The sequence below is a fragment of the Pseudomonas sp. BN415 genome (assembly GCF_029871195.1).
GTDB classification, from domain to species: domain Bacteria; phylum Pseudomonadota; class Gammaproteobacteria; order Pseudomonadales; family Pseudomonadaceae; genus Metapseudomonas; species Metapseudomonas resinovorans.
In genome coordinates this window covers 54,250-109,811 of sequence record NZ_SSOK01000056.1, presented here as the reverse complement: position 1 = coordinate 109,811, position 55,562 = coordinate 54,250, and the positions used below count along the sequence as shown (strand labels likewise).

The 55,562-nt window shown below is 63.7% G+C and carries 55 protein-coding genes, 2 tRNA genes and 1 riboswitch (2 of these 58 only partly in view); of the genes, 28 read left to right on the top strand and 29 right to left on the bottom strand.

All coding sequences use genetic code 11. The features are described 5' to 3' along the window. From ychF to E8F20_RS15840, 9 genes are all read right to left on the bottom strand, one after another. A protein-coding gene (gene ychF / locus E8F20_RS15880) for a redox-regulated ATPase YchF (protein WP_280284567.1) crosses the window boundary here: on the bottom strand, nt 1-353 show its start. It extends 748 nt beyond the left edge of the window; 353 of the gene's 1,101 nt are visible here — the first part of the coding sequence; it begins with the start codon at nt 351-353; the stop codon falls past the left edge of the window. 26 nt (nt 354-379) lie between these two features. Further along, on the bottom strand, nt 380-964 hold the full coding sequence (gene pth, locus E8F20_RS15875; RefSeq protein WP_280284566.1) for an aminoacyl-tRNA hydrolase: 585 nt from the start codon (nt 962-964) through the stop codon (nt 380-382). A gap of 38 nt (nt 965-1,002) precedes the next feature. Then, nucleotides 1,003-1,605, bottom strand: a complete 603-nt coding sequence (locus tag E8F20_RS15870; RefSeq protein WP_028629916.1) for a 50S ribosomal protein L25/general stress protein Ctc — start codon at nt 1,603-1,605, stop codon at nt 1,003-1,005. Between the two features lie 105 nt (nt 1,606-1,710). After that, complete coding sequence (locus E8F20_RS15865; RefSeq protein ID WP_028629917.1) at nt 1,711-2,652, bottom strand: ribose-phosphate pyrophosphokinase; 942 nt, start codon at nt 2,650-2,652, stop codon at nt 1,711-1,713. A gap of 85 nt (nt 2,653-2,737) precedes the next feature. Then, nucleotides 2,738-2,812 (bottom strand) — tRNA-Gln (locus E8F20_RS15860). 60 nt (nt 2,813-2,872) lie between these two features. Then, nucleotides 2,873-2,947: transfer RNA gene (locus E8F20_RS15855), tRNA-Gln, on the bottom strand. Between the two features lie 32 nt (nt 2,948-2,979). Beyond that, nucleotides 2,980-3,831 (bottom strand): 4-(cytidine 5'-diphospho)-2-C-methyl-D-erythritol kinase, encoded by an 852-nt coding sequence (ispE, locus tag E8F20_RS15850; RefSeq protein WP_280284565.1) that lies wholly within the window; start codon nt 3,829-3,831, stop codon nt 2,980-2,982. A 1-nt stretch (nt 3,832) separates the two neighbouring features. Then, a complete protein-coding gene (lolB, locus tag E8F20_RS15845) occupies nt 3,833-4,450 on the bottom strand; it encodes a lipoprotein insertase outer membrane protein LolB (RefSeq protein ID WP_280284564.1) in 618 nt (205 codons plus the stop codon). A gap of 3 nt (nt 4,451-4,453) precedes the next feature. Further along, on the bottom strand, nt 4,454-6,184 hold the full coding sequence (locus tag E8F20_RS15840) for a tetratricopeptide repeat protein (protein ID WP_280284563.1): 1,731 nt from the start codon (nt 6,182-6,184) through the stop codon (nt 4,454-4,456). 183 nt (nt 6,185-6,367) lie between these two features. Here E8F20_RS15840 and hemA point away from each other — a divergent pair, with 183 nt between their 5' ends. The 6 genes from hemA (at nt 6,368) to E8F20_RS15810 (ending at nt 11,706) form a co-directional block, all read left to right on the top strand. After that, nucleotides 6,368-7,642 (top strand): glutamyl-tRNA reductase, encoded by a 1,275-nt coding sequence (gene hemA / locus E8F20_RS15835; protein ID WP_280284562.1) that lies wholly within the window; start codon nt 6,368-6,370, stop codon nt 7,640-7,642. Next, nucleotides 7,639-8,721: a peptide chain release factor 1 gene (gene prfA, locus E8F20_RS15830; RefSeq protein WP_280284561.1), complete on the top strand. Its 1,083-nt coding sequence runs from the start codon at nt 7,639-7,641 to the stop codon at nt 8,719-8,721. Before hemA ends, prfA begins: the two co-directional genes overlap by 4 nt. Nucleotide 8,722: 1 nt before the next feature. Beyond that, nucleotides 8,723-9,553, top strand: coding sequence for a peptide chain release factor N(5)-glutamine methyltransferase (gene prmC, locus E8F20_RS15825; RefSeq protein ID WP_280284560.1), 831 nt, complete (start codon nt 8,723-8,725; stop codon nt 9,551-9,553). Beyond that, nucleotides 9,547-10,302: a molybdopterin-synthase adenylyltransferase MoeB gene (locus tag E8F20_RS15820; RefSeq protein ID WP_280284559.1), complete on the top strand. Its 756-nt coding sequence runs from the start codon at nt 9,547-9,549 to the stop codon at nt 10,300-10,302. Before prmC ends, E8F20_RS15820 begins: the two co-directional genes overlap by 7 nt. Continuing rightward, nucleotides 10,295-11,089 (top strand): glutamate racemase, encoded by a 795-nt coding sequence (gene murI / locus E8F20_RS15815; protein ID WP_280284558.1) that lies wholly within the window; start codon nt 10,295-10,297, stop codon nt 11,087-11,089. Before E8F20_RS15820 ends, murI begins: the two co-directional genes overlap by 8 nt. 101 nt (nt 11,090-11,190) lie before the next feature. Beyond that, nucleotides 11,191-11,706 carry an acyloxyacyl hydrolase gene (locus tag E8F20_RS15810; RefSeq protein ID WP_280284557.1) on the top strand — a complete coding sequence of 172 codons (516 nt, stop codon included), beginning with the start codon at nt 11,191-11,193 and terminating at the stop codon, nt 11,704-11,706. 130 nt (nt 11,707-11,836) lie between these two features. Here E8F20_RS15810 and phrB read toward each other — a convergent pair whose 3' ends face one another. From phrB to E8F20_RS15785, 5 genes are all read right to left on the bottom strand, one after another. Continuing rightward, nucleotides 11,837-13,267, bottom strand: a complete 1,431-nt coding sequence (gene phrB / locus E8F20_RS15805; protein WP_280284555.1) for a deoxyribodipyrimidine photo-lyase — start codon at nt 13,265-13,267, stop codon at nt 11,837-11,839. 11 nt (nt 13,268-13,278) lie between these two features. Further along, complete coding sequence (locus tag E8F20_RS15800) at nt 13,279-14,208, bottom strand: MerR family transcriptional regulator (RefSeq protein WP_280284554.1); 930 nt, start codon at nt 14,206-14,208, stop codon at nt 13,279-13,281. A gap of 2 nt (nt 14,209-14,210) precedes the next feature. Further along, nucleotides 14,211-15,173, bottom strand: coding sequence for a 2-thiouracil desulfurase family protein (locus E8F20_RS15795; RefSeq protein ID WP_280284553.1), 963 nt, complete (start codon nt 15,171-15,173; stop codon nt 14,211-14,213). A gap of 114 nt (nt 15,174-15,287) precedes the next feature. Beyond that, nucleotides 15,288-15,509: a TIGR02450 family Trp-rich protein gene (locus tag E8F20_RS15790; RefSeq protein WP_280284552.1), complete on the bottom strand. Its 222-nt coding sequence runs from the start codon at nt 15,507-15,509 to the stop codon at nt 15,288-15,290. After that, entirely contained in the window at nt 15,506-16,489 is a 984-nt protein-coding gene (locus tag E8F20_RS15785) for an NAD(P)/FAD-dependent oxidoreductase (RefSeq protein ID WP_280284551.1), read from the bottom strand. Before E8F20_RS15785 ends, E8F20_RS15790 begins: the two co-directional genes overlap by 4 nt. Nucleotides 16,490-16,686: 197 nt before the next feature. Here E8F20_RS15785 and E8F20_RS15780 point away from each other — a divergent pair, with 197 nt between their 5' ends. The 3 genes from E8F20_RS15780 (at nt 16,687) to E8F20_RS15770 (ending at nt 20,130) form a co-directional block, all read left to right on the top strand. Continuing rightward, nucleotides 16,687-17,595, top strand: a complete 909-nt coding sequence (locus tag E8F20_RS15780) for a TIGR01777 family oxidoreductase (RefSeq protein ID WP_280284550.1) — start codon at nt 16,687-16,689, stop codon at nt 17,593-17,595. Next, nucleotides 17,595-18,623 (top strand): ferrochelatase, encoded by a 1,029-nt coding sequence (gene hemH / locus E8F20_RS15775; RefSeq protein ID WP_280284549.1) that lies wholly within the window; start codon nt 17,595-17,597, stop codon nt 18,621-18,623. The genes E8F20_RS15780 and hemH overlap by 1 nt, the downstream gene beginning before the upstream one ends. Nucleotides 18,624-18,762: 139 nt before the next feature. Next, nucleotides 18,763-20,130: an MFS transporter gene (locus tag E8F20_RS15770; RefSeq protein WP_280284547.1), complete on the top strand. Its 1,368-nt coding sequence runs from the start codon at nt 18,763-18,765 to the stop codon at nt 20,128-20,130. Between the two features lie 126 nt (nt 20,131-20,256). On the opposite strand, the gene E8F20_RS15765 is transcribed toward E8F20_RS15770, so the two are convergent. Continuing rightward, the gene (locus E8F20_RS15765; RefSeq protein ID WP_280284546.1) at nt 20,257-21,534 is read right to left on the bottom strand and encodes a uracil-xanthine permease family protein; all 1,278 of its coding nucleotides are present in this window, start codon (nt 21,532-21,534) and stop codon (nt 20,257-20,259) included. A 3-nt stretch (nt 21,535-21,537) separates the two neighbouring features. Then, nucleotides 21,538-22,176 (bottom strand): uracil phosphoribosyltransferase, encoded by a 639-nt coding sequence (upp, locus tag E8F20_RS15760; RefSeq protein WP_028629936.1) that lies wholly within the window; start codon nt 22,174-22,176, stop codon nt 21,538-21,540. Nucleotides 22,177-22,456: 280 nt separating this feature from the next. On the opposite strand from upp, the gene E8F20_RS15755 reads away from it, so the two are divergent. Together E8F20_RS15755 and E8F20_RS15750 are read left to right on the top strand one after the other, a co-directional pair. Continuing rightward, nucleotides 22,457-23,014 (top strand): hypoxanthine-guanine phosphoribosyltransferase, encoded by a 558-nt coding sequence (locus tag E8F20_RS15755; protein WP_280284545.1) that lies wholly within the window; start codon nt 22,457-22,459, stop codon nt 23,012-23,014. After that, nucleotides 23,015-23,488 (top strand): WbuC family cupin fold metalloprotein, encoded by a 474-nt coding sequence (locus E8F20_RS15750; protein WP_280284544.1) that lies wholly within the window; start codon nt 23,015-23,017, stop codon nt 23,486-23,488. It begins immediately after the preceding gene. On the opposite strand, the gene dauA is transcribed toward E8F20_RS15750, so the two are convergent. Further along, nucleotides 23,455-25,209, bottom strand: coding sequence for a C4-dicarboxylic acid transporter DauA (dauA, locus tag E8F20_RS15745; RefSeq protein ID WP_280284543.1), 1,755 nt, complete (start codon nt 25,207-25,209; stop codon nt 23,455-23,457). The two genes, E8F20_RS15750 and dauA, sit on opposite strands and share 34 nt — an antisense overlap. A 129-nt stretch (nt 25,210-25,338) precedes the next feature. Between dauA and E8F20_RS15740 the strand changes: the two genes are divergently transcribed. Together E8F20_RS15740 and E8F20_RS15735 are read left to right on the top strand one after the other, a co-directional pair. Continuing rightward, nucleotides 25,339-25,827, top strand: a complete 489-nt coding sequence (locus E8F20_RS15740) for a hypothetical protein (protein WP_280284542.1) — start codon at nt 25,339-25,341, stop codon at nt 25,825-25,827. Nucleotides 25,828-25,890: 63 nt separating this feature from the next. After that, a complete protein-coding gene (locus tag E8F20_RS15735; protein WP_028629941.1) occupies nt 25,891-26,178 on the top strand; it encodes a PA4642 family protein in 288 nt (95 codons plus the stop codon). A 157-nt stretch (nt 26,179-26,335) separates the two neighbouring features. Here E8F20_RS15735 and mqo read toward each other — a convergent pair whose 3' ends face one another. Both mqo and E8F20_RS15725 read right to left on the bottom strand, forming a co-directional pair. Then, on the bottom strand, nt 26,336-27,853 hold the full coding sequence (gene mqo, locus E8F20_RS15730) for a malate dehydrogenase (quinone) (protein ID WP_280284541.1): 1,518 nt from the start codon (nt 27,851-27,853) through the stop codon (nt 26,336-26,338). 353 nt (nt 27,854-28,206) lie between these two features. Then, entirely contained in the window at nt 28,207-28,440 is a 234-nt protein-coding gene (locus E8F20_RS15725; RefSeq protein WP_028629943.1) for a hypothetical protein, read from the bottom strand. 175 nt (nt 28,441-28,615) lie between these two features. Between E8F20_RS15725 and E8F20_RS15720 the strand changes: the two genes are divergently transcribed. Continuing rightward, a complete protein-coding gene (locus E8F20_RS15720; protein WP_028629944.1) occupies nt 28,616-29,197 on the top strand; it encodes a YajG family lipoprotein in 582 nt (193 codons plus the stop codon). A gap of 233 nt (nt 29,198-29,430) precedes the next feature. Next, on the top strand, nt 29,431-29,715 hold the full coding sequence (locus tag E8F20_RS15715) for a hypothetical protein (protein ID WP_280284539.1): 285 nt from the start codon (nt 29,431-29,433) through the stop codon (nt 29,713-29,715). A gap of 62 nt (nt 29,716-29,777) precedes the next feature. On the opposite strand, the gene E8F20_RS15710 is transcribed toward E8F20_RS15715, so the two are convergent. Beyond that, complete coding sequence (locus E8F20_RS15710) at nt 29,778-30,941, bottom strand: 1-acyl-sn-glycerol-3-phosphate acyltransferase (protein WP_280284538.1); 1,164 nt, start codon at nt 30,939-30,941, stop codon at nt 29,778-29,780. A 158-nt stretch (nt 30,942-31,099) separates the two neighbouring features. Here E8F20_RS15710 and E8F20_RS15705 point away from each other — a divergent pair, with 158 nt between their 5' ends. Genes E8F20_RS15705 through E8F20_RS15695 form a run of 3 tightly spaced genes read left to right on the top strand, consistent with a single transcriptional unit; the run spans nt 31,100 to nt 32,181 of the window. Next, nucleotides 31,100-31,282 carry a CPXCG motif-containing cysteine-rich protein gene (locus tag E8F20_RS15705; protein ID WP_028629947.1) on the top strand — a complete coding sequence of 61 codons (183 nt, stop codon included), beginning with the start codon at nt 31,100-31,102 and terminating at the stop codon, nt 31,280-31,282. Then, the gene (locus E8F20_RS15700) at nt 31,282-31,542 is read left to right on the top strand and encodes a DUF2007 domain-containing protein (RefSeq protein ID WP_280284537.1); all 261 of its coding nucleotides are present in this window, start codon (nt 31,282-31,284) and stop codon (nt 31,540-31,542) included. Before E8F20_RS15705 ends, E8F20_RS15700 begins: the two co-directional genes overlap by 1 nt. A 24-nt stretch (nt 31,543-31,566) precedes the next feature. Next, the gene (locus E8F20_RS15695) at nt 31,567-32,181 is read left to right on the top strand and encodes an SOS response-associated peptidase (protein WP_028629949.1); all 615 of its coding nucleotides are present in this window, start codon (nt 31,567-31,569) and stop codon (nt 32,179-32,181) included. Between the two features lie 48 nt (nt 32,182-32,229). Here the strand turns inward: E8F20_RS15695 and E8F20_RS15690 are convergent, their stop codons facing one another. Further along, nucleotides 32,230-34,371 (bottom strand): methyl-accepting chemotaxis protein, encoded by a 2,142-nt coding sequence (locus E8F20_RS15690; protein WP_280284536.1) that lies wholly within the window; start codon nt 34,369-34,371, stop codon nt 32,230-32,232. 174 nt (nt 34,372-34,545) lie between these two features. On the opposite strand from E8F20_RS15690, the gene E8F20_RS15685 reads away from it, so the two are divergent. Further along, nucleotides 34,546-35,364, top strand: a complete 819-nt coding sequence (locus E8F20_RS15685; RefSeq protein ID WP_280284535.1) for a M48 family metallopeptidase — start codon at nt 34,546-34,548, stop codon at nt 35,362-35,364. Nucleotides 35,365-35,477: 113 nt separating this feature from the next. Then, nucleotides 35,478-36,461 (top strand): NAD-dependent epimerase/dehydratase family protein, encoded by a 984-nt coding sequence (locus E8F20_RS15680; RefSeq protein ID WP_280284534.1) that lies wholly within the window; start codon nt 35,478-35,480, stop codon nt 36,459-36,461. Here E8F20_RS15680 and E8F20_RS15675 read toward each other — a convergent pair whose 3' ends face one another. The 5 genes from E8F20_RS15675 to E8F20_RS15655 all read right to left on the bottom strand — a co-directional run bounded on the left by E8F20_RS15675 (nt 36,462) and on the right by E8F20_RS15655 (nt 41,493). Then, a complete protein-coding gene (locus E8F20_RS15675) occupies nt 36,462-36,905 on the bottom strand; it encodes a ketosteroid isomerase-related protein (RefSeq protein WP_280284533.1) in 444 nt (147 codons plus the stop codon). A gap of 164 nt (nt 36,906-37,069) precedes the next feature. Further along, a complete protein-coding gene (locus tag E8F20_RS15670) occupies nt 37,070-37,651 on the bottom strand; it encodes a TMEM165/GDT1 family protein (RefSeq protein WP_280284571.1) in 582 nt (193 codons plus the stop codon). A 19-nt stretch (nt 37,652-37,670) separates the two neighbouring features. Further along, nucleotides 37,671-37,865: riboswitch (yybP-ykoY riboswitch) on the bottom strand. A gap of 48 nt (nt 37,866-37,913) precedes the next feature. Next, on the bottom strand, nt 37,914-39,389 hold the full coding sequence (locus E8F20_RS15665) for an amino acid permease (protein ID WP_280284532.1): 1,476 nt from the start codon (nt 39,387-39,389) through the stop codon (nt 37,914-37,916). A gap of 90 nt (nt 39,390-39,479) precedes the next feature. Next, nucleotides 39,480-40,478 carry a class I SAM-dependent methyltransferase gene (locus E8F20_RS15660; RefSeq protein WP_280284530.1) on the bottom strand — a complete coding sequence of 333 codons (999 nt, stop codon included), beginning with the start codon at nt 40,476-40,478 and terminating at the stop codon, nt 39,480-39,482. A 52-nt stretch (nt 40,479-40,530) separates the two neighbouring features. Further along, on the bottom strand, nt 40,531-41,493 hold the full coding sequence (locus E8F20_RS15655) for a 2-hydroxyacid dehydrogenase (RefSeq protein WP_280284529.1): 963 nt from the start codon (nt 41,491-41,493) through the stop codon (nt 40,531-40,533). A gap of 82 nt (nt 41,494-41,575) precedes the next feature. On the opposite strand from E8F20_RS15655, the gene E8F20_RS15650 reads away from it, so the two are divergent. Further along, entirely contained in the window at nt 41,576-42,205 is a 630-nt protein-coding gene (locus E8F20_RS15650; RefSeq protein WP_280284528.1) for a LysE family transporter, read from the top strand. 50 nt (nt 42,206-42,255) lie between these two features. Here the strand turns inward: E8F20_RS15650 and E8F20_RS15645 are convergent, their stop codons facing one another. Next, the gene (locus tag E8F20_RS15645) at nt 42,256-43,035 is read right to left on the bottom strand and encodes a helix-turn-helix transcriptional regulator (protein WP_280284527.1); all 780 of its coding nucleotides are present in this window, start codon (nt 43,033-43,035) and stop codon (nt 42,256-42,258) included. A gap of 83 nt (nt 43,036-43,118) precedes the next feature. Between E8F20_RS15645 and E8F20_RS15640 the strand changes: the two genes are divergently transcribed. Then, nucleotides 43,119-44,297, top strand: a complete 1,179-nt coding sequence (locus E8F20_RS15640; RefSeq protein ID WP_280284526.1) for an MFS transporter — start codon at nt 43,119-43,121, stop codon at nt 44,295-44,297. 89 nt (nt 44,298-44,386) lie between these two features. Here E8F20_RS15640 and E8F20_RS15635 read toward each other — a convergent pair whose 3' ends face one another. Further along, complete coding sequence (locus tag E8F20_RS15635; protein WP_280284525.1) at nt 44,387-45,562, bottom strand: acetyl-CoA C-acyltransferase; 1,176 nt, start codon at nt 45,560-45,562, stop codon at nt 44,387-44,389. Nucleotides 45,563-45,741: 179 nt separating this feature from the next. Here E8F20_RS15635 and E8F20_RS15630 point away from each other — a divergent pair, with 179 nt between their 5' ends. The 4 genes from E8F20_RS15630 to E8F20_RS15615 all read left to right on the top strand — a co-directional run bounded on the left by E8F20_RS15630 (nt 45,742) and on the right by E8F20_RS15615 (nt 53,812). Further along, entirely contained in the window at nt 45,742-47,424 is a 1,683-nt protein-coding gene (locus E8F20_RS15630) for a fatty acid--CoA ligase (protein WP_280284524.1), read from the top strand. Nucleotides 47,425-47,664: 240 nt separating this feature from the next. Continuing rightward, nucleotides 47,665-49,536, top strand: a complete 1,872-nt coding sequence (locus E8F20_RS15625) for a DUF1302 domain-containing protein (protein WP_280284523.1) — start codon at nt 47,665-47,667, stop codon at nt 49,534-49,536. A 31-nt stretch (nt 49,537-49,567) separates the two neighbouring features. Continuing rightward, nucleotides 49,568-50,935, top strand: coding sequence for a DUF1329 domain-containing protein (locus E8F20_RS15620; protein WP_280284522.1), 1,368 nt, complete (start codon nt 49,568-49,570; stop codon nt 50,933-50,935). 153 nt (nt 50,936-51,088) lie between these two features. Continuing rightward, complete coding sequence (locus E8F20_RS15615; protein WP_280284521.1) at nt 51,089-53,812, top strand: LuxR C-terminal-related transcriptional regulator; 2,724 nt, start codon at nt 51,089-51,091, stop codon at nt 53,810-53,812. On the opposite strand, the gene E8F20_RS15610 is transcribed toward E8F20_RS15615, so the two are convergent. After that, a complete protein-coding gene (locus tag E8F20_RS15610; RefSeq protein ID WP_280284520.1) occupies nt 53,801-54,661 on the bottom strand; it encodes a hypothetical protein in 861 nt (286 codons plus the stop codon). The genes E8F20_RS15615 and E8F20_RS15610 overlap by 12 nt on opposite strands. Nucleotides 54,662-54,751: 90 nt before the next feature. On the opposite strand from E8F20_RS15610, the gene E8F20_RS15605 reads away from it, so the two are divergent. Together E8F20_RS15605 and E8F20_RS15600 are read left to right on the top strand one after the other, a co-directional pair. Then, entirely contained in the window at nt 54,752-55,414 is a 663-nt protein-coding gene (locus E8F20_RS15605) for a TetR/AcrR family transcriptional regulator (RefSeq protein WP_280284519.1), read from the top strand. An 87-nt stretch (nt 55,415-55,501) separates the two neighbouring features. Next, nucleotides 55,502-55,562, top strand: partial view of an alpha/beta hydrolase gene (locus tag E8F20_RS15600; protein WP_280284518.1) — the 5' end (the start) only. The gene runs 881 nt beyond the window's last position; only the first 61 of its 942 coding nucleotides appear in the window; the start codon lies at nt 55,502-55,504; the stop codon falls past the right edge of the window.

Below are 55,562 nucleotides of genomic sequence, written 5' to 3'. Positions count from 1 at the left end.
CTGTTGGAAACGTGGATGACGTTCTCGTCTTCGAAGCAGCGTACTACGTGGGCGATGGCGTCAGTTTCGCGGATGTTGGCGAGGAACTTGTTACCCAGGCCTTCACCTTTTGAGGCACCGGCTACCAGTCCGGCGATGTCGACGAATTCCATCGTGGTGGGGATCACGCGCTCGGGCTTGACGATCTCGGCCAGGGCGTTGAGGCGCAGGTCGGGCATCGGCACGATGCCGCTGTTCGGCTCGATGGTGCAGAAGGGGAAGTTCTCCGCTGCAATACCGGACTTGGTCAGGGCGTTGAACAGGGTGGACTTGCCGACGTTAGGCAGGCCGACGATGCCGCAATTGAATCCCATGGTATGTGCCTCTGCGCGGAGTGGGTTCAGGCCTTGCGACTGTGCAGTTTCTGCATGGCGCGGGTGAGGTCACCGGCGAGCAGTTCTGGCATCACGTCGAGGGCGAAATCGATGCTGGTGTCGAGCAGTTCCTGTTCGCTGCGCGGGGCGCGACTGAGAACGAAGCCGGAAACCAGGCTGCTGTGCCCCGGATGGCCGATGCCAAGCCGCAGGCGATGGAACGAATTCTGGTTGCCGAGTTGGGCGATGATGTCGCGCAACCCGTTGTGGCCGCCGTGGCCGCCACCAGTCTTGAGCTTGGCAACGCCGGGGGGCATGTCGAGTTCGTCGTGGGCCACCAGGATGGCCTCGGGCGGAATGCGGAAGAACCCAGCCAGGGCCGCTACGGACTGGCCGCTGCGGTTCATGTAGGTGGTCGGGATCAGCAGACGAACGTCGCGGCCTTGATGGGAGAATTTCCCGACCAGGCCGAAGTACTTCTTGTCGAGGCTCAGGTTGACGCGTTCGCGCATAGCCAGGCGCTCAACGAAAAGGGCCCCTGCGTTATGCCGGGTCTGGTCGTATTCGGGGCCTGGATTACCCAGGCCGACGATCAGTTGAATGGCAGTCACTACAGGGGCCCTTTATCAGGCTGACGCAGAGTAAGAAATTACTCGGCTTCGCCTTCTTCCTTCACCACGCGGGAAGCATGGATGTTGGCAACTGCCAGGTCGTTGCCGTGGGCCAGGGCCACCAGCTCGACGCCTTTCGGCAGGGTCAGATCGGACAGGTGAACGGTCTGACCTACTTCGACCTTGGCCAGGTCCACTTCGATGAACTCCGGCAGGTCTTTCGGCAGGCAGGAGACTTCGACTTCGGAGATGGTGTGGGAAACTTCGCCGCCGCCTTGCTTCACGCCAACGGAGGTAGCTTCGTTGATGAAGTGCAGGGGGATGTGGGCAGTCAGTTTCTGGCCGGCAACTACGCGCTGGAAGTCAGCGTGCAGTACGAAGCCTTTGGCCGGGTGGCGCTGCAGGGCTTTGATCAGAACGGTTTCGGTCGCGCCGGAAACGTTCAGGGCGATCACGTGGCTGAAAGCAGCTTCGTTTTCCAGCAGCTTGGCCAGGTCTTTGGCCAGCAGGCTTACGGATTGCGGGGCTTTCTCGCCGCCGTAAATTACAGCGGGAACCAGGTTGGCATTACGACGCAGGCGGCGGCTCGCACCTTTCCCCAGGTCAGAACGCGCTTCGGCATTCAGGGCAAAATCAGTCATTACACTTCTCCAAAATAGCCAAAACGCCCGTAATGCTTGCGACCAGCATCCGGGCGGTTGGGCAAATAGCCCCGCCGAGGCGGGGTGCGTTCGTCAGGGATGCCCTTAGCGGAACATCGCGCTGATCGATTCCTCATTACTGATGCGGCGGACCGCTTCAGCCACAACCGGCGCGATATCCAGCTGACGGATACGCGAGCAGGCTTGTGCCGCGGCGGACAGCGGGATGGTGTTGGTCACCACCAGCTCGTCCAGCACGGAGTTTTCGATGTTCTCGATGGCACGGCCGGACAGCACCGGGTGGGTGCAGTAGGCGTAGACCTTGGCTGCGCCATGGTCCTTAAGGGCCTTGGCTGCGTGGCCCAGGGTGCCAGCGGTGTCGACCATGTCGTCGACCAGCACGCAGGTGCGGCCTTCGACATCGCCGATGATGTGCATGACTTCGGACTGGTTGGCCTTGGGGCGACGCTTGTCGATGATGGCAAGGTCAACGCCCAGGGATTTGGCTACGGCACGTGCGCGAACCACGCCACCGATGTCCGGCGATACGATCATGAGGTTTTCGAAGCGCTGGTCTTCGATGTCATCGACCAGGACCGGGGAGCCGTAGATGTTGTCCACCGGAATGTCGAAGAAGCCCTGGATCTGGTCGGCGTGCAGGTCGACGGTGAGTACACGGTCGATGCCGACTACGGTCAACATGTCAGCCACTACCTTGGCGCTGATGGCCACGCGGGCGGAGCGCGGACGGCGATCCTGGCGGGCATAGCCGAAGTAGGGGATGACCGCAGTGATGCGGGAGGCCGAGGAACGGCGGAAGGCGTCAGCCATCACCACCAGTTCCATCAGGTTATCGTTGGTCGGTGCGCAAGTCGGCTGGATCAGGAAGACGTCCTTGCCGCGGACATTTTCATTGATTTCAGCACTGATTTCGCCGTCGGAGAACTTGCCTACGGAGGCATCGCCGAGGGGAATATGCAGTTGACGTACGACGCGACGCGCCAGATCGGGGTTGGCATTCCCCGTGAAGACCATCATCTTGGACACGCGCAGTACCTGCCGGCTGAGGGTAGACCTGATGAATCAAAAAGCCGTTCAAAGGCCGTAGCTTTTGAACAGCTTTTTAAGTGTATGGCAGGGGCGGCTGGATTCGAACCAACGCATGGCAGGATCAAAACCTGCTGCCTTACCGCTTGGCGACGCCCCTAGAATTTTAACTTGCTGCGCAGTGCTTTCGTTGTGCTGTACGTAAACCCCGCGGGGTTAATGGCAGGGGCGGCTGGATTCGAACCAACGCATGGCAGGATCAAAACCTGCTGCCTTACCGCTTGGCGACGCCCCTGTATCGTACAACCGAATGCCTTGCATTCCTTCTCAAGCCAGACCTTGAAGCTTGCGGTGCAACATCGAGATGTTACGCCCCTGAGCAACAAAGCTCGGCAGAGTGGCCGGAAGTTGGCGCGAGACTTTATCAGCATCGCTCTTGCTTGGGAAGCTCCCAAACACACAAGCTCCAGTGCCGGTCAATCTAGCTGATGTGAAATTATTCAACAAGATCAGCGCGTTACGTACATCTGGGTAACGCTTCTCGACCACCGGCTGACAGTCATTCCGACCGCCCCCCTCAAGAAGGCTGCGAACTTTAATGGGCGGAGAATTCCGTGTCAACTCAGGATCGGAGAAAACTTCTGCTGTGCTGACAAAGACTTGCGGCACCGCTACGAGGAACCAGGGCTCCGGCAGCTCCACTGGAGTCAGCTGCTCGCCGACACCTTCCGCGAAGGCGGCGTGGCCACGCACGAAGACTGGTACGTCGGCGCCCAGGGAGAGTCCGAGGGTGGCCAGGCGATCTTCGCTCCAGCCCAGGTTCCACAGGCGGTCCAGGGCGAGAAGGGCAGTGGCGGCGTCGGAGCTTCCGCCCCCGATCCCGCCCCCCATGGGCAAGCGCTTGTCCAGCCAGATGTCGGCTCCTAGGCAGCAGCCCGATTCGGCCTTCAGTTTGCGAGCAGCGCGAACGATCAAGTTGCTGTCATGGGGGACGCCGGGCACTTCGGTGCGCAGGTGGATTTCACCGTCCTGGCGCAGCGAGAAACCCAGTTCGTCGCCATGGTCGAGAAACTGGAAGAGTGTCTGTAGCTCGTGATAGCCATCGGCGCGACGGCCGAGAATGTGTAGCATCAGGTTGAGCTTGGCTGGAGCAGGCAGGATGAGTTGCGCGTCCTGCATGTCACTGGCCGAGCTGGCGTGGCTGCCAGTCCTTGATCACCAGGGTGACGTCAAGGTTCTCGCCGCTGAGCTTGATACGCTCGGGCAGGGCATAGCCGTTCTGCTCGACATAGCTCAGGTAGTGCACTTGCCAACCGTCCTGCTGCAGGTGGGACAGGCGACTGGCGCCGTCGAGGGTCAGGCGGCTGCGAGTATCGGGGGCTGGCAAGCCGCGCACCCACCAGAGCAAGTGGGACACCGGCAGGCGCCAGCCGAGCTGTTCTTCCAGGAGCGCTTCGGGGGTTTCGGCCTGGTAACGGCCCTGATTGGCAACTTCCAGTTCGATCTTGCCTGGGCGGCCAGTCAGGCGCGCTGCACCGCGGCCCAGCGGGCCGGAAAGGCGGATGTCGTAATAGTCCTGGCGCTGCAGCCAGAACAGGGTGCCGCTTCCTGAGTCCTTGGGGGCACGGATGCCTACTTTGCCGCTGATCTGCCAGCCGTCGAGGGTGCTGACCTGGCTCTTGTGCGCATTCCAGGAGGCCTGGTTGCCTTGGCCTTCGAAGGTTTCATGGGGAGTCAGAGCGGCGCAGCCGGTGAGCAGGAGAAGCGCGCCAGCTGCCAGGAGGTTACGTAAACACATGGATCAGAGGGCTCCGGAGCCAGTCAGGCGTTGCATGGTGTCACGGAGAATGGCGCTATCAGGCTGCTTTTGCAGGGCATCAGCCCAGATCTTGCGGGCTTCGACCTGTTTGCCCTGGGCCCAGAGCACTTCGCCCAGGTGCGCGGCGACTTCGTGGTCGGGGAACTCTTTGAGGGCCAGGCGCAGAAGCCGTTCGGCTTCAGGCAAGTTGCCCATGCGGTAATTCACCCAGCCGAGGCTGTCGAGGATGGCCGGGTCATCCGGGTTGAGCTTGTGGGCTTGTTCCACCAGCTTCCTGGCCTCGTCGTAACGCGTGGTGCGGTCGGCCAGGGTGTAGCCGAGGGCGTTCAGCGCCATGGCGTTTTCCGGTTCGCGCTCAATGATGAAGCGCAGGTCCTTCTCCAGTTGGGTCAGGTCGTTGCGCTTCTCGGCCAGCATGGCGCGGGTATAGAGCAGATTGAGGTCGTCGGGATACTGCTGCAGGCCCTGCTGGATGACCTTCCAGGCGCGCTCGGGCTGCTGGCGCTCAGCCAGGCTTTCGGCTTCGATCAGGTAAAGCTGGATCGCGTAGTCCGGCTGGGCGTCGCGGGCCTTGGCCAGGCGCGCTTCCGCTTCGTCGGGCTTGCCGCTTTCCAGAAGGATTTCCACCTGGCGCATTTGCGCCGGCAGGTAGTCATTGCCTGGCCCGACTAAGGCGTACTCAAGCAGCGCGCTGTCTTTGTCGCCACGCTTTTCATAGACCTGGCCAAGGTTGAAGTGCGCCGAATCGACGTGGCTGCCGCGGTCCACCAGTTCTTCCAGGTAGACCTGGGCCTCGTCCCAGGCTTCGCCTTCCAGGCAGACCAGGGCCAGGGAGTAGCGCAGGTCGTCGTCATCAGGGAATTGCTGGACCAGGCCGGAGAACTCGGATTTGGCTTCGTCCAGGCGGCCTTGCTCTACCAGCATGCGGGCGTAAGTCAGGCGCAGGCGCTTGTCGTCCGGGTGTTGCTTGATGGCCTTCTGCAGCAGGGGAAGGGCCTCGTCGCCGCGCTTGAGGCTTTGCAGCAGGCGAGCGCGCAGCAGGATCGGGGCAATTTCCTTGTCGTCGGAGGGCACCCCTTCGAGCAGATGGAGCGCTTCTTCGGTGCGGCCATCCTGTTGCAGCAGCACGGCCTTGCCAAATACCAGTTGGCTGTTGTCCGGGTACTTGGTCAGCAGCCGGTCAAAGCTTTGCAACAGACCTGCGCGGGTGTCGGCGTCGGTTTCCGCGGCAGAGAGCGCGAGAAAGTCGAAATGGGTGTCGCCCTGACCCTGGAGCACCTTCTCCATATAGGTCATGGCTTCGTCATATCGGCCAGAACGCGCCAGTTGCACGGCTGCGGCGCGCTGGGCGTCAAGGTTGTCGGGAGCGTTCTTGGCCCAGATCAGCGAGGTGTCCAATGCGGCTTGGTCTGCACCCAGGTACTCGGCGATGCGGAAGGCGCGCTCGGCTACCGCCGGGTCCTGTGTGGCGTTGGCCTGCTGTACATAGTTGCCGAGGGCGATATCGAATCGGTTGCGCTGACCAGCCAGTTCGGCGGCGAGCAGGGCGTAAAGGGTTTCGCGGTTGAACGAACCATAGACCTCGGGCTTGGCGGGCGCGGAGGCCTGGTTGCCTTCCTCGACCGGCGGGGTGCCGTCCGGGGACTTGTGGGTCAAGCTCTGACAGCCGCCGAGAAACAGCAGGGCGGTCAGCAACGCGAGGGATCTATTCATAGGAAGGAAGGCGACTAACCAGCGAGTGCCTCATCATGACACAAGCTGTCAGGCTAGCACATGGGGCGGGGCGGCAACCCGCGGGGGCAAACCTGGTCGGGCAGACAATTATCGGCGGTGGTTGTCGTTGTTCGGGTGAAGTAGGACAATTGCGCGCCCTCCTGTTTCAGTTAGCGACCCTGCATGGCCTTCATTGCTCTTGGTATCAACCACAAGACCGCCTCGGTGGATGTCCGCGAACGCGTGGCTTTCACACCCGAGCAGCTGGTTGAGGCCCTGCAGCAGCTGTGTCGCATAACGCCCAGTCGCGAGGCGGCGATCCTCTCCACCTGCAACCGCAGTGAGCTTTACCTGGAACAGGATCACCCCAGCACCGATGAGGTCCTCGCCTGGCTGGCCGGTTACCACAACCTCAGCCTGGAAGAGCTGCGCGCCTGTGCCTATGTGCACCAGGATGATGATGCCGTCCGCCACATGATGCGCGTTGCCTCCGGGTTGGACTCCATGGTCCTCGGTGAACCGCAGATCCTCGGCCAGATGAAGTCCGCCTACGCCGTTGCCCGTGAGGCCGGTACGGTTGGTCCGCTGCTCGGCCGCTTGTTCCAGGCGACTTTCAGCACCGCCAAGACGGTGCGTACCGACACCGCAATTGGCGAGAACCCGGTTTCCGTGGCCTTCGCTGCCGTCAGCCTGGCCAGGCAGATCTTCTCCGATCTGCACCGCAGCCAGGCGCTGCTGATTGGCGCCGGCGAGACCATTACCCTGGTCGCCCGCCACCTGCACGAGCAGGGCGTGAAGCGCATCGTGGTCGCCAACCGTACCCTGGAGCGCGCCAGCATCCTGGCTGAAGAGTTCGGCGCCCATGCCGTGCTGCTGGCTGACATGCCTCAGGAACTGGTCAACAGCGATATCGTCATCAGCTCCACAGCAAGCCAGTTGCCAATTCTTGGCAAGGGTGCGGTGGAGCGTGCGCTGAAGCAACGTCGACACAAACCGATCTTCATGGTCGACATCGCTGTCCCGCGTGACATCGAGCCCGAAGTGGGTGAACTGGACGACGTCTACCTCTATACCGTGGACGACCTGCACGAGGTCGTCGCGGAGAACCTCAAGAGCCGCCAGGGTGCAGCCCAGGCTGCCGAGGAGCTGGTGGGGGCTGGCGTCGAAGACTTCATGCAGCGCCTGCGTGAGCTGGCCGCAGTTGACGTATTGCGAGCCTATCGCCAGCAGGCCGAGCGTCTGCGTGACGAGGAAGTGCTCAAGGCACAGCGCATGCTGCAGAACGGCACTTCGGCCGAAGAAGTGCTGGCCCTGCTGGCCCGTGGCCTGACCAACAAGCTGCTGCACGCTCCCAGCGTGCAGCTGAAGAAACTCTCTGCCGACGGTCGCTTCGACGCGCTGGCCGTGGCCCAGGAACTCTTCGCCCTCGACGAGGGCTCGGATAAACGTTCGCAATGAAAGCTTCCCTGCTGAACAAGCTCGACCTCCTCCAGGACCGCTACGAGGAGCTCACCGCCCTGCTTGGCGATGCCGAAGTCATCAGTGACCAAGGGAAATTCCGCGCTTACTCCAAGGAGTTTGCGGAGGTCGAACCGGTGATTCTGGCGTTTCGCGAGTTCCGCAAGGTTCAGAGTGATCTGGAAGGCGCCCAGGCGCTGCTCAAGGACAATGATCCGGACCTGCGTGAGATGGCCGAGGAGGAAGTCGCCCTCGCCCGCGAGCAGTTGGCAGAGCTGCAAGACCGCCTGCAACGCATGCTGTTGCCCAAGGACCCCAACGACGGTCGCAACGTGTTCCTGGAAATCCGCGCCGGTACCGGCGGCGACGAGGCGGCGATTTTCTCCGGCGACCTGTTCCGCATGTATTCCCGTTATGCCGAGCGCCAGGGGTGGCGTGTCGAAATCCTCTCCGAGAACGAAGGGGAGCACGGCGGATACAAGGAGGTGATTGCCCGGGTCGAAGGCGACAACGTCTACGCCAAGCTCAAGTTCGAGTCCGGCGCGCACCGTGTTCAACGGGTGCCGGAGACTGAATCACAGGGGCGCATTCACACCTCCGCCTGCACCGTGGCCGTGTTGCCCGAGCCGGACGAGCAGGCCGCCATCGAGATCAATCCCGCCGATCTGCGCGTCGACACCTATCGCGCGTCCGGCGCCGGAGGTCAGCACGTGAACAAGACCGACTCGGCAGTGCGTATTACCCATATCCCATCGGGCATCGTAGTTGAGTGCCAGGAAGAGCGTTCCCAGCACAAGAACCGCGCGAAGGCCATGGCCTGGCTGGCAGCCAAGCTGAACGACCAGCAGGAAGCCGCCGCCCACAAGGAGATGTCCGATACCCGCCGTCTGCTGGTCGGTTCCGGTGACCGTTCCGAGCGCATCCGTACTTACAACTACCCGCAGGGCCGGGTTACCGACCATCGCATCAACCTCACACTTTATGCGCTGGATGACGTCATGGCCGGCAGTGTGGAGGCGGTGATCGAGCCATTGCTTGCCGAATACCAGGCCGACCAGCTCGCGGCTCTGGGAGACTGACGTGACCATCATCGCCAGCCTCCTCGGGCAAGCCCAGTTGCCTGATTCCCCCACCCCACGCCTGGATGCCGAACTCCTGCTGGCTGCCGCCCTCGGCAAGCCGCGCAGCTTCCTGCACACCTGGCCGGAACGGGTAGTCTCCAGCGAAGTGGCTGAACGTTTCGCCAGCTACCTGCAGCGCCGCCGCATGGGTGAGCCGGTGGCGTACATCCTCGGCCACCAAGGCTTCTGGAGCCTGGACCTGGAGGTAGCACCCGATACCTTGATCCCGCGTCCGGATACCGAGCTGCTGGTGGAAACGGCGCTGGCCCTGCTGCCGGCAAGTACCGCCAAGGTGCTTGACCTCGGCACTGGTACCGGTGCCATTGCCTTGGCCCTGGCATGCGAGCGCCTGGGCTGGGAAGTGACCGGTGTGGATCGCATATCCGCAGCCGTGGCGCTGGCCGAGCGCAACCGCGCGCGGCTCAAACTGAACAATGCCCGCTTCGTCGAGAGCCATTGGTTCTCCGCCCTGGGCGAGCAACGTTTCACGCTGATCGTCAGCAATCCGCCTTACATACCCTCCCAGGATCCGCACCTGGCTCAAGGGGACGTGCGCTTCGAGCCGACCAGTGCCCTGGTCGCCGGCGCTGATGGTCTGGACGACATCCGCCTGATCATCAAGGACGCGCCCAAGCACCTGCTGCCTGGTGGCTGGTTGTTGCTGGAGCATGGTTACGACCAGGCTCCGGCCGTGCGTGACCTGTTGGCCCGCCAGGGCTTTCAGCACGTGGATAGCCGCCGCGACCTGGGCGACCACGAACGCATCTCCCTCGGACAATGGCCATGCTGAGCGATCAGGAACTCCTTCGATACAGCCGGCAGATCCTCCTGCCGCAGATCGACGTCGACGGCCAACTGCGGCTGAAACAGAGCAGCGTCCTGATCGTCGGCCTCGGAGGCCTGGGTTCTCCGGTCGCCCTCTACCTGGCCGCCGCGGGGGTAGGTGAACTGCACCTGGCAGACTTCGACACCGTCGACCTGACCAACCTGCAGCGACAGATCGTCCACGACAGCAACAGCGTCGGGCAAAGCAAGGTCGATTCGGCCATGGCCCGCCTTGCTGCGTTGAATCCGGACGTGCACCTGGTGCCGCACTCCCGTGCGCTGGATGAGGACTCCCTGGCTGCCGCTGTCGCTGCGGTGGACCTGGTGCTGGACTGCACCGACAATTTCGGTACCCGCGAAGCGGTCAACGCCGCTTGCGTGGCCGCTGGCAAACCGCTGGTGTCCGGCGCTGCAATTCGTCTCGAGGGCCAGCTTTCGGTCTTCGACCCGCGTCGCGATGACAGCCCTTGCTATCACTGCCTCTACGGTCATGGCAGTGAAGCCGAGCTGACTTGCAGCGAAGCCGGCGTGGTTGGCCCACTGGTTGGCCTGGTGGGCAGCCTGCAGGCATTGGAAGCCCTGAAGCTGCTCGCCGGATTCGGTGAGCCCATGGTCGGCCGCCTGTTGCTGGTGGATGCCCTGGGCAGTCGCTTCCGCGAGCTGCGGGTCAAGCGCGACCCCGCCTGCGAAGTCTGCGGTGTCCGGCGTGCCTGAGGCGGCCACGATCGGGGTCTTCGACTCGGGCGTTGGCGGCCTCTCCGTCCTGCGGGAAATCCGCACACTGTTGCCCCACGAATCGCTGCTGTACGTGGCCGACAGCGGCCATGTCCCCTACGGTGAGAAGAGCGCCGACTTCATCCGTGAACGCAGCCATCACATCGCCGAGTTCCTTCTTGGCCAGGGCGCCAAGGCGCTGGTGCTGGCCTGCAACACCGCGACCGTGGCGGCCGTAGCCGATCTGCGCGAGCGTTATCCACAGCTGCCCATTGTCGGCATGGAGCCCGCAGTAAAGCCGGCAGCGGCGGCCACGCGCAGTGGTGTCGTGGGCGTGCTGGCGACTACGGGCACGCTGAAGAGCGCCAAGTTCGCGGCGCTGCTGGATCGCTTCGCGGGGGACGTACGGGTGATTACCCAACCCTGTCCGGGACTGGTGGAGCGCATCGAAGCCGGCGACCTCATGGGCCCGGAGACGCGTGCCCTGTTGTCGGGCTATGTCGAGCCGCTGTTGGCCGAGGGGTGCGATACGTTGATCCTCGGTTGCACCCACTACCCGTTCCTGCGTCCGTTGTTGCGCCAGATGGTGCCGGACTCCGTCAGCCTGATCGATACCGGTGCGGCAGTCGCCCGACAGCTCCAACGCCTGCTGGGTGCCCGTGGTCTGCTGACGGACGGGGAGTCGAAACAATGTCGTTTCTGGTCGAGTGGCGACCCGGCGATGATGCACGAAATCCTGCCGGTGCTCTGGGGCGAGTCCGCCCGTGTGGACAAGTTCCCCAACTGATGGAAAAGTCCGCCAGATTTCTTTCCCCGATTAAAAAGCTATCTATAATCGCGACTAGGTATTAACACGTTTTTCAGCACTTCAGAAAAAGGACTGTTTTCATGAAGAAGCTTTTCTGCTGGGCCGCAGCAGCAGCCATGTCTATCGGTCACATCGCTTCTGTTCAGGCGGCGGATGTTTCTTTGGATATAGGCCAGACTGGCGAGTCCACGATGGTGTATCGCTTGGGGACCCAATTCGATTTCTCCAGCAGCTGGTTCCAGAGCGATGTGGGTCGCCTGACCGGTTACTGGGACGCCGCCTACACCTACTGGGAAGGTGACGAGACCTCCAGCAACCACAGCCTTTCCTTCTCGCCGGTGTTCGTCTATGAATTCGCCGGTGAGACCGTGAAGCCCTACATCGAAGCCGGTATCGGTGTGGCCGTGTTTGAAAACACCGATCTGGAAGACAATGACCTGGGCTCGTCCTTCCAGTTCGAAGACCGCCTGGGGTTGGGCCTGCGCTTCGCCAATCAGGAAGTCGGCGTACGTGCCATGCACTATTCCAACGCCGGTATCAAGCAACCGAACGATGGCGTAGAGACTTATACCCTGCACTATCGCCTGTCCTTCTGAGGCGAATCTGCAGCACAAGAAACCGGACCAAGTGTCCGGTTTTTTGTTGGCTTTGCATTGAACCGCCGGCGTGGTGGCGCTCGGCAAGGTTCAACGATTGCCCACATGGCCCCGCAGGCCTGGGTCTTCTTCACACGACCCGTTCCGAAAGATTCCTGAAGGCCGCCAAGGCACGTTCACGGCTGGCGGAGAGATCCACCAGCGGTGGGGGATAGCCCGGCGCGCCGAACAGGCCGCCAAGGCTCGCCGGGTTGTGGATATCCCGCTTGTCCAGGTGGGCGAGTTCAGGCAGCCATTGGCGCAGAAAGCGACCGTCCGGGTCGAACTTCTGCGACTGGCTGATGGGGTTGAAGATACGGAAGTACGGGGCTGCATCGGTACCGGTGGATGCGCTCCATTGCCATCCACCGTTATTCGCCGCCAGGTCACCGTCGATCAGGTGGCGCATGAACCAGCGCTCGCCTTCGCGCCAGTCGATCATTAGGTTCTTGGTGAGGAACATGGCCACCACCATGCGCAGGCGGTTGTGCATCCATCCGCTGGCGAGCAGCTGGCGCATGGCAGCGTCAACGATGGGAAAGCCAGTGCGGCCCTGCTGCCAGGCTTCCAGTTCATCTGGCGCATGGCGCCAGGCAAGGGCTTCGGTTTCCTGGCGGAAGGGGCGATGTCGGGAGATACGTGGGTAGCCAACCAGGATGTGCTTGTAGAACTCGCGCCAGAGCAGTTCATTGATCCAGCAGACGGTACCGGCATTGCCACTGTCGAATTCGCCCTGATTGTTGCGCAGTGCCGCGTGCAGGCATTGGCGGGGCGATAGCACACCCGCTGCGAGGTACGGCGAGAGCTGGCTTGTGCCTGGCTGGGCGGGGAAGTCGCGGCGTTTCTCGTAGCACCAGAGCTCCTCAAGTGCGAAGGCGTCCAGGCGATCGAGGGCAGCCTCTTCGCCGGCAGGCCAGAGCTGGCGCAAGCTTTCCAGCGGCGTGGGGAAGCCGTCCACCATGGCCGGTGGTGCGTCACTGGGGATGCCCAGCTCGTCCTGCGCCCTGGGCGGTGGCAGGCAACTCGGCATGGCGATGTGCAGGCGCTGATAGCAGACCTTGCGGAACTGGCTGAAGACCTGGAAGTAGCCCCCAGATTGAGTCAACACACTGCCGGGGCGGAAGAACAGTTGGTCGAGATGGCTGCGCAGGACAATGCCGTCTGCGGCCAGCCGATCGGCCACCTGGCGGTCGCGGTGGGTTTCGTTGATGCCGTACTCCTCGTTCACCTGCACCGAGCTGATATCGAACTCGCGGCAGAGGTCATGCACCACGGATGGGGCGTCGGCCCAGGTTTCGGCACGGCGAATCAGCAGCGGCACGTTCACCCGGCCCAGCGCGCGGGCAAGCGTGGCGAGGTTGCGCAGCCAGAAGTCCACTTTGGCCGGTGCGTCGTCATGCGCCTGCCACTGGCCGGGGCTGACGATATACAAGGCGAGGGTGGGGCCGGCCGCCATGGCGGCGTGCAAGGCACTGTTGTCCTGCACACGCAGGTCGGTGCGGAACCACATGAGTTGGCGCATGGCGCGTTCCTTTATCGGTTGAGTAGCAGGCCCAGGTTGGCTAGGGCTTGCAGGGCGTCCAACGGGCCTTCGGCCAGGGTGGCGCCAGGGGCGAGTTCCGCCTGGTGGATGGCCGCGGCGGGGCCGCCCAGCAGGCATGGGCAGGGGTGGCCGTCGAGCAGTCGCGGCAACTGGCCGGCTGCGAGCGGCTGGCTGGAGTAGAAGAGCAGGGCGCGGGGTTGGATCTGCGCCATGGCCAGTGTTAGTTCGGCGGCGGGCACCGGCCAGTCGAAGACTTCCACCGCGCAATCGGCGCTGCTGACGAGCCAGGCAGTCAGCCAGAGGCCTGGCTCCATGGGCAGGTCGGAGGCGTTGACCAGGAGGATCGGCGCGGCGCTGTACTGGCGGTTGTTGTGGTAGAGGCGTGTGCCGAGCTTGGTGCGCAGCCAGGAGTAGAGGAACACGCGTTCCACCTGACCGCCGAACTGGTTGCGCCAGCGCTGCTCCAGGTCTTGCAGCAGCGGCTGTAGCAACTGGCGGTAGAGCGTCTGGGGCGGATACAGCGCCATGGCTGCGTTGAAGCACTCATCCAGCTGACGCTCGGCGAGGTTGCCGATGGCCTCCAACAGGTTCCGGCGCTGCTCTTCCCAGGGTGAGCCGGAGGAGGTATCGAGGGATGCCGGTGCGTCTTGGTCCTTAAGTAACCCCTTGACCTGACCCACAGCGACGCCCCGGTCCAGCCAGGTCAGGATCAGGTGGATGCGCGCCACTTCTTCCCGGGTATACAGGCGGTGGCCCTTGCTGGTGCGAAGCGGCACGATCAATCCGTAGCGGCGTTCCCAGGCGCGCAGGGTTACCGGATTGACGCCGGTCTGGCGCGCCACTTCGCGGATCGGTAGCAGGCCGCGTGCGAGGGCAGCTTGGTAGTCGTTGCCCGTTGGGTTGTCGCCGGTGATGTCCATGGCTAGAGGGCGTTGCGCAGGCTGAGTTCTTCCGGATGCGGCTGCAGGTAGGCCTGCTGGGCGATGTATCGGTCCGGGTGACCGTTGAAGTGGTGTTTGAGCAGGGTGATAGGCACAACCAGTGGGACCACGCCGCTGCGGTACTGCTCAATCAGGCGCTGGAGTTCGGCCTTCTCGGGGCGGCTGAGGTGAGGCTTCAGGTAGCCGCTGAGGTGCTGCAGCACGTTGCTGTGAGTTCCGCGGGTGGCGCATTTCCTCAGGGCGACCATCAGGGCCGAGAAGTAACGCGGGCCGATCTCCTCCGCCGGCTGTGCGCCGATGCCGCCGAGCAGGCGACCAAGGACCTTGTACTGCACCGGGTCGTGCGCCATCAGCTGGTACTTGTAGCGAGAGTGGAAGGCGATGATCGACTTGTGGCTCAGGCCCTCGCGACGCAGCGCCTGCCATTGGGCATACGCGTAGACGCGCGTGAGGAAGTTTTCCCGCAGGACCGGGTCGTTGAGGCGACCGTCTTCTTCCACGGGCAGGTCTGGACGGCGGGCACAGAAGGCGCTGGCGAAGATTCCGCGGCCGCCACCGTCGCTCGTATGGCCGTTGGCCTGGTAGACCTTGACCCGTTCGAGCCCGCAGGATGGGGATTTCTGCATGAAGATATAGCCGCTGATGTCGTCGAGCTGCGTGGCCATGATTTCGCCGAACTCTGCCAACGCTTCGGTGTGGTCGCGTTGAGGTTCGCGACTGTTCACTGCGCGCGGGGCAACGGCGTCGCCCACCAGGCGGATGGGTTCGCGGGGAATGCCGAGGCCGATGGCCACTTCCGGGCACAGGGGCACGAAATCGAAATGCTCCGCCAGGCTGCGGCTGCACAACCGCGATTCCTTGTGCCCGCCATTGAAGCGCACGGGGTCACCGAGGAGGCAGGCGCTGATGCCCAGTTTGGGGCGCTGGGGCAGATCTAAGGGCATGGGGATATACCTGGACATGAGTTATACAAGTCCTGATTTATGTATAGCTTTCAAGGAATAATAGAAACAAAATTGTACAAGTCAAATGCCTTGTACAAGTTTGGGGAGGCGGGGTCAGTGCCAGCCGATCTGCCAGCGGCGGGTGTCGGCCAAGGCGCGCCAGGGCAAGCGCTGGTTGCGGTGAGTGTGCACTGCTTCGAGTTCCACAGCCCATATTTCGCCGGCGTCATCGAGGATGAGACGGCTGACCAGAAAGTGTTTTTCGCGGTCGGACGGCTCTAGGGCCGTCCATTTCGAGAGTAGCAGTTTACGCGGGTTCAACCGCGGCGCGGTCACAGGTGTTCGAGCAGTCGGCGTGCGGCTTCCTGGCCGCTGAGCCAGGCGCCTTCCACGCGACCGGACAGGCACCAGTCACCGCAGGCGTACAACCCCAGGTCCGCGTCGGCGAGGGCGCCCCACTGGTGCGCCTGGCTGGGCCGGGCATAGAGCCAGCGATGGGCCAGGCTGAAATTCGGGGCTGGTACGGCACAGCCAATCATCTCGGCGAATGCGCCATGGAGGTGCTCGATCACCGCTTCCTTGGGCATGTCCAGGTGTTGCTTGCTCCAGGCGCTGGTGGCATGCAGGACCCAGGTGTCCAGACTGGCTTCGCGACCTGGCTTGGAGCGGTTGCGAGCGAGCCACTCCAGCGGACTGTCTTGCAGGAAACAGCCTTCTACGCGGGTGTCCAGTGGTTCGTTGAATCCCATCGCCACGGCCCAGGTCGGCTCCATGGCAACGCTTGCGGCGGCGCCGGCCAGTTTGGGGGCGGCGGCCAGCAATGCAGCAGCCTGAGGTGCTGGCGTGGCGACGATCACATGGCTGAAGGGGCCGTGGCTGAGACCTTCGGCATCCTGCAGGCCCCAGTGGCGTTCGCCACGGAAGACCTCGGTGATGCGGCAGGCGAAGTTCACCGGCAGGGCGCCGAGCAGGGCGCGGGTGATGGCGCTCATGCGTGGTGTGCCGACCCAGCGGATCTGCTCGTCGGGGGAGGGCAGCAGACGGCCTTCGCTGTAGTTGTAGAGACTCGGCGACCACTCGGCGACCCAGCCGCGGTCGCGCCATTGCTGCACCATTTCGGCGAAGCGCCGGTCGCGGGCGGTGAAGTACTGGGCGCCAAGGTCAACGGAGCCGGCATCGCTGCGTTTGCTGGCCATGCGCCCGCCACTGCCGCGACTCTTGTCGAAGAGTTCCACGTCCTGCCCAGCCGCATGGAGCGCCTGGGCGGCGGAGAGGCCGGATATACCGGTACCGATGATGGCGATAGGTGCACTCATGGTCTACCTCGTTACCTATGGCTACAGGCTACGCTTTAGACAAGACCTGTACAATATTCAAACGTTGTACAGGTTGGTCGGTTCCAATCGCGGATGCCTGTATTTCTGACGGTGCGTGGCCCAATCCGGGGCACGTCGAAACGTCATAAACCAGACTAGGGCGATATCCGCACTTAGCGCCATGCGAGGAGGATGCCATGCACATATTGCTGACCGGCGGTACTGGTCTGATCGGCCGGGCGCTCTGCCAACGATGGCTGGCCGAGGGTCATCAGCTAACAGTCCTGAGCCGCCGACCGCAAGGCGTCGCCAGCCTGTGTGGCCGTGCGGTGCGTGGCATCAGTCAGTTTTCCGACTATGGCGACGAGCCTCTGGACGCCATCGTCAACCTGGCCGGCGAACCCATCGCTGATCGCCATTGGAGCAACAAGCGCAAGGCACAGCTTTGGGGCAGCCGCATTACCCTTACCGAGCAGCTGCTGGAGTGGCTGGAGAAGCGCGACCAGATGCCGCGGGTGCTGCTCAGCGGCTCGGCGGTAGGCTGGTACGGCGATGGTGGAGAGCGGGAGCTGACCGAGGATTCGCCGCCTGTAACCGACGACTTCGCCAGCCAGCTCTGCGTGGCCTGGGAAGAGACCGCGCAACGCGCCGACGCACTTGGCATCCGTGTGGTGCTGGTGCGCACCGGTTTGGTGCTGGCACGTGACGGTGGTTTCCTCAAGCGCCTGGTGCCGCCGTTCAAGTTGGGGCTGGGTGGTCCCTTGGGCAATGGCCGGCAATGGATGCCTTGGGTACATCTGGATGATCAAATCGCGTTGATCGATTTTCTCTTGCGGCAGGACGATGCGCGCGGTCCCTATAATGCGTGCTCGCCGCAGCCGGTACGCAACCGCGACTTTGCCCGCAGCCTGGGGCGTGTGTTGGGGCGGCCCGCCTTCATGCCGGCCCCGGCGTTCGTCCTGCGTCTGCTGCTGGGCGAACTGTCCGGCTTGCTGCTGGGTGGACAGCGCGCGGTGCCGGCCCGGTTGCGGGCGGCAGGTTTCACCTTTGCATTCACCGATCTGGACATGGCGCTCGGCGACCTGCTGAAGCCTAAGGATGTTTGATGACTGATCACGCGTTGCTGTTGGTCAACCTGGGATCTCCGGCTTCCACCAAGGTGGAGGATGTAAGGAGCTACCTCGACCAGTTCCTCATGGACCCTTACGTGGTTGACTTGCCCTGGCCGCTGCGGCGCCTGCTGGTTTCGCTGATCCTGATCAAGCGCCCGGCGCAGTCGGCCCACGCCTATTCGTCCATCTGGTGGCCGGATGGCTCGCCGCTGATTGTTCTCAGCCGTGAGCTGCAGGAGGCCATCGGCCCGCACTGGCCCCATGGTCCGGTGGAGCTGGCCATGCGCTACGGCGAACCCTCGATCGAACGCGCGCTGCGCAAATTGGCCGGGCAGGGCGTCAAACGCGTCACCCTGGCACCTCTCTATCCGCAGTTCGCCGACAGCACCACCACAACTGCCATCGAAGAGGCACGTCGGGTGATTCGCGAGCAGGGCCTTAAGCTGCAGGTGTCGGTGCTGCCTCCCTTCTTTGCCGAGCCGGACTACCTGGACGCCCTGGTGGCCAGCGCCAAGCCTTACCTGGAGCAGGAGTTCGATCACCTGCTGCTGAGCTTCCACGGGTTGCCCGAGCGGCACATCCGCAAGCTGGTGAAAGGCATCGACCCGCAGCACGACTTGCGTGCCCCGGACAGCCGTGGCGTCAGCGACCAGGTCCTGGCGGTCTGCTACCGCAGCCAGTGCCAGCGCACCGCGGAAGCCTTCGCCGAGCGCGCCGGCTTGAAGCCCGGACAGTGGTCGGTGTCCTTTCAATCCCGCCTGGGCCGGGACAAGTGGATCGAGCCCTATACCGAGGCCCGCCTCGACGAGCTGGCGAAGCAGGGCGTGAAGAAGCTGCTGGTGATGTGCCCAGCCTTCGTGGCCGACTGCATCGAAACGCTGGAGGAAATCGGCCAGCGCGGCAGCGAGCAGTTCCGGGAAGCCGGTGGCCGTGAGCTGGTGCTGGTGCCGTGCATGAATAGCCATCCGCAGTGGGTGTCGGCGCTAGCCCGGCTCTGCGAGACGGCCGTAAGGCCGCTCTGAAGTTATCAGCCGGAGTGCATGATGCGCATTCACTCTGCCTATATTGTGTGATCTCCGGTATTCAGCCTGTCCATGGCCACCTAAGCTGGGTTCTTCTTCAACCGTCGTGCGCCGCACCGGCGGCGCCGAGGAGAGCCCAGTGCAGAACAAGAACAACGGCTACCCCTCGAGCCTGAGCGCGTGGACCACCGTCGCCATCCTGATGGTGGCGTATGTGCTGTCCTTCATCGACAGGCAAATCCTCAACCTGCTGGTGGAGCCCATCCGCCGCGACCTGGCCATCAGCGACACGCAGATGAGCTTGCTGATGGGCTTATCCTTCGCACTTTTCTACACCGTGTGTGGCATTCCCCTGGGGCGTCTGGCCGATAGCCGCAGCCGACGTGGGCTGATTGCGGTCGGCGTGCTGTTCTGGAGCGCCGCCACCGCAGCTTGCGGCATGGCCAAGCTCTACTGGCAGTTCCTGCTCTGTCGCATTGGCGTTGGCGTGGGCGAGGCGGCGTTGTCGCCGGCGGCTTATTCGCTGATCGCTGACAGTTTTCCCAAGGAGCGTCGTGCCACCGCCATCAGCGTCTATTCCATGGGCGTCTATCTCGGCTCCGGGCTGGCCTTCCTGCTCGGTGGGCTGGTGATCAAGTTCGCTTCCGCCCAGGGCGACGTGCACTTGCCGCTCGTGGGCGAGGTGCGGCCCTGGCAGTTGATTTTCCTGGCCCTCGGCGCGGCAGGCGTACTCTTCACCTTGTTGATGCTGGCCGTGCGTGAACCCCAGCGGCGCGGCGTTGGCGCCGGCGTGGTGGTGCCCCTTGCGGAAGTCGGTCGCTACCTGCGCAGCAACCGGCGCACCGTGATTTGCCACAACTTCGGCTTCGCCGGCCTGGCCTTCGCCGGTTACGGCAGCGCCGCCTGGATTCCCACCTTCTACATTCGCACCCACGGCTGGGACGCCGGCCAAGTGGGTGTGATCTACGGCAGCCTAGTGGCGGTATTCGGCTGTCTCGGCATCGTTTTCGGTGGACGGCTGGCGGACTGGATGGCCAAGCATGGGCGGGCCGACGCCAACATGCGCGTCGGCCTGTTCGCCGCCGTGGGGGCGCTGCCGCTCGTGGTGCTCTTCCCGCTGATGGACGATGCCTTCTGGGTCACGGTGCTGATGGCGCCCACGGTGTTCTGCCTGAGCATGCCCTTCGGCGTGGCGCCGGCGGCGATCCAGGAGATCATGCCCAACTCCATGCGGGGTCAGGCTTCGGCGATCTACCTTTTCGTGATCACCCTGATCGGTCTCGGTTTCGGTCCCACGGCGGTCGCCCTGGTGACGGACTACGTCTTCGCCGACGATAAGGCCCTGCGTTACTCGTTGCTGATCGTCACGACCCTTGCGGTGGCCAGTTCGGTGGTGCTGCTAGGGGCCGGCCTGAAGCCGTACCGCGAAAGCTTGAAGCGCCTGCAGCAGTGGGGCGTGGATTCGCAGGACGAAACGATGCTTCGCGAGGCACAACCTTCCACATAGGTTGTGGCTGAGTGCAACGAAGCCCAACCGGGGGGATATCGTTGGGTTTTGCGTAGCTCAGCCACAACCTACGGCACAAGCAGGCAAAAAAAGCCCCGCATCGCGGGGCTGTTTCATGGCGCTGTTTCAGATGTGCGGCGCATCGTCCGGGCGCTGATGCTTCCAGGTCTGATGGCCCGGCAGGATCAGGTTGAGGGCGATGGCGACGATGGCGCAGAGGGCGATGCCTTTCAGGCCGAAGTCGTCCTGGCCGGTGCCGGTGCCCACCAGCATGCCGCCGATGCCGAACACCAGGGTCACGGAGACGATCACCAGGTTGCGCGCCTCGGCCAGGTCCACCTGGTGGCGGATCATGGTGTTCAGGCCCACCGCGGCGATGGAGCCGAACAGCAGGCAGAGGATGCCGCCCATGACCGGTACCGGGATGCTCTGCAGAATGGCGCCGAACTTGCCGATGAAGGCCAGGCCGACGGCGAAGACCGCTGCCCAGGTCATGATTTTCGGGTTGTAGTTCTTGGTCAGCATCACCGCGCCGGTCACTTCCGCGTAGGTGGTGTTCGGCGGGCCGCCGAACAGGCCGGCGGCCGAGGTGGCGAGGCCGTCGCCCAGCAGGGTGCGGTGCAGGCCGGGCTTCTTCAGGTAGTTGCGACCGGTCACGCTGCCCACCGCGATCACCCCGCCGATGTGCTCGATGGCCGGGGCCAGGGCCACCGGGACGATGAACAGAATGGCCTGCAGATTGAACTCGGGTGCGGTGAAGTTCGGCAGTTCCAGCCAGGGTGCGGCGGCGATCCTGGCGGTGTCGACCACGCCGAACCAGAAGGACAGGGCGAAACCAACCAGCACGCCGGAGATGATCGGTACCAGGCGGAAGATGCCCTTGCCGAACACGGCGACAATCAGCGTGGTGAGCAGCGCCGGCATGGAAATCCACATGGCGGTGGCGTAGGGGATCAGCTCGGCGCCGTCACCGCCCTTGCCCATGGCCATGTTGGCGGCGATGGGGGCCATGGCTAGGCCGATGGAGATCACCACCGGACCGATCACCACCGGCGGCAGCAGGCGGTCGATGAAACCGGTGCCTTTGATCTTCACGGCAAGGCCAAGGAATGTATAGACGAAGCCCGCCGCCACCACGCCGCCCATGGTCGCGGCCAGGCCGAACTGGCCCTTGGCGAGGATGATGGGGGTGATGAAGGCGAAGCTGGAGGCCAGGAATACCGGAACCTGGCGTCCGGTGACCAACTGGAACAGCAGGGTGCCAAGGCCGGCGGTGAAGAGCGCTACGTTCGGGTCCAGTCCGGTGATCAACGGCATCAGCACCAGGGCGCCAAAGGCCACGAAAAGCATCTGTGCGCCGGAGATGACCTGACGCCAGAGCGGGTCCTTGAATTCGTCGCTCATCGATCAGTTTTCCTTCTGCTTGGTGCCGAAGATCTTGTCGCCGGCATCGCCGAGGCCCGGGATGATGTAGCCGTGCTCGTTGAGCTTCTGATCGATGGACGCGGTGAAGATCATGACGTCCGGGTGGGCATCGTTGACGACCTTGATGCCTTCGGGTGCGGCGACCAGCACCATGGCGCGGATTTCCTTGCAGCCGGCGCGTTTGAGCAGGTCGATGGTCGCGACCATCGAGCCGCCGGTGGCCAGCATCGGGTCGATGATCAGCGCCAGGCGCTCGTCGATCTCCGGCGCAAGCTTCTCCAGGTAGGTGTGGGCTTCCAGGGTTTCCTCGTTACGGGCAACGCCGACGGCGCTGACCTTGGCGCCCGGGATCAGGCTGAGCACGCCGTCGAGCATGCCGATTCCGGCGCGCAGGATGGGCACCACGGTGATCTTCTTGCCGGCGATCTTCTCGACCTGCACAGTGCCGGCCCAGCCCTGGATTTCGTAGTTTTCCAAGGGCAGGTCATTGGTCGCTTCGTAAGTCAGCAGGGCGCCGACTTCCTGTGCCAGTTCGCGGAAGTTCTTGGTGCTTATGTCGGCGCGGCGCATCAGGCCGAGCTTGTGGCGGATCAGCGGGTGGCGGATCTCACGAATGGGCATGGAAGGGTTCTCCGGCGGGCTGGCAAAAAAATTGCGTTAGCTTAATCCATTGATCACGGGCTGTGCTGCACTGACTGGTGGGTCAGCGGCCGCTGATGTCGCGGTCAGGCAAGGAACTGTCACATGCGGCAGCAGCCTGCTGCAGTATGGTCGACACTCGTCCGTCGGGGCTTGCCCCGGGGCAGGCGGATGGGTACCTTTGCCGACTTTTATCTTGACGCCCCGTTCAAGTTTTCACCGGGAACCGTGCATGTTCCCCGCCGAACCTAGAGGAATTGCCATGTCCGCCGATCTCGCACACATCCGCCAGGTAATGGCCGAAGCCGACTGCCTGTACACCGAAACCCAGGTCGAGGCGGCCATCGCCCAGGTCGGCGAAGCCATCAATGGTGAACTGGCCGAGCGCAATCCGGTGGTCTTCTGCGTGATGAACGGCGGTCTGATCTTTGCCGGCAAGCTGCTGCCCAAGCTGAACTTCCCGCTGGAGCTGTCCTACCTGCACGCCACCCGCTACCGCAACGAAACCAGCGGCGGTGAGCTGTTCTGGAAGGCCAAGCCGGAAATCTCCTTCATCGACCGCGATGTGCTGATCATCGATGACATCCTCGACGAGGGGCACACCCTGGCCGCCATCATCGACTTCTGCAAACACGCCGGTGCCGCCACCGTGCATACCGCTGTGCTGATCGACAAGACCCATGACCGCAAGGCCCGCCCGGACTTGAAGGCCGATTACGTGGGCCTGCCCTGCGAAGACCGCTACATCTTCGGCTACGGCATGGACTACAAGGGCTACTGGCGCAACGCCGCGGGCATCTTCGCGGTCAAGGGGCTCTGAATGGGCGCGCCACGTTTCCTCGATCAGGGCCTGTTCGCCGACTTGGCCGAGAAAGCTGCGGCGAGCCCGCGCAAGCGCCAGCACCATAACTTCCATGCCATGGAAGAGCCCTGCCATCGCATGGCGGTGGGGCTGCAACCCGAAACCTACATCCCGCCGCACCGGCACCTGTCCGCTGACAAGGCGGAAAGTTTGCTGGTGCTCAAGGGCCGTCTGGGCCTGCTGATCTTCGATGACGACGGCAAGGTGACCGACAAGCGCGAACTGGTCGCCGGCGGTGATTGCATTGGCGTCAATCTGCCGCCAGGTGTGTTCCATGCCCTGGTGGTGCTGGATCCGGACAGCCTGCTGTTCGAGTGCAAGGCCGGTCCTTACCGTCCGGTTGGCGAAGGCGAGCAACCGGCCTGGGCACCTCGCGAGGGTGAGCCAGGCGCGGCCGATTACTTGGCCTGGATGCGCTCGCTGTTCGTTTGAGGCGCATCGCTGTGCAGCCATTGCAGCGCCTTGGCCCGTGCTTGTTCCAGCGACTGCACATAGGCCAGGCGGCCGCTCTCCCGGTGGACGCCAGCGCGGCGGAGTTTCAGTCGCACTCGAGGTGAAGTGCCCACCAGCACCAATCCTACGCCTTGGCGACTGTAGTCGTGCAGCAGGTTCTCCAGGGCGGCCAGCGCCGTCATGTCCAGCATGGGAACCGCCCCCATTTCGACGATCACCACTTTCACCTCGGGGTTGAAACGGCGAAGCACGCTCAGGGCTTTCTCGGCTGCACCGAAGAACAGCGGCCCGCGAATAGCGTACGCCAGCACCTGTTCGGGCAACTCGTGCAGCGCTTCGTGGAAGTGACGTGGTAGCGGGGCCGTGTCGGTGAGGTCACTCATGCGCTTGATGAACAGGCCCGCGGCCAGCAGCAGGCCAACACCCACCGCCAGCACCATATCGAACAATACCGTCAGTATCAGGCAGGTCAGCAGCACCAACACGTCATTGCGCGGCGCGATGCGCAGGGTATGCGCCACATGCCGTGCCTCGCTCATGTTCCAGGCCACCATTAGCAGCAGTGCGGCCAGCGCGGCCATGGGCAGGTAGCTGAACAGCGGCGCGAGCAGCAGCATCGCCAGCAGGACCACGCCGGCGTGAATGATGGCGGCGATGGGCGAACGCGCTCCGGCACGGACGTTGGCGGCGCTGCGGGCGATTGCGGCGGTGGCAGTGATACCGCCGAACAGTGGGGCGACCAGATTGCCCAGGCCCTGGCCGACCAGTTCGGCATTGGGATCGTGACGCGTGCCGGCCATACCGTCGGCCACGACGGCGCAGAGCAGCGATTCGATGGCGCCGAGCATGGCGATGGCGAAGGCCGGCGCTAGCAACTGGCGAATCAGCTCGAAGGACAGGCCAAGGGGCTGGCCATCCGGTCCGGGCAGTTGCCAGGGCCAGGCGAAGGTCGGGAGGAAGGGCGGAATGCCGGGATGGCTGACGCCGTCCACCATGTAGCTGAAGCGCTCGCCGAGGGTGGCGACAGGCAGGTTCAGGGCCTCCAGCAGCAGGCCGAGCAGGGCTCCCAGGGCCAGGGCCACCAGATGTCCCGGCACTTTGGGGACCAGGCGCGGCCAGAACACCAGTACTGCGAAGCAGGCGATGGCCACCAAAGTGTCGCCGAGGTGTGTGGTCGGCAGCGCTTCGCCGAGCAGGCGTAATTGGTCCACATAGTTCTGCGGCGTCTGCGCCAGCTGCAGGCCCAGAAGGTCCTTGATCTGCAGGGTCGCGATGACGATGCCGATGCCGGCAGTGAAGCCCAGGGTCACTGGATAGGGGATGAACTGGATCAGTCGGCCCAGGCGCGCCAGGCCCATGGCGATGAGGATCAGCCCGGCCATAAAGGTACAGAGCAGCAGGCCGCCGAGGCCGAACTGCTGGGTGATCGGCAGCAGGATCACCACGAAGGCGGCGGTGGGGCCCGAAATATTGAAGCGCGAGCCGCCAGTGAGGGCGATCAACGGCGCGGCCATCAGCACCGTGTAGAGGCCGTGCTGCGGGGCTACGCCGACTGCAATGGCCAGCGCCATGGCCAAGGGAATGGCGATGATGCCGACGGTCACGCCAGCGGCCAGGTCGCCACGCAGGCTCGACAGCGAGTACCCCTCGCACAGGGACTGGCGCAGGGCAGCAAATAGTGGGGGGAGGTATGTGGACATGGCGGCTCCTTCGCTGGAACTCGCCGAGTATAGGGTCTGGATTGCCGGTTGAGGGTTGACCTGAGTCGTATGCCGCTGTCCGAAAGGCGCGTGCTAGAGTGGCGCGCTTATCTGATTGCGGAGTTGTCGATGCCCGTTTCCCTGCGCTTCGGGGCCTGCCTGGTCCTGTTTCTGAGCCTGCCCCTCGGCGCCGCCGAGAACGCGCCCATGCATGGCCAGTTCCTGCCGCCTGACGACCTTTCACTGCGCCATGAACAGCCTGATCAGCAGCAGTTGATCCAGATCACTGAGTACTCGGTCGTGTTGGGTAGCCAGCGCCAGTCCAACCAGCAGCCGATTCCGATCACTTCGCCCGCCGTGGTGCGTCTCAAGGGCAAGCCGCTGAGCAAGGGCGCCGATGTGCGACAGGTGGTGATCCAGTTCGACGTCGAGGGCAAGAGCTTGAAGAAGCCGAGCTATGACCCCCAGAGCCGCATCCTAAGCCTGAATTACCCGATGGTGCAGTACGCGGCCGTGCTTGATCTGTTGCGCAACGGGCCGGTGTATTGCCAGTTCCTCAGCTACCCCAACGGCCATGTCTGGGCCGACCTGCACAGCGGCGCGGTACGCCTGCGTTGAGCGTGGGGGCCGGGCGGAGGTAAACTGCCCGCCCCGTGATACCTGGCCCGAGAGAAGTGAGCGATGCGTAAAGACAAGAAGCAGGTGATTGGCGAAGAAATCTCCGAGGACTCGATCAAGCTGTTCCTCGCGGTCGAGCCGGCTGATTCCACGCCGCCGTCGCTGCACAAGCTGATCAAGGCCTACCGTGGCCTGCGTATCGATGACTTCGAGCGCTTCGTCGGCTTCTTCGTCGAAGCCGGTTACGACCTCAATGCCAAGGATGAGCAGGGCAACGACTTCATCGCCCTGATTCAGGACCAACGCCAGGCCGAGCCCTATATTGAGGTGATCAAGGCTGCGCGTGGCTGATACCTTGCGCTGACGAACGAGCCCCGCCATCGAGCGGGGCTTTTTCTTTGGCGCTGATGCTCGGCTCGCACAAGACAGGCGCTTCGAGTCGGCTTTCAGCAGACAAAAAGAAACCGCCCCGAAGGGCGGTTTTTTTCGATCAGCGTGATGCCCAGGCTCAGGCGATGCTCTGCGCCGCGGTATCGACGCTGGTCAGGCCCAGGCGCTCGTCGGAGCGGGTGCTGACTTCGCGGTACAGGGCCGCGTCGCTTTCCAGGGCCTTCTCGCGGGCCGGGAAGATTTCCTTCAGCTTGGCAACCCACTGCTCGGAACGGGCCTGCTCGGCGAAGCAGCGCTCGATCAGGTTGAGCATGATGGACACGGTCACGGACGCACCCGGAGAGGCACCCAGCAAGGCAGCGATGCTGCCGTCTTCGGCCGAGACCAGTTCGGTGCCGAATTGCAGGATGCCGCCGTTCTTGGCGTCCTTCTTGATGATCTGCACACGCTGGCCGGCCACTTCCAGGCGCCAGTCGGCCGGGTTCAGGTCCGGATAGAACTTGCGCAGGGCATCCAGGCGCTGTTCCTGGGATTGCATCACTTCCTTGACCAGGTAGCGGGTCAGGTCGAAGTTGTCGCGAGCCACGGCCAGCATCGGGCCGAGATTGCTCGGGCGCACCGAGAGCGGCAGGTCCATGAAGGAACCGTGCTTGAGGAACTTGGTGGTGAAGCCGGCGTAAGGGCCGAACAGCAGCGACTTCTTGCCATCGACCACACGGGTGTCCAAATGCGGCACGGACATCGGCGGGGCGCCGACTTCGGCCTGGCTGTAGACCTTGGCCTGGTGCTGCTTGACCACTTCCGGGTTGTCGCAGCGCAGCCACTGGCCGCTTACCGGGAAGCCGCCGAAGCCCTTGCCTTCGGGGATGCCGGAGAGCTGCAGCAGCGGCAGTGCGCCGCCGCCGGCACCCAGGAACACGAAGCGTGCGGACACTTCGCGACTGGCGCCGGTCTGGGTGTTCTTGATGCTGGCTTTCCAGCCCTTGTCGGTACGGTTGAGGTCAGTGACCTTCTGGAAGTAGCTGACACGGGTGTTCGACAGGCTGGTGAGGTATTGCAGCAACTGATTGGTGACCGCGCCGAAGTTGACGTCGGTGCCGTTCATGGCGCGGGTCGCGGCGATCTTCTCGGACGCGTCGCGGCCTTTCATCATCAGCGGCGTCCATTTGGCCATGGTGGCGCGGTCTTCGGTGTACTCCATCTCGCTGAAGGCGTGGTGCTGGCGGAGCAGCTCGAAGCGCTTCTTGAGGAACGCGGTGTCTTTGTCGCCGCGCACGAAAGAAAGGTGCGGGACGGCGTTGATGAAGGTCTTGGGCGAGCCGAATGCGCTCTTGCCGCTCATGTAGGCCCAGAACTGCTTGGAGACCTCGAACTGGGCGTTGATGTTGATGGCCTTCTTGATGTCGATGGAGCCATCGGCCGCCTGGGGCGTGTAGTTCAGCTCGCAGAGGCCTGCATGGCCGGTACCTGCGTTGTTCCAGGGGTTGGAGCTCTCGATGGCCCCCGACTCCCGGAGTTCTGCGATCTCCAGCTTGATGCCGGGATCGAGCTCTTTAAGCAGTACCGCCAGCGTAGCGCTCATGATGCCGGCCCCGACCAGCAACACGTCCACTGCTTCGTAATCGTTTTGCGCCATTTGCTCGCCACTCTCTCGTGAAGTAGTGAAAAACCGTCTTCTCACGCTCTTTTGGAGACGTGAACCTCAAAAGGATCGCCTACCCCCGGGCAGGCCGCTTCCGTCTGCGCGCGCGTTACTACGCATGCGTCCCTGCAAAAAAGCGTTTGCAATTTGGGCGAAAGGATGCGGCGAACCAACGAGTGGCAGCGCGAAAAGTGGACGGCTCTCTGTGGGGCTGTGCGGATGCCCAAGCTGGCGCGAGGTGCGGTGTTGCGAGGCCCGATCAGGAGACGACCTTATAATCGGGGGGCGATTATAACGATGAAATCGGGGGAATAGGGCGCTTGCTGTGACTTTTCTTCATCCGCCGGTCAGGCTGCCAACGCGCGGCGGCGTGCAGGCTGTCCGACGACCGGTGCGACGCGGGCGCTTGCGGGGAGGGGCTGGTCGAGCCAGGCGAGGCTGGATTCGCGGACTTCCACCCAGTTGCCGGTGGCCGGGCAGTCGATTCCCTGGTGCAGGCCACGGCAGATCCCGGCGGTATCCACCAGGGCGAAGCAGCGGCGTTGCGGGCGACGGGCGAACAGGGACCAGAAGAGGATCATCGGGACTACTCCAATCAGGGCAGCGCCTTTATCCCACGCGGGCGTGACAAGGGCATGACAGGAACCGCAAGCACGGATGGCGGTCTGACATTGCACGGGAATGGCGCTCTGTCAGTACCCTGGCTGGCTGGTTATACTGCCGGCCGTTTTGCCTTCACTCCTGGAGAGATAAAGCATGCTGAAACGCCCGTTGCTTGGCCTGCTGGCCGCCCTCAGCCTGACCCTGGTCGGCTGTGCCCTCAGCCCGCAGCAACTTAGCCCGCAACCAAAGCTCACCGGCCCGCTGACCCCGATGGGCCAGGGTCAGCCGGTGGTGGTGCGCGTCGCCGATGGTCGTCCGTCCCCGGTGCTTGGCACCCGTGGCGGCATCTATTCCGACACCAGCGCGATCAGCGTGCAGAGCCAGGACATCCTGCCGCGCCTGCAGGCTGAGGCCGAGGCCGCTGTGCGCCTTCTAGGCTTCACCCCGTCCCCGAACGCTTACAACGCCCCGCAGTTGACCCTGACCCTGGCCGACCTGAAGTACCAGTCGCCCAAGGAAACCTATGTCACCGAGGCCAACATCAGCGCCAGCTTCCGCGTCGATGTGCAGAACAGCACCCGTCGCTACAGCGGCAAATACGGCGCCTCGCTGAACCAGCGCTTCGGTACCGCACCGAACCAGCAGACCAACACCAAGCTGGTGAGCGATGTGCTGAGCGACGCCCTGACCCGTGCCTTCAAGGACCCGACCATCGGTCAGGTGCTTTCGCAGTAAGGCAGCCCTGCACGATGGAGCCCGGCCAAGCGCCGGGCTTTTTTCTGCGTGCAACTGCAGCGCAGTGGGTTCTTTGTGGGAGCGGTTGCAGCGGCATTCGTCGGAACGACCACGTGAGGGGGGGCTGGTTTCGGTAAACTCCGAGCCTTCCGAGAAGCCGCCTGGTCAAGGGCGGACATTTCCTTGTCTTGCAGGTTGCGTGCACGGTCGCACCGCCTGAAGCGGAGTTGAAGATGTCGCTGCAGGCGCTTTGGGCCATGTTCCTGGCCCACCCCGCACAGGTTGTGAATGGCCTGGCTTTGTTCTTTGCATCTGCCGGCGCCTGGGTGTTGCTGGCTACCCGTCTGCGCGAGCAGCGTTCCATTGCCCGTCTGGCCGCCGAGAGCGATCTGGAGGAGATGGAAGCCGCCGATGTGCAGGATGAGTCTGCCCGGCGCCTCAATTGCTTCTTCTACAGTTTCGGCTATTTCAGCTTGGCAGTAGCCTTGGGCGTGTCCTGGGCCAGTACGCAACTCTGAGTGCAGCAGCGCAAAACAAGAACGGCGACCCAAGGGTCGCCGTTTTGCGTTCTAGAGCCTGGTTAAAGCGGTAGACCTGCCTTGATCCGGTACTGATTGCGCACCGGGGTGGCGTACTGCTGGATCAGGTAGGGGCGTTGCTCTTCGGGGCAGGCGCCCAAGCGTTTCTGCCACTCTGCCTCGGCGCGGGCCAGTTCGTCGCCGCTGAACACTTCCGCAGCCGACGGTACCTGCAGTTCCGGGTCGCGTTCGCCCCACAGGGCGTAAGCCAGGTAGTGCACCGGGAACAGGCGATACCCGCCGAGGATCTGTTTGTCGATTTCCTGGGCCAGTTGCTTGGCATCTTCGCTGGCGCTGCCGATCTCGCTACCGAAGGCAATGTGCACCCGGCCTTTGTAGCCGGTGATGCCCAGGGCAATGCTGGTGTCGTCTTCGCCCGCGGCCTTGGCGTAGCTGCCCGTGCTGGCGCGGATCTGCAGTTCACGAGCCTTGGCCTGGTCGCAGGGGTCGTACTCGTAGCTGATGGATACCGGAATCAGGTGCAGGTCACGAATCACATTCGAGAAGGGTTCGTCCTTGCGACTCATGTGGAACATCTTGAGGATTGCCGAATCGGTGCGGTCATCACCGTCCTTGGCGCGACCCTCGGCCTGGGCAATCCAGATCGATTGTCCATCCTGGCGGATCGAGTGATTGATGTAGGCCGACAGCAGTTGGAAGGCTGCCAGCTTCTCGCGGCGTCCAGCCAGGTTGCGGTGCACGATGAAGCTCTTGTTCAGGCGCATCAGGTCGCTGACGTAGGGCTTCTGCAGCAGGTTGTCGCCGATGGCGATGCGGGGCGTCGGAAGGCCTGCGTGGTACACGGCGTAGTTGACGAAGGCCGGGTCCATGACGATGTCGCGGTGGTTGGCCAGGAACAGGTAGGCGGTGCCTGGCTTCAGGCGCTCCACGCCCGAGTAGGTCACGCCGTCGGTGGCGCGCTCGATGGTGTTATCCACATAGGGCTCGATGCGGTCCTGCAACGCGGCCACCGAATCGATGCTGGCGAACTCCCGACGCAGCCGATGAGCTATAACAGGCTTGAGGAGCCAGCCCAGCGGCCCCGCCAGTTTCGGGAAACGATAGCGGGTGAGGGTGCCGAGGAAGGCGTCATCGGCGAACAGGCGCGAGAGCACTGCCGGTACCTCGGCATCGTCATAGGGTCGGATGGCTTCAAATTCGCCCATTGGTCACTCTTGTTCTGGAATCGGCTGGGTAAAAGGGGAGGAGGCCCCGACATGTCAGGCTGCGTGAAAACGTCGCGAGCGCAGCAGTTTTCATTCAGTCTGAATACGGGGCGTCAAATAGACCGGCGATTATACAGGCAAGTCACACGGGAGGCGGGATGCTGGAAACAGAGGACTACCAATGCCCTTACTGCGGCGAGCCGGCCGAAGCTGTGCTCGATCTCTCGGGTGGCGACCAGCAATACATCGAAGATTGTCCGGTGTGCTGCCGGCCTATCCTGTTCCTGCTCTGGACCGACGGCCAGGACTGGAGCCTGGAGGTTCGCCGGGAGGATGACTGATGCGGCGCATCTACGAGCCCAGGGACCTGATCGAAGCCGAACTGCTGCTGGACATGCTCTCCAGTGAGGGTGTGGAGGCCCACCTGGCCGGTAGCCATCTGCTGGGGGGCATCGGTGAACTGCCGATGTTCGGCTTGCTCGGCCTGCTGGTCGAGGACGACGACGCCGAACGCGCCAGCGGGTTGATCGCCGCGTACAATGCCGCGCAACCGCTGCCGGGCGAAGAGCCTGACAGCTATCCCGGCACGCTGCTCTGCTGATCTCCGACCTGAACAGGCTGCCCCATGTCTGGACGTTTTGCTCTGTTTCGCTGGACGCCTGCACTGGCGGCCCTTCCTGGTTTCCCCGCCGACCATCAACCGCACTGGAATCTGGCCCCCGGTGGCCGGGTATTGATGCTGCGTGAATTGGGTGACCAGCGCCGCGCCGACATGGCCCGCTGGGGCCTGACTCCGGCCTGGCTCACTGACCTGTCGAAGACGCCTGCCCATGCCCGCGTCGAAACCCTGGCCGACCAGCCGATGTTTCGCGAAGCCTTCCGTTCGCGGCGCTGCCTGATCCTGGCCAACGGATTCTACGAGTGGCGCGGTGTGCGCAAGCGGCCCTACTGGGTCAGCGCCGAGGGCGGAATCATGTACTTCGCCGCGCTGTGGGAGGCCTATCCGGTCGGTGGCATGGAATACCTCAGTCTGGCGATGGTCACCCAGCCCGTGGCCGACCTGCGTCGCCCGCTGGTGCTGGACGAGGAAGGCCAGCGGCTCTGGCTGGCCGCTGATTCGACGCCAATGCAGTTGCTCGAACTGCTGGCCAGACCGGGGCCGCAGTTGCGCGAACGCCCCCTGGCGAACCTGGTGAATGACCCGAAGCTGGATGGGCCGGAGTGCCTGACGCCGGCCTGAGGCGCCCTTTTCCTACGAAAAGCCCCTCATTGAGAGGGGCTTTTGGTTTTACACCCTGAACTGATTGATCAGCCGCCGTTGCTGCTCGGCCAGCTTGGTCAGTTCGGCGCTGGCCTGGGAGGCTTCGTCGGCGCCGCCGGCGACCTCGTTGGCCACTTGGCCGATGTTGATCACGTTGCGGTTGATGTCTTCGGCCACTGCGCTCTGTTCCTCTGCCGCGCTGGCGATCTGGGTGTTCATGTCGTTGATCACCGATACCGCCTGGGTGATCGACTCCAGCGCATGGGCGGCCTCGTTGGCGTGCTGCACGCTGGTGTCGGTCTTCTCCTGGCTGTCCTGCATCACCTTCACCACTTCCCGAGTGCCGTGCTGCAGTTGCTGGATCATCGTCTGGATTTCTTCGGTGGCCTGCTGGGTCTTTTGCGCCAGGTTACGCACCTCGTCGGCAACCACAGCGAAGCCGCGACCTTGCTCACCCGCACGCGCTGCCTCGATGGCCGCGTTCAGCGCCAGCAGGTTGGTCTGCTCGGCGATGCCGCGGATGGCCACCAGGATGGCGTTGATGTTCTCGCTATCCTTGGCCAGGTTCTGCACCACGCCCACGGCGCGGCCGATCTCGGTGGCCAGGGCGGAGATGGCTTCGGCGGTGCTGTGGACGATGCGCTTGCCGTGGTTGGCGGCCTGGTCGGCGTGGCTGGCCGCTTCCGCCGCGTGGGTGGCGTTACGCGCCACGTCCTGGGCGGTGGCGGTCATCTCGTGGACGGCGGTGGCCACCAGCTCGATCTCCGCCAGCTGCTTCTGCACGCCCTGGTTGGTGCGGATGGCGATGTCGGCGGTGTGCTCGGACGAGTCGCTGACCTTCTGCACCGAGGTCACCACCTGGCTGATCATCGATTGCAGCTTGCCGAGGAAGGTGTTGAAACCGCCCGCAATGGCGCCCATCTCGTCGGCCCGATTGTTGTGCAGGCGTTGGGTCAGGTCGCCGTCGCCCTTGGCGATATCGTCGAGCATGCCGACCATCTGGCGCAGCGGACGGGCGATGCCGTAACCGACGAACCAGATCACCAGCAGACCGAGACCGGCGATCAGCAGGCCCACCAGGGTCATGCCGAAGATATCGGCGTCGCGCTGGGCAGCGAGGTCGCCCTGCAGCGCCTTGAGGTCCTTGAGCACCACGGCCTGGGGCAGTTGCAGCACCAGGGTCCAGCGGGCGTTGGTATCGGCGATGCCGAAGGGCAGGAGCAGCTCGATCATGTCCTGCTGCGGGTCGACGCTGAAGTGCGGCTCGCCCAGGGGCTGGCTCTTCAGGTGTTCGACCGTGGCGGCGCTGAACACGCTGGCGCTGGGTTCGCCCAGCTTCGCCGGGTCGTGGGTGTAGGCGACCAGGCGGCCGTTGCTGGCGACCAGGGCGATCTCGCCGGCGCCGTCATAGAGCTGGGCGTCGGCCTTGTTCAGCAGCTCCTGGATGAAGTCCAGGGAGAGGTCGGTGCCCACCGAGCCGAGGAACTTGCCGTCCACCACGATGGGTGCGTTGAACGACGACATCATCACCATCTTGCCGCTCAACTCGTAGGGTGCCGGGTCCACCACGCAGGGCTTGCGGGTTTCCTTCGCGCACAGGTAGTACTCGCCTTCGCGCACACCGGTGGCCAGCATCTTGTCGCTGTCCATGGTCGGGCCGAGCGCTTCGAGCTTGTAGCCGCCGTCGGCGGTGCGGTACCACCAAGGCATGAAGCGGCCGGTGGCGTCGTAGCCGTTTTCCGTCTGCCCGGCGTAGAGGCTGTCGTTGCCGTCGAGAGCGTTGGCTTCCCAGCCGATGAAGGCATCCAGCAGCTTGGGGTTCTGCACCAGGGTCTGGTGCACCAGATTGCTCAGGTGCTCGCGGCTGACGTTGAGCCGGGGATTGCCGGCCTGGTCCTTCTGGCCCAGCAGAATGTTGAGGTTGGCGATGTTCTTGGAGATACCCAGCGGCATTTCCAGCTCGCGCTGGATCTGGCTGACCTGGGAGCGCGCCAGCGCCACCAGGCGTTGCTCGATGCCCTGCTCGAGCAGCGCCTGGGTGCGTTGCTGCACCAGTTCCTGGGTTCGGGCGCCGGAGGACAGCGCATAGAGCACCAGCGCGGCGACCACCGCAAGCACGCTCGCCCCGGCCAGGGCAGCGATGGAAAACTGGATGGACCTGAACTTCATGGGAACTCCGGAAACAGGGATTTTACCTTGAACCTATATATCGACAGCACTGTGAAATTTCCTAAGCCCTCCATGCAGATAAAAGCGCCTGCGGCTTGTCTACATACGACGCGGTTGCCGGGTTATCTGGCCGGCCGTAGCATTACCGACCTCGAAAAGAGATGGAGAGCCATCATGGCCAAGCTGTTTTACCTGTCCGGGCTGACCGCGGCCCTGCTCCTGGCAGGATGCCAGGCCGTCAACACCACCAGCGGCGGGGCAGTGGGCGTCGAGCGCAAGCAGTACATGTTCAGCATGTTGTCGAGTGCCGAGCTCAATCAGATGTACGCCCAGTCCTACCAGCAGACCCTGAGCGAAGCCTCGCAAAAGGGCGTGCTGGACAAGAACAGCACCGATGCCCGCCGTGTCGACGCGATCGCCAAGCGGCTGATCGCCCAGACTCCCGCGTTCCGTCCGGACGCCGCGCAATGGGCGTGGGACGCCAACGTGATCGACAGCGACGAGCTCAACGCCAACTGTGGTCCCGGTGGCAAGATCATCGTCTACAGCGGCTTGATCGATAAGCTCAAACTCACCGATGACGAACTGGCGGCGGTGATGGGCCACGAGATCGCCCACGCCCTGCGCGAACACAGCCGTGAAGCCATGTCCAAGGCCTATGGCGTGCAAATGGCCAACCAGATTGGCTCGGTGCTGGGCGTCGGTCAGGCCGGCCTGGGCATGGCCAATGCGGGTGTCGACTACTTGATGACCCTGCCCAATAGCCGTTCCAACGAGAACGAGGCAGACCTGATCGGCCTCGAGCTGGCCGCCCGTGCCGGCTACGACCCGAACGCCGCGATCACGCTCTGGCAGAAGATGGAGCAGGCCGGTGGTGGTGCGCCGCCCGAGTTCATGAGCACGCACCCGTCCTCCAGCTCGCGGATGTCGTCGCTGAAGGCGGCCATTCCGAAAGTGATGCCGCTGTACCAGCAGGCCAAGGGGCAACGCTGAGGAGAGCGAGGTGCCGGCCCAGCGGCTGGCATCCCGGCAACCCGCGTTCTAGACTGCTTGCCGCCACTTCGGACTCTCCGGAGTGGCGAACCTCCAACGGATGAGGAGCTGCAGTGAAAATCGCCGTACTTGGAGCAACCGGCTTGCTTGGCCATCACGCGGCTCGGGCGGTGAAAGCCGCGGGGCACCAACTGGTGCTGATACATCGGCCGTCGTCACGGATCGAACGGCTGGCCTACCTGGAGCCCGAGTGCCGGTCCGCCGAACTGCTCGATCATGCCGGTCTCACTCGCGCGCTCAGTGGCCTGGACGGTGTGATCTTCTGCGCCGCACGCTACCCGAAGCGGCCGCGCCGCTGGCAGGAAGAGGTTGCCAGCGCCCTCGACGAGACCAACCACTTCTACGCCGCCTGCCTCGCTGCCCACGTGCCGCGCATTCTCTATACCGGTGCTGCCATTGCCCTGCCACGCCATCCCGAAGGCCTGCCCGGTCACGAGGGGTTGTTCTATGAAGGCATGCCGCGCTGGAAGAACGCTTACCTGCTGAGCAAGTGGGCGCTGGATGAGCAGGCTCGCGAGCAGGCCCGGAGCGGCCTGCCGGTGATCATCGGAATTCCTGGCATGTGCCTTGGTGAGTTCGATGCCGGCCCCAGCACCGGGCGCATCATCACCGCCATGGCCCAAGGCTGGATGACCCATTACGTACCGGGTCGGCGCAATGTGGTGGATGCCGCCGATGCCGGGCGCGGCCTGCTGCTGGCGATGGAGAAGGGGCGAGTGGGCGAGCGCTACCTGCTGACCGGGCAGAACATCGAGATGGCCGAACTGACTGAGCGCATCGCCAACCTGCTTGGCGTGCAGCCGCCGCAACCGATGCCGCTGGCGTTGGCCAAGGGCATGGCGGCACTCGGCAGGATGCGTTATCGGCTTTCAGGCGAGTTGCCGAAGCTGGATGACACAGCCATTGCGGTGATGGCCGGCGGGCAGTTCCTGGATGGCAGCAAGGCGCGCCACGAACTGGGCTTCGTTGCCGAGACGCCGCTGGAGGTCACCCTGGAACGCACGGTCGGCTGGTTCCGGGCCAACGGCTATCTCTGATCAGGGCAGGGCTTTCTCGGCCAGGGGCTGGGTCGCGAGGCCGAGCTGGGCGCGGAAGCTTTCCATGTCGAACATGGTGCAGATCTCCTGTACCTCTCCCAGGCTATTGAGGGTCCAGAAGGCCATGGCCGAGATGCTTAGAATCCTGTCGCTGGGTGGATAGCCCAGGGCGGGCTTCTGGATGCTGCCGATCAGGGTGCACCAGGTCACCACCTTGTTGCCTTCGGCTATGCATTCCTCCACCACCACTTCCAGGTCGGGCATGGCATCGCGAATGTTCGCCACCATCTGGCTGTAGGCGGTGCTGTTGAGGGGCCGGCCAATGAAGGAGCTCTTGTAGAGAAAGTCCTTGCTTTGCAACTGCTCGGCCAGCGCCAGGCGGCCCTTGTTCCACGACAGCTCGATGTGCTGGCGAACCAGCCTTTTCATATCGTCCAGTGACACGATGTGCTCCCCTGCGCCTTGATCCAGCGCGCCACTTTACCAGCACGATCGTTCCAGCCATTGGCCGAAACGCCGCCGGTTGAAGGCAACTTCGTAGGATGTGGCCGGCGGCGCTCCGCTTGAGCGTTGCTCAACCCATCCTACGAAAGGTTGTGCGGGGCCGGTCAGATCATTCCGCTGAGTTTCAGCGCTTCGTATATGGCGTAGAAGGCGAGCGCGGCGAAGGCAAGGGCAGCCAGGCGGCGGATCAGCGTCAGTGGCAGGCGATCAGCAGCGAAGTTGCCGGCCAGCACCACCGGGACGTTGGCAATCAGCATGCCGAGAGTGGTGCCCAGGACTACCATCACGAAATGCGGGTATTGCGCTGCCAGCATCACAGTGGCGACTTGGGTCTTGTCGCCCATTTCGGCGAGGAAGAAGGCGATCAGGGTGGTGACGAACGGGCCGTACTTCTTCAGCCCGGACTCTTCGTCGTCATCCAGCTTGTCCGGTACCAGGGTCCAGAGGGCGACGGCGGCGAAAGACGCGGCAAGAATCCAGCTCAGGGTGGCGGCGGAGAAGAAGCTGGCGACCCACGAACCCACCGCACCGGCGGCGAAGTGGTTGGCCAGGGTAGCGGCGACGATGCCCCAGATGATCGGCCAAGGCTTGCGGAAGCGGGCGGCGAGCAGAAGCGCGAGCAACTGAGTCTTGTCACCGATTTCGGCGAGGGCAACGATCAGAGTCGGGACGAAGAGGGATTCCAGCATCAGGGTTCCTACGGGGGTGGGTCGACTAATCACCATGACACACGCAATCTGCCCACCCCGGGTCAGGTTGTATGTGTCATAGGTCTTGTCAAACCGCGGGCCTGTCTATGCAGGCTCTGGGTCGCATGCGCCATGGTCTGTGGACCAAGTGTGTTGACGCATGCCATGCGAGCAGGGCGCTCGCGGGAGACTACTCCCCTAGGACGGGGCGCATTTTGCACAAGCCGGGTCGCCCCGGCAAGCACGAAATGCCGGTTGGTCAGTTGTCGCCGCCGCGCACGTCCATCTCCGCGTAGCTCACCAGACGGCTGCCCTTCTTCAGGCGGTAACCCAGCCAGATCACGAGGAACAGCGGCAGGCTGATGTAGGTGGCTGCAAGGCCCGCCCAGTCGATGCGATCACCGAAGAACGCCTGGTAGTTCTGCCCGAGGGTGATTGCCAGGCACAGGATGAAGGCGAACAGCGGGCCGAAGGGGAACAGCTTGGCGCGGTAGGGCAGGTCTTCCAGGCGACCGCCCTGGGACAGGTAGCCCTTGCGAAAGCGGTAGTGGGAGATGGCGATGCCCAGCCAGGCGATGAAGCCACACATGCCCGAGGTGTTCAGCAGCCAGGTGTAGAGGGTGCTGTCGCCGACGATCGAGGTGAAGAAGCACAGCGCGCCGACCAGGGTGGTGGCGTAGAGGGCGTTGCGCGGCACGCCGCTGGCGGACAGGCGAGAGAAGAGCCGCGGTGCCTTGCCCTGCAGCGCCAGGTTGTAAAGCATGCGGCTGGACGCGTACATGCCCGAGTTGCCGGCCGAGAGAATGGCGGTAAGGATCACCGCGTTCATCACGCTCGCCGCGGCAGCGAAGCCTGCACGCTCGAAGAGCAGGGTGAAAGGTGAAACGCTGATATCGCTGGCGTCGTTCTTCAGCAGGTTCGGCTCGGTGTAGGGGATCAGCATGCCGATCACGAAGATGGCCAGGATGTAGAACATCAGGATTCGCCAGAACACCTGGCGGATGGCGATGGGGATGTTCTTCTTCGGGTTCTCCGACTCGCCCGCGGCAATGCCGATCAACTCGGTGCCCTGGAACGAGAAGCCGGCGATCATCGCGACGCCGACCATGGCCTGCAGGCCGCCGACGAAGGGGGCGTCACCCAGGGTGAAGTTGCTGAAGCCCGGCGACTCGATGCCGCCCATGATGCCGAAGATGGTGGCCAGGCCAATGCCGATGAACACCACCACCGTCACGACCTTGATCAGGGCGAACCAGAACTCGCTTTCGCCGAAGCCCTTCACCGAGATCACGTTGAGCAGGAACATCAGGCCGAGGAACAAGGCGCTCCAGTAGATGCCGGGCACGTCCGGCAGCCAGAAACTCATGATCAGCTGCGCCGCTACCAGTTCAGCGGCAATGGTCACCGCCCAGTTGTACCAATAGTTCCAGCCCAGGGCGAAACCGAAGCCATCGTCGACGAAACGGCTGCCATAAGTGCTGAACGATCCAGAAACCGGGATGTGCGCGGCCATCTCGCCCAGGCTGGTCATCAGGAAGTAGACCATCAGGCCAATCAGTGCGTAGGCCAGCAGCGCGCCGCCCGGTCCGGCAGTTGCGACCGTGGCGCCGGAGGCGACGAACAGGCCGGTACCGATGGAGCCGCCGATGGCGATCATGTTCAGGTGGCGGGGTTTGAGGGAGCGATGCAGCCCATCCTTGAGTGGAGTGGCGCCGGCAGTGTTTAAATTGGTCACAAAGATCTCCAGATCCCCCAGCCGAGACCAGGGGAGAGGGCGGCTATTGGATGCCGCTTGAGCAAGGGTATTGAGGCGGTGCCCGCCAGGTCAGACCCGACGGGAACGGTAAATGCGGAAGCCATCCCCTTCGGCGAGGGTCTGGCAGGGGCCGAGATGGTACTCGATAAGCGGCGGGTATTTGAGGAAGCTGTTGGCCACGATGCGCAGTTCGCCACCTGGCAGCAGGTGATCCCTGGCCTCGCGCAGCAAGTCTTCGCTGGCCTGGTAATCGGTATGCACCCCCTGGTGGAAGGGCGGGTTGCTGATGATTGCCGCCAGGCCTTCGGGCGCGCCGTGGATACCGTCTGCAGCGATCACGTCACCCTCCAGGCCATTGGCGGCCAGGGTCAGGCGGCTGCTGGCGACCGCGAAGGCATCCACGTCCAGCAGGGTCAGCTGGCTCTGTGGATAACGGCGCTTGAGTACCGCGCCGAGCACCCCGGCACCGCAGCCGAAGTCCAGCAGATGGCCGCTGGGCAACCCCTCCAGTTGCTGCAGGAGCAGGGCGCTGCCGCGGTCCAGCCGGCCATGGCTGAACACGCCAGGCAAGCTCACTACTTCCAGCGGGCCGTCAGTCAGGTCCAGGCGATAGCGCTGGGCCAGGGCTTCCAGGTCGGGGGCGGCGGGAGCCTGGTCGATGTTTACCTGCCAGAGCTGGCAGTGGCGCGCGCTGTCCAGCTTGCGCGGCTTGCCGAGGGTGGCCAATTGTTTGGCGGCACGTTCGATGCCGCCGCGCTTCTCGCCGACGAGGAACAGTTCGCCACCGGGCAGGCGCGCGGCGAGCGCAGCCAGCAGGTAGTCGGTGAGCTCGCGGGACTTGGGCAGAAATAGCACGGCCGCGGCAAAGGGCACGTCCGGCGGTGTGGTGCCGAACTGGCTGCGCCCGGCGAAGCGGGCTTCCAGGGCTGCCTGTTCACCGGCGTGCCAGCTCCAGCCGCTGGCCTGCGGCAAGGTGCCGAGCAGGTCGTCCGCCGGTAGCCCGGCGAGCAGCACCGGGCGTTGGAACAGTTCCGCCTGCCTGAGCAGGACTTCGCTGCGAGGGTCCATCTGAGGAAAGATCCTGATAAAAGCAGCGAATTTTATCAGGAACTTGTAGGAGCTAGCTTACGACTCTGACGGGCGAATCCTTCAGCCAGGCGACGCCGTTGTCGGCGAGTTGCTGCACGATGCGCTGGCGGGCCTCGCGGCTGCCCCAGGCGTTGTGCGGCGTGACGATCAAGCGTGGGATGTCGGCGGCCAGCAACGGGTTGCCGTCGCGCGGCGGCTCCTGAGTCAGTACGTCGGTGGCGGCACCGCCCAGATGGCCGCTGCGCAGGGCGCTGGCCAGGGCCTCTTCGTTCACCAGGCCGCCACGGGCGGTGTTCACCAGTAAGGCTCCGGGCTTCATCAAGGCCAGCTCGGCGGCGCCGATCATGTCGCGGGTCTGTTCATTGAGCGGGCAGTGCAGGGTCAGGGCATCGACCTGGGGCAACAGCTCATGCAGCGGCAGGCGGTCGGCGCGCTGAGGGCGACCGGGCAGTTGGCCGAGCAGCACGCGCATGCCGAAGGCTTCGGCCAGGCGCGCCACTGCACCACCCAGCTCACCATGGCCGAGCAGGCCCAGGGTCTTGCCCTCCAGTTCCATGATGGGGAAGTCCAGCAGGCAGAACTGGCTGGCTTGCTGCCAGCGACCGGCGCGCACGGCGGCCTGGTAGTCCGGCAGGCTGGTGGCCAGTGCGAGCAACAGCGCCAGTGTGTGCTGGGCCACCGACGGCGTGCCGTAGGCCTGGCAGTTGCAGACGGTGATGCCATGGTTGCGAGCGGCTTCCAGATCGATGTTGTTGGTGCCGGTGGCGGCTACCAGGATCAGCTTGAGGTCCGGGTTGGCGGCCATGGTGGCAGCGTCGATGCGCACCTTGTTGCTGATAGCCACCTGGGCGCCGCGCAGGCGCTCGGCAACCTCTTCGGCAGCGGACTGCGCGTGCAGTTGCAGTTCGCCGAAGGCCAGCCGCAGCGGGGCCAGGTCGAGGTCGCCAAGATCGAGAGAAGCGTGGTCGAGGAATACGGCGCGGCTGCTGTTCATGCGGGGCTGTACCTTTTGCGAGTCCGTTGGAAGGCGTAAGGTTGCCAGCCTACCAAAGCTTGTTACATCCCTCGGAGGTCGCATGTACTGGACGGAATTCCTCACCGTCGCCCTGATTCACCTGCTGGCTGTGGCCAGCCCCGGTCCGGACTTCGCCATCGTGGTGCGCGAGAGCGTGGCCCATGGTCGCCGCGCGGGTACTTGGACGGCGTTGGGGGTGGGCATGGGCATCTTCGTGCATGTGGCCTATTCGCTGCTGGGCATCGGCCTGATCGTGTCGCAGTCGATCATGCTGTTCAACGCGTTGAAATGGGCGGCTGCCGCCTATCTGCTGTACATCGGCATCAAGGCCTTGCGTGCCAAACCCGCAGACCCGGTGGTAGCGGAAGCCTCCCTCATGGCCGGCGAGCGCAGCCCGCGCGGCGCCTTTGTCACCGGCTTCGTCACCAATGGCCTGAACCCCAAGGCGACTCTGTTCTTCCTGTCGCTGTTCACCGTGGTCATCAATCCGCATACCCCGCTGACGGTGCAGGCTGGCTATGGCGTCTACCTGGCGTGCGCCACCGCTGCCTGGTTCAGCCTGGTGGCGCTGCTGTTCAGCCACCGTCGCGTGCGCGCAGGCTTTGCCCGCATGGGCCACTGGTTCGACCGGCTGATGGGCGCGGTGCTGGTGGGGCTGGGGATCAAGCTGGCCTTTGCTGAGCTGAAGTAAATCGTTGAGGGCGCGAGCCTTCGGCTCGCTTGGCCCCTACAGGCAATGGTTCATTCCTTCTCCAGCGTGGCCAGCAGCCCCAGGCTGGTCACATACTCCCTCGGGTTCTTCCCCAGCAGGCGCCGGAACATGGCGCTGAAGGCACGGCCGCTGCCGTAGCCAAGGTCTACGGCCACTTTCTGCACGCTCTGTCCCGACAGCAGGCGGGGAAGGGCTTCAGTCAGCCGCAGCTGCTGGCGCCAGTCGTTGAAGCTCATGCCCAGTTCGCGGGCGAACAGCCGGGCCAGGGTGCGGCTACTGGCGCCTACCTCCAGTCCCCAATCTTCCAGTGTGCGGTCCTGCTCCGGCGCTTTCAGCAGTGCCAGACAGATGGCTCGCAGGCGTCGGTCCTCTGGCAATGGCAGGTGCAGGGGCATGTGCTCCAGGGCGGCGATTTCGTGGAGTAACAGCCGTTGCACCAAGGCTCTGTGCTCCTCGGCGTCCATCTCCTCCAGTTGAACGGCGCGCAGGATCAGTTCCCGCAGCAGCGGCGGGACCGCCAGCACGCAGCAGTCATCGAGGGACGCGGGAGCGGCATCGGCGGAGATGAACAGGGTGCGCATCTGCACCTGTCCGGCCATGAATATCTGGTGCTCCACGCCCGGTGGAATCCACACCGCCTGGGTCGGAGGTATCACCCAGGCGCCGGCTGTCGTGACCAGACGCATCAGGCCGCGTGCGGCGTAGAGAAATTGTGCTTCCTCGTGGCAGTGGCGTTCGACGTGGGCACCGTCCTGATAGTCGCGGGCAACCGCGCTCAAGCGATCGTGCTGGTGGAGTCTGATCAGCATGTCCGATTCGATGACTTCTGTGGCCGGTTGAGTCTTTATGGACAACCTAGCATGGCGCTTCCAACAACCAAACGTTCGCTGCCATGAATCGACCTCGAACCGTTATCCGCTTCATCAACGCCGCCCATGTGATTGACCACATGTTCATGCTCATCTTCCCGGCTGCCGTGCTTGGCATGGGGCGCGACTTCGGTCTTGCCTACGGCGAGCTGATCGGCCTATCGCTCGGCGGCTTCATCGCCTTCGGTGCGTGCTCACTACCCGCCGGCTGGCTGGGTGACCGCTGGAGCCGGCGCCAGATGATGCTGCTGTTCTTCCTGGGGATCGGTGCCTCGGCCATCTTCACTGGCCTCTGCACCTCGATTCCGGCCCTGGTAGCGGGGCTTACCCTGGTCGGGGTGTTCGCTGCCATCTACCACCCGGTGGGGACGGCAATGCTGGTGGCCCATGCAGAGAATCGCGGGCGGGAAATCGGCATTAATGGCATGTGGGGCAACCTCGGGGTGGCCTTTGCCGCGCTGCTCACTGGCTATCTCACCGCGCAGTTCGGCTGGCGCGCAGCCTTCATCCTGCCTGGCGTCGTGGCACTGCTGCTGGGCTTCTGGTTCGCCTGGTGCATGCGCGGCGAAGCGCCCACCGCCGCGGCGGCCGGCGCCCGACGCGGAGGCCTCGCGGCTGGAGTTTCGATGCCGCTGGTATTCGGTGTGCTGGCGTTAGTGACTGCGACTGGCGGTGTGGTGTTCAACGCCTCTACCGTGACCTATCCCAAGCTGTTCCAGGAGCGCCTGCATGACCTTTTCGTCGCACCGCAAACGCTCGGCCTAGTGGTGAGCCTGGCCTACGCCTTTGGTGCTGTTGCCCAGTTGCTGATCGGTCGGGTGATTGATCAGGTCAGCCTGAAGTTGCCCTTCGTGCTGCTGACCTTCTGCCAAGCGCCCTTGCTGCTGGCGATGGCCTGGGCCGACGGCTGGGTGGTGATCGTCCTGGGTGCGGCCTTCATGTTCGTAGTCTTCGGCCAGGTGACGGTGAACGACTCGATGGTCGCCAACTTCGTCGCACCCCATTGGCAGGCGCGGGTCTTCGCGCTGCGCTACTTCGTTTCTTTCGGTGCCAGCGCGGCGGCGATTCCGATGATCGCCTTCATCGAGCCGAGGCAGGGGCTTGTGGGGTTGTATCTGGTGCTGGTGGGGTTTGCGGTGCTGACATTCGCAGCCGCACTGGTGTTTCCGAGGACACCGGCGCATGTGGCGGTGGTGGCTTGAGGGTAGAAAAGGCGCGTTCGGATCAGTGCGCCGGGAACACACAAAAAAGGCGCAGCCAAAGCCGCGCCTTTCTCATCCCGCAACAGCCCTTACAGCAGCTCGATTGCCACCGCAGTCGCTTCACCGCCACCGATGCACAGCGAAGCCACGCCGCGCTTGCCGCCCTTGTTACGCAGGGCGTTGATCAGGGTGATGATGATGCGTGAACCGGTGGAGCCCACCGGGTGGCCTTGGGCGCAGGCGCCACCGTAGACGTTGACCTTGGCGTGGTCCAGGCCGTGTTCGCGCATGGCCAGCATGGTCACCATGGCGAAGGCTTCATTGATCTCGAACAGGTCGACATCGTCCTTGTTCCAGCCGGTTTTCTTGAACAGGTTGGACATGGCGCCGATGGGGGCCAGGGTGAACTCGCTCGGGTCCTGGCTCTGGGTGGCGTGGCCGACGATCTTCGCCAGAGGCTTGAGGCCGCGGCGGGCGGCCTCGATGGCGGTCATCAGGACCAGGGCACTGGCGCCGTCGGAAATGGAGCTGGCGTTGGCAGCAGTGATGGTGCCGTCTTTCTTGAAGGCCGGCTTCAGGCCGGGAATCTTGTCCAGGTTGGCGGTCAGTGGCTGCTCGTCGTCCTTGACCACCACCTCACCCTTACGGGTGGTCACGGTCACCGGGACGATTTCGGCGGCCAGGGAACCGTCGGCGATAGCGGCCTGGGCGCGCTTCAGGGATTCGATGGCGTAGGCGTCCATCTCTTCACGGGTCACGCTGTACTGGTCGGCGGTTTCCTGGGCGAACGAGCCCATCAGGCGGCCGGTGCGGGCATCTTCCAGGCCATCGAGGAACATGTGGTCCTTGATTTCGCCATGACCCATGCGCAAGCCGGTACGGGCCTTTTCCAGCACGTAGGGCGCGTTGGACATGCTTTCCATGCCGCCAGCCACCATCACGGAGTTGCTGCCAGCCTTGAGCAGGTCGTGGGCCAGCATCACGGCCTTCATGCCGGAGCCGCAGAGCTTGTTGATGGTGGTGCAGCCGGTGGCGGCGGGCAGGCCGGCGTTCAATGCCGCCTGGCGGGCCGGGCCCTGCTTGAGGCCGGCGGGCAGCACGTTGCCCATGATCACTTCCTGCACGTCGGCCGGCTGGATGCCGGCGCGGTTGACGGCCTCGCGTATGGCCAGCGCTCCAAGGTCCACGGCGGAAACGCCGGACAGGCTGCCCTGGAAGCCGCCCATGGGAGTACGGGCGCCACTGACGATAACGATATCGGACATCTCGAACCTACCTCTGTGGATAACGGGCCGCGACCGGCCGGAGCCCCGGATTCTATCTGGTGACCGAAAGTCGAAAAAGAGTCACTCATCAAATCACTCTTTTGACTGATTTGCGTCTTGCCGATGGGGCCTAAAGTCGAGATCAACAATAAAGTCCCCAACCTCGCCAGGTGTGTCTCATGCTCCAGACCCGTGTCATCAAGCCCGCCGAAAACGCCTACGTCTATCCGCTGCTGATCAAACGCCTGCTGATGTCTGGCAGCCGATACGAAAAGACTCGTGAGATCGTTTACCGCGACCGCATCCGCTACAGCTACGCCACCTTCAACGAGCGCGTCGCGCGTCTGGCCAACGTGCTCACCGAAGCGGGTGTGAAGGCGGGCGATACCGTCGCGGTGATGGATTGGGACAGCCACCGCTACCTGGAATGCATGTTCGCTATCCCGATGATCGGTGCCGTGCTGCACACCATCAATATCCGTCTCTCGCCGGACCAGATCCTCTACACCATGAACCACGCCGAAGACCGCTTCGTGCTGGTCAACAGCGAGTTCCTGCCGATTTACCAGGCCATCGGCAGTCAACTGACCACGGTGGAGAAGACCCTGCTGCTCACCGACGGTACGGACCACAATGTCGACCTGCCGAACCTCGTCGGCGAGTACGAGACCCTGCTGGCAGCGGCCAGCCCGAAGTATGACTTCCCAGACTTCGACGAAGACTCCGTCGCCACCACCTTCTATACCACCGGCACCACGGGTAATCCCAAGGGTGTCTACTTCACCCACCGCCAACTGGTGCTGCACACCCTGTCCATGGCCGCCACCATCGGTGCGCTGGACAGCATCCGGCTGATGGGCACCGATGACGTCTACATGCCCATCACCCCGATGTTCCACGTTCACGCCTGGGGTGTGCCTTACGTAGCCACCATGCTCGGGGTGAAGCAGGTCTACCCCGGCCGCTACGAGCCGGACATGCTTTGCCGCCTGATGCGCGAGGAGAAGGTCACCTTCTCCCACTGCGTGCCGACCATCCTGCAAATGGTGATGAATGCCCCGACCGCCCAGGGGTATGACTTCGGCGGCCTGAAGATGATCATCGGTGGCAGTGCGCTGAACCGCGCCCTGTACGACGCGGCCAAGGCCCGTGGCATCCAGCTCACCGCTGCCTACGGCATGTCCGAGACCTGCCCGCTGATCTCGGTGGCGCACCTCAACGAAGAGCTGCTGGCCGGCAGCGAGGATGAGCGCACCACCTACCGCATCAAGGCCGGCGTGCCGGTGCCGCTGGTGGAGGCGGCCATCATGGACGCCGATGGGCAGTTCCAGCCGGTCGACGGCGAGTCCCAGGGCGAGCTGGTGCTGCGCGCGCCCTGGCTGACCTACGGCTACTTCAATGAGCCGCAGAAGAGCGAGGAGCTCTGGGAGCGCGGTTGGCTGCACACCGGGGACGTGGCCACGCTGGACGGGATGGGGTTCATCGAGATCCGCGACCGCATCAAGGATGTCATCAAGACCGGCGGCGAATGGATCTCCTCGCTGGAACTGGAAGACTTGATCAGTCGTCACCCGGCGGTACGCGAAGTGGCCGTGGTGGGCGTTCCCGACCCGCAGTGGGGCGAACGTCCCTTTGCCCTGGTGGTGGTTCGTGACAATCAGCCCCTGGATGCCAAGGCACTGAAGGAACACCTCAAGCCCTTTGTCGAGCAAGGTCACATCAATAAGTGGGCTATTCCCAGCCAGATCGCGCTTGTTACTGAAATTCCCAAGACCAGCGTGGGCAAGCTGGACAAGAAACGCATTCGTGTCGACATCGCTCAATGGCAGGCCGCCGGCAGCACTTTCCTCTCCGCTCTCTAAGCAGCACGGGCCGCGCCCTCTAGCGCGCGGCCCGGCAACCAAGCAAACGCTTGGCTTGTTAATTGCTGCGTTCTGAAAATTACTGGCTATCTTTCCTACCGAAGGATCGGACTAATCCGTCGGAAGGTGCGGGCCAGAGTGCCTGGGGGTTCCAAATCACACTTTCGAGGGATCAAGCGCTAATACCTGCTGGCTATAGTCCGCAACCATCAATAACAAAAAACACATGGAGTAGCGTCGATGACAACAACCACAACGTTCTGGCGCCTGGCAAAGCTGCCACTGGCCGTCAGCCTCGCTTCCACGCTCGCGGCTCCGGCATTCGGCGTGACGTTCAATATCGGTGAAATCGAAGGTCAGTTCGACTCTTCGCTGTCCGTGGGGGCCAGTTGGTCGATGCGAGGGGCCGACAAGGACCTGATCGGCGTGAACAATGGTGGGGACGGCCTGTCCCAGACTTCCGACGACTCCCACCTGAACTTCAAGAAGGGCGAGACCTTCTCGAAGATCTTCAAGGGCATCCACGACCTCGAACTGAAGTACGGCGACACCGGCGTCTTCGTCCGTGGCAAGTACTGGTACGACTTCGAGCTGAAGGACGAAAGCCGTCCGTTCAAGGACATCGACGATAACGGCCGCAAAGAGGGCGCCAAGTCCTCTGGCGCCGAATTGCTCGATGCCTTCGTCTACCACAACTACAACATCGCCGACCTGCCGGGCAGCGTGCGCCTGGGCAAGCAGGTGGTCAGTTGGGGTGAAAGCACCTTCATCGGCAACAGCATCAACTCTATCAACCCGGTGGACGTCTCCGCGTTCCGTCGTCCCGGCGCCGAAATCAAGGAAGGTCTGATCCCGGTCAACATGTTCTACGTGTCTCAGAGCCTGACCGACAACCTGTCCGCCGAGGCCTTCTATCAGCTGGAGTGGGACCAGACCGTCGTCGACAACTGCGGCACCTTTTTCGCCCAGCCAGACGTGATCGCAGACGGCTGTAACGACAACCTGCGTGTGCTGCGCGACTCGGAAAGCCTGACGCCAGGACAGGTGGCGTTGGCCCGGCAGTTCGGGGTGGACATCAACAGTGAGGGCTCGTTGGTGCGCCGTGGCCCGGATCGTGACGCTGACGACGATGGCCAGTTCGGTACGGCTCTGCGCTACTTCGCCGAGGAGCTGGATACCGAGTTCGGTGCTTACTTCATCAACTATCACAGCCGTCTGCCGGTCTTCAGTGCCACTGGATCCCCGCAGGCTACTTTCAACCTGGCCAACTCCCTGGCCGGTACTCCGCTGGCGGCCTTCGCCCCGCTGCTGGTGGCTGGCAACTCCCAGTACTTCATTGAGTACCCGGAGGACATCCGCCTCTACGGTTTGAGCTTCTCCACCACCTTGCCCACCGGCACCGCGTGGAGCGGCGAGGTCAGCTACCGCCCGAATGCTCCGGTCCAGTTGAACACCACTGACATCCTGTTCGCTGGCGTGACTCCGCTGGGTGGCCTGTTCGGCAACGCTTCCCCGCTCAAGGGTGCTGCCTCGACTGACCTGCACGGATACCGCCGCAAGGAAATCACCCAGTTCCAGACCACCTTCACCCACTTCTTCGATCAGGTCATGGGGGCTTCGCGCCTGACCCTGGTGGGCGAGGTCGGTGTGGTTCACACCGGTGGCCTGGAAAGCACCAGCAAGGCCCGTTATGGTCGTGACCCGGTCTTTGGGCCTGGCCCGCTGCCGGCCACTGGCTCGCTAAACACTTGCACGACGCTCAACTCCAGCACTCTGGGTAGCGCCACGGCTGAAAACGTCAGCAAGTACTGTGAAGACGACGGCTTCGTTACCAGCACTGCCTGGGGTTACCGCGTCCGCGCCGTGTGGGACTACAACGATGCGTTCGCCGGCGTGAACCTCAAGCCCAGCATCGCCTGGTCCCATGACGTCGATGGTTACGGTCCGAACGGCCTGTTCACCGAAGACGCCAAGGCCGTGAGCCTGGGCCTGGATGCCGAATACCAGAACACCTACACCGCTAGCCTGGCCTACACCGATTTCTTCGGCGGCAAGTACAACACCCTGATCGATCGCGATTTCCTCGCGCTCAGCTTCGGCGTGAACTTCTAAGCGGACTGCAAAATTGAGGAAAACGATGAACATGAAAACAACAAAGAGTCTGCTGCAAACTGGCGTGCTGGCGCTGTCCATGCTGGCCACCGGTGTCATGGCTGCGGTATCGGCCGACGAAGCGGCCAAGCTGGGGTCCACCCTGACCCCGCTGGGCGCCGAGAAGGCCGGCAATGCTGACGGTTCCATTCCCGAGTGGACCGGTGGCCTGCCGAAGAGCGCCGGCACCGTTGATGCCAAGGGCTTCCTGTCCGACCCGTTCGCCAGTGAACAGCCGCTGTTCACCATCACTGCGCAGAACGTCGACCAGTACAAGGACAAGCTGACCCCTGGTCAGTTGGCGATGTTCAAGCGCTATCCCGACACCTACAAGATGCCGGTGTTCAAGACCCACCGTTCGGCCACTGTGCCGGACAGCGTGCTTGAGGCCACCAAGTTCAACGCCACCAACACCAAGTTGGTAGAGGGAGGTAACGGCCTGGAAAACTTCCGTACCGCCAACCCCTTCCCGATTCCGAAGGACGGCCTGGAAGCGATCTGGAACCACATCACCCGCTATCGTGGCGGTAGCGTGCGCCGTCTGGTGACCCAGGCGACCCCGCAGCCGAATGGCTCCTACAGCCTGGTGTACTTCCAGGACGAGTTCACCTTCCGCGACAAGCTGAAGGACTACGATGCGAGCAAGCCGAGCAACGTGCTGTTCTACTTCAAGCAGCGTGTGACTGCGCCGTCCCGTCTGGCCGGTAACGTGCTGCTGGTGCACGAAACCCTCAACCAGGTGAAGGAACCGCGACTGGCCTGGCTCTATAACGCTGGCCAGCGCCGCGTACGCCGTGCGCCGCAGGTGTCCTACGATGGTCCGGGCACCGCTGCCGACGGCCTGCGTACTTCCGACAACTTCGACATGTACAACGGTGCGCCGGACCGTTACGACTGGAAGCTGGAAGGCAAGAAGGAGATCTACATCCCTTACAACAGCTACAAGCTGGATGATCCGAAGCTGAAGTACAGCGACATCATCAAGGCCGGCCACATCAACCAGGACCTGACCCGTTACGAGCTGCACCGCGTCTGGCACGTGGTGGCGACCCTGAAGCAGGGCGAGCGCCACATCTACGCCAAGCGTGACTTCTACATCGACGAAGACACCTGGCAAGCCGCTGCCATCGACCACTACGACGGCCGTGGCACCCTGTGGCGCGTGGCTGAGGCCCATTCCCAGTACTACTACAACCACCAGGTACCGTGGTACACGCTGGAAAGCCTCTACGACCTGCTGTCCGGCCGTTACCTGGCGCTGGGCATGAAGAACGAGGAGAAACAGTCCTACGACTTCAGCTACACCGCTGGCGAAAGCGACTACACCCCGGCGGCCCTGCGTCAGGCGGGCGTTCGCTGATCCCCTGCAACACCTTGTAGCGAAGCCGGCCTCCGGGCCGGCTTTTTCTTGTCTGTACTTCCTTCCCGCCGGGTCTTCTATTGGGGCCCCTGAACCGCTAGGCTCGTTCAGGCTCGCGCTCCCTGTACGCACAATATTCCTAGAAGCTGGGTGATGACCGTCCTGACCAGTTCGCGATCCATGACACCGACCGCTGCTCCCGTGGCGGATGCGCGCTTCTTTCGCCCGCCGCGACCGGCCGGCCATGTCCCGCGTCCGCGCCTGTGCGAGCGCCTTGCCGCTGGCCTCGACGGCCGCCTGCTGATGCTCAGTGCGCCGGCTGGCTTCGGCAAAAGCTCCCTGGCCATCGAGTTCTGCGAAAGCCTGCCGCCCGGCTGGCAGAGCCTCTGGCTCAGCCTGAGCCGGCGTGACAGCGATCCGGGGCGCTTCCTCGAACGTCTGCTGGACGGCCTTCGCCAGTTCTACCCGGGGCTCGGTGATGAAGCCATGGGCCATCTGAAGATGCGCCAGCGCCACCAGCCCTTCGCCTTCGAGCAGTGGCTGGATGGCCTGCTCGATGAAGTGGCCGAACACCTGGATGCCAACCCGCCGCTGTTACTGGTGCTGGACGACTATCACCTGGCACAGAACGCGGTGCTCGACCGCTGCCTGCAATTCCTCCTCAACCACTTGCCCGACGGTTGGGTGCTGCTGATTACCAGTCGCCAGCGCCCGGATTGGCACCTGGCCCGGCTGCGTCTGTCGAGGCATCTGCTGGAGCTGAACGAGCAAGATCTGCGCCTGACCGAAGACGAGTGCATGGCGCTGCTGAGCAGCCAAGGTGCGAAGCTCGAAGGCGACGACCTGGACGGTTTGCTCCAACGTAGCGAAGGCTGGGTCGCCGGCCTGCGCCTGTGGCTGCTTGCTGGCCAGGAAGCCCCTGCCAGCACCGAGGTGGCGCGGAGCACCCATGGCGATGAAAGCCTGATTCGTGAATACCTGCTGGAGGAAGTCATCGAGCGCCAGCCGCCCGAAGTCCAGGCCTTCCTCTTTGAAACCGCCCGCTTCGAGCGTTTCTGCGCCGAACTTTGCGATGCCGTGCGAGAAAGCCACGACAGCGCTGCCATCCTCCGTTACCTGCAGGCCCACCAGGTGTTCCTGGTTCCCCTGGACGAACAAGGCCAGTGGTTCCGCTATCACCACCTGTTCTCCGACCTGCTGCGCAGCCGCGGCACCACGAGCCTGGCACCTTCCGGCATGCACTTGCGCGCCTGTCGCTGGTTCAGCGCGCGCGGCCTGCTGGATGAGGCGGTGGAGCAGGCCTTGCGTGCCGGCCAGCCCGATGTGGCGGCCTCGCTGGTGCAGAACCTGTCTGAAGAACAGCTGCTGGCCAATCAGAACATCGCCATGCTGCTGCGCTGGAAGATGGACCTCCCCGACAGCCTGCTGTCCAGCACGCCTCGCCTGATCGTGCTCTACAGCCTGGCCCTGGGCCTGGCCTGCCAACTGGACGCAGCGGAAGAATTGGCGAGCAACCTTGCGCGCTTCCTCCCGGCGCCAGACGCCGTGCAACAGAGCAGCCTGCTGGTGCAATGGCAGGCCATCAGCGGCCTGATCGCCCGTGGCCGCGGCGATATCGAACGTGCCGAACATTTCTGCACCCAAGCCCTGAGCGCGTTGCAGGCCGAGAACTACGGCCAGCGTCACCTGTGCCTGTCCTTGCTGGGCAATATCGCCCTGGTGCGTGGTGATCTCTGGCGTGCCCGCGGCCTCAACAGAGAAGCCCTGGAATTGGCCCAGCGAGGGGCCAATCCACTGTTCGAGGCGCTGGTTCATTACGACCGCGCACGAGTGCTGCAGGTGCGCGGCGAAACCCTGCGCGCCCAGGCCGAAGTGCAGAGCGGCCTGGAACGCCTGCGTGGCGTCGAGGTGCCCAGGGCCTGCGTGGCGCGTGCGCGACTGATGCTTTATCAGGGCGTCCTGCTTAGCGTGCGCATGCAGAACCAGGCGGCGCGCGTCAGCCTGCAGGCGGGTATTGCCGAAGCCCGTGCCTGCCGCGACATCAGCCTGTTGATCGGGCACTGTGCCCTGGCCGCGCTGGAAGGCCGCGAGGGCCGCTTCGCCGCCGCTTTCGCCCAACTCGCCGAAGCCGAACGGCTGATGCACATCTGGGACGTGCCGCCGGTCTATTACCTGGCCATGATCACCCTGTCCAAATGCGAGCTGTGGTTGGCCCAGGGCCAGTTGGAACTGGCTGAAGCCTGGCTGCCGCGTCTGGCGGAAACCTATGCAGGCGAGGGCGCTGCTGCCGCTCCCGAGTTCCATCCGCTGCTGCCGCTTTGCATCGAGCAGCAGACAGCCGCGTTGGCCCGCGCCCAAGGCCGCACGGCAGACGCCGAAGCGCTTCTGCGCGGTCTGCTGGAAAAGACCGAACGCCAGGGCGTGATGCATGTAGCGCTGGCCGCTCGGCTGCAGCTGGTGAGCCTGCTGCGCTCGGGTCGTGAGCGGGAGGCCATCGCCCTGCTGGATCGTGCGCTGGAGTCCTTGCCGGGCGGTGGGCTGCTGCCCTATCGGGAGCTCCTCGAGCAGCACCCGCAGTGGTTGCGTGAACAGCTGGCTACCCGTTCACCGGACGATGTACGCGACTTGCTCGACCTGCTGCCGGGCGGCGAGGTCGTGTTGCCGGCGGACGTCGGAACCGCCGAGGCTTTGAGTTCACGGGAGCTGGCGGTGCTGCAACTGATCGCCCAGGGCTGTTCGAACCAGGAAATCAGCGAGCGCCTCTTCATTTCGCTGCACACCGTGAAAAGCCATGCCCGCCATATCAACAGCAAGCTTGGGGTGGAGCGCCGTACCCAGGCGGTGGCGCGGGCCAAGTCCCTCGGCTTACTGCGCTGAGGCTGCGGGCGGCGCTGAAAGATCCAGCGCCGGTTTGGCTGGCTTGGGCGCCACGGGCCTGGACAGTTGGGTGTCCACATCCTGCTGAATGCTGACCAGCACAGGCAGTAGATCGGCCATGTTGCCGCGTACCTCACTGTATGGGTGTTTCTCGGCCAGATCGGCGACGCGCGCCAGCAGTTGCCCGCGCACATCCGCGGGCAAGTGCACGAAGAGTTCCGGCAACTGTTTGGCGAGTTCGGCGCTGTAAAGCACCAGGTCTTCGCGGTTGAACTGGCGCGTCAGGCCCAGGTAGTCCAGCGAGCTGGACGACAGCATGGCGGCCGCCGCCTTGGTTTCTTGCAACCCCTGCAGGCGAATCGGGCTGCTCTGTTCCTTCTCTGAAAGCGTCATCCAGAACTCCACCGTAAGCGTGAAGAGGATGGCCTGCTGGCGCAGGGAATAGGTCATCAGGCCCAGTGCTTCGGCGCCGTAAGGCTGCTGCGCGGCCTTGAAGTCGAAGTACAGGCGCATCAGTTCCTTGAGCTGGAAGAGCACCTCGCGCGCCTCGTTCTGCCGCAGCTCCAGCGGTGCGTAGATGTTCAGCTGCGGCTTGAAGTTTTCCTCGCTGACCATGCGTGTGTAGATGGGCCCGGTGAACTCGCCGCTGCGCCGGGGCAGGGCGTTGACCTGGGTGGTGTCGATCGTCTGCAGCGCCAGGATCAACTGATGGTACTCGGCGCTGGCCCAGGGACGCTGGATGTCCGGGATTTTCTGCCCCAGGTAGAAAAGCTCGGCGGCCGGTGCGCGCAGGGCGAAAACCAGCAAAAGGATGGCCAGCGGCCAGAGCAGGGGGCGTGTTAGCGTCATCGAACTGGACAATCCTGCGGGGAAGGGCCGGCCAAGAGTAACGAGGCCGCGCTGAGTCGTCACCCGCGCCTTGGTTGGGGAAGCAGGCTGATGGAAACGAGCGAGCAGGGTGCCGTACGCGCGGTGTTCGAGGACCTGGGGGGCTTCAACGCTGTGCGCCAGCAGGGCGAAGGTGAAGGTCCGCTCGTAGGTCACCTGTTGCGCGCCAACATCCAGCTGGCCGCCATTCCGGTCTTTGCCCGCAAGGGCATCGCCGAGACCACGGTTAATGACCTGCTGGATGCCGCGCGGGTGTCCCGTCGCACCTTCTACAAATACTTCGCGAACAAGATGGATGTGCTGGAAAACATCTATCGCACGGCCGTTGTCCTGCTGCTGGCGCGCTTTCGCGAGATGCAGGACGACGCAGGCAGCGCCGAGGCCTGGCTACGCGGCATGGTGGCGCGCTTCTTCGACTACCACCTGGCCGTCGGCCCCATCATCCGCCTGATGCAGGAAGAAGCCCTGCGCGCCGACTCCCCGCTCGCCAGCCATCGCCAGCGTGCCCATGAGGAAATGGGCCGCCTGCTCGCCGAACGCCTGCTGGGTGAAGGTGACGAACGCGATCCGCTGACCTATCGGGCGCTGATCTGGGCGATGGAAGCGACGTCTCTCGAGCTGCTGACCGGCGCTGCGAGCGCTGCTGAGATCGAACGGGCCAAGACGGTGCTGGGGGACCTGTTGATCGCTGCACTGCGGCCGCGTGCTGCCTAGCGAGCACACACATCCTAGGTTGGGCGCGGTTGGCGCGGCCGCATGCTGTGATAGGCCCTCGATAACAACAACCACGAGGTGCCTCGCATGTCCGCATCCAGCTTGCCGCTGTCGCCGCCGCTTGCCGCCGGCTTCGCCCGCCTGGGCT

Bases quoted from the DNA above. Each gene is read 5' to 3' on its own strand.
- E8F20_RS15615 (WP_280284521.1), top strand. From the start codon at position 51,089: ATGACCGTCCTGACCAGTTCGCGATCCATGACACCGACCGCTGCTCCC.
- E8F20_RS15785 (WP_280284551.1), bottom strand. From the start codon at position 16,489: ATGAGTGCACCTATCGCCATCATCGGTACCGGTATATCCGGCCTCTCC.
- E8F20_RS15795 (WP_280284553.1), bottom strand. From the start codon at position 15,173: ATGCCCTTAGATCTGCCCCAGCGCCCCAAACTGGGCATCAGCGCCTGC.
- E8F20_RS15780 (WP_280284550.1), top strand. From the start codon at position 16,687: ATGCACATATTGCTGACCGGCGGTACTGGTCTGATCGGCCGGGCGCTC.
- E8F20_RS15605 (WP_280284519.1), top strand. From the start codon at position 54,752: ATGGAAACGAGCGAGCAGGGTGCCGTACGCGCGGTGTTCGAGGACCTG.
- E8F20_RS15810 (WP_280284557.1), top strand. From the start codon at position 11,191: ATGAAGAAGCTTTTCTGCTGGGCCGCAGCAGCAGCCATGTCTATCGGT.
- E8F20_RS15740 (WP_280284542.1), top strand. From the start codon at position 25,339: ATGCCCGTTTCCCTGCGCTTCGGGGCCTGCCTGGTCCTGTTTCTGAGC.
- E8F20_RS15840 (WP_280284563.1), bottom strand. From the start codon at position 6,184: ATGAATAGATCCCTCGCGTTGCTGACCGCCCTGCTGTTTCTCGGCGGC.
- E8F20_RS15645 (WP_280284527.1), bottom strand. From the start codon at position 43,035: ATGCTGATCAGACTCCACCAGCACGATCGCTTGAGCGCGGTTGCCCGC.
- E8F20_RS15750 (WP_280284544.1), top strand. From the start codon at position 23,015: ATGGGCGCGCCACGTTTCCTCGATCAGGGCCTGTTCGCCGACTTGGCC.
- E8F20_RS15610 (WP_280284520.1), bottom strand. From the start codon at position 54,661: ATGACGCTAACACGCCCCCTGCTCTGGCCGCTGGCCATCCTTTTGCTG.
- mqo (WP_280284541.1), bottom strand. From the start codon at position 27,853: ATGGCGCAAAACGATTACGAAGCAGTGGACGTGTTGCTGGTCGGGGCC.
- hemH (WP_280284549.1), top strand. From the start codon at position 17,595: ATGACTGATCACGCGTTGCTGTTGGTCAACCTGGGATCTCCGGCTTCC.
- E8F20_RS15635 (WP_280284525.1), bottom strand. From the start codon at position 45,562: ATGTCCGATATCGTTATCGTCAGTGGCGCCCGTACTCCCATGGGCGGC.
- E8F20_RS15660 (WP_280284530.1), bottom strand. From the start codon at position 40,478: ATGGACCCTCGCAGCGAAGTCCTGCTCAGGCAGGCGGAACTGTTCCAA.
- E8F20_RS15715 (WP_280284539.1), top strand. From the start codon at position 29,431: ATGTCGCTGCAGGCGCTTTGGGCCATGTTCCTGGCCCACCCCGCACAG.
- E8F20_RS15735 (WP_028629941.1), top strand. From the start codon at position 25,891: ATGCGTAAAGACAAGAAGCAGGTGATTGGCGAAGAAATCTCCGAGGAC.
- hemA (WP_280284562.1), top strand. From the start codon at position 6,368: ATGGCCTTCATTGCTCTTGGTATCAACCACAAGACCGCCTCGGTGGAT.
- E8F20_RS15650 (WP_280284528.1), top strand. From the start codon at position 41,576: ATGTACTGGACGGAATTCCTCACCGTCGCCCTGATTCACCTGCTGGCT.
- E8F20_RS15655 (WP_280284529.1), bottom strand. From the start codon at position 41,493: ATGAACAGCAGCCGCGCCGTATTCCTCGACCACGCTTCTCTCGATCTT.
- E8F20_RS15620 (WP_280284522.1), top strand. From the start codon at position 49,568: ATGAAAACAACAAAGAGTCTGCTGCAAACTGGCGTGCTGGCGCTGTCC.
- E8F20_RS15640 (WP_280284526.1), top strand. From the start codon at position 43,119: ATGAATCGACCTCGAACCGTTATCCGCTTCATCAACGCCGCCCATGTG.
- dauA (WP_280284543.1), bottom strand. From the start codon at position 25,209: ATGTCCACATACCTCCCCCCACTATTTGCTGCCCTGCGCCAGTCCCTG.
- E8F20_RS15755 (WP_280284545.1), top strand. From the start codon at position 22,457: ATGTCCGCCGATCTCGCACACATCCGCCAGGTAATGGCCGAAGCCGAC.
- E8F20_RS15870 (WP_028629916.1), bottom strand. From the start codon at position 1,605: ATGACTGATTTTGCCCTGAATGCCGAAGCGCGTTCTGACCTGGGGAAA.
- E8F20_RS15725 (WP_028629943.1), bottom strand. From the start codon at position 28,440: ATGATCCTCTTCTGGTCCCTGTTCGCCCGTCGCCCGCAACGCCGCTGC.
- lolB (WP_280284564.1), bottom strand. From the start codon at position 4,450: ATGTGTTTACGTAACCTCCTGGCAGCTGGCGCGCTTCTCCTGCTCACC.
- E8F20_RS15820 (WP_280284559.1), top strand. From the start codon at position 9,547: ATGCTGAGCGATCAGGAACTCCTTCGATACAGCCGGCAGATCCTCCTG.
- E8F20_RS15720 (WP_028629944.1), top strand. From the start codon at position 28,616: ATGCTGAAACGCCCGTTGCTTGGCCTGCTGGCCGCCCTCAGCCTGACC.
- ispE (WP_280284565.1), bottom strand. From the start codon at position 3,831: ATGCAGGACGCGCAACTCATCCTGCCTGCTCCAGCCAAGCTCAACCTG.
- E8F20_RS15710 (WP_280284538.1), bottom strand. From the start codon at position 30,941: ATGGGCGAATTTGAAGCCATCCGACCCTATGACGATGCCGAGGTACCG.
- E8F20_RS15625 (WP_280284523.1), top strand. From the start codon at position 47,665: ATGACAACAACCACAACGTTCTGGCGCCTGGCAAAGCTGCCACTGGCC.
- E8F20_RS15705 (WP_028629947.1), top strand. From the start codon at position 31,100: ATGCTGGAAACAGAGGACTACCAATGCCCTTACTGCGGCGAGCCGGCC.
- E8F20_RS15690 (WP_280284536.1), bottom strand. From the start codon at position 34,371: ATGAAGTTCAGGTCCATCCAGTTTTCCATCGCTGCCCTGGCCGGGGCG.
- E8F20_RS15630 (WP_280284524.1), top strand. From the start codon at position 45,742: ATGCTCCAGACCCGTGTCATCAAGCCCGCCGAAAACGCCTACGTCTAT.
- upp (WP_028629936.1), bottom strand. From the start codon at position 22,176: ATGCCCATTCGTGAGATCCGCCACCCGCTGATCCGCCACAAGCTCGGC.
- E8F20_RS15700 (WP_280284537.1), top strand. From the start codon at position 31,282: ATGCGGCGCATCTACGAGCCCAGGGACCTGATCGAAGCCGAACTGCTG.
- E8F20_RS15800 (WP_280284554.1), bottom strand. From the start codon at position 14,208: ATGGACATCACCGGCGACAACCCAACGGGCAACGACTACCAAGCTGCC.
- E8F20_RS15685 (WP_280284535.1), top strand. From the start codon at position 34,546: ATGGCCAAGCTGTTTTACCTGTCCGGGCTGACCGCGGCCCTGCTCCTG.
- E8F20_RS15695 (WP_028629949.1), top strand. From the start codon at position 31,567: ATGTCTGGACGTTTTGCTCTGTTTCGCTGGACGCCTGCACTGGCGGCC.
- prfA (WP_280284561.1), top strand. From the start codon at position 7,639: ATGAAAGCTTCCCTGCTGAACAAGCTCGACCTCCTCCAGGACCGCTAC.
- phrB (WP_280284555.1), bottom strand. From the start codon at position 13,267: ATGCGCCAACTCATGTGGTTCCGCACCGACCTGCGTGTGCAGGACAAC.
- E8F20_RS15765 (WP_280284546.1), bottom strand. From the start codon at position 21,534: ATGAGCGACGAATTCAAGGACCCGCTCTGGCGTCAGGTCATCTCCGGC.